At 70.1% G+C, this 49,877-nt stretch carries 48 protein-coding genes, 1 tRNA gene, 1 pseudogene and 1 riboswitch; of the genes and pseudogenes, 17 read left to right on the top strand and 33 right to left on the bottom strand.

Annotation, left to right across the window (positions count from 1 at the left end; translation table 11 throughout):
- The 7 genes from A5767_RS12620 to A5767_RS12590 form a co-directional block, all read left to right on the top strand.
- Positions 1 to 1,402: FecCD family ABC transporter permease (locus tag A5767_RS12620; protein ID WP_082937687.1), on the top strand; the 1,402-nt coding region annotated here is incomplete at its 5' end.
- Positions 1,399 to 2,535 carry a FecCD family ABC transporter permease gene (locus A5767_RS12615; protein WP_064852431.1) on the top strand — a complete coding sequence of 379 codons (1,137 nt, stop codon included), beginning with the start codon at positions 1,399 to 1,401 and terminating at the stop codon, positions 2,533 to 2,535. The genes A5767_RS12620 and A5767_RS12615, both read left to right, overlap by 4 nt.
- The gene (locus A5767_RS12610; RefSeq protein WP_006552763.1) at positions 2,532 to 3,404 is read left to right on the top strand and encodes an ABC transporter ATP-binding protein; all 873 of its coding nucleotides are present in this window, start codon (positions 2,532 to 2,534) and stop codon (positions 3,402 to 3,404) included. The genes A5767_RS12615 and A5767_RS12610 overlap by 4 nt, the downstream gene beginning before the upstream one ends.
- A 78-nt stretch (positions 3,405 to 3,482) precedes the next feature.
- Positions 3,483 to 3,893, top strand: a complete 411-nt coding sequence (locus A5767_RS12605) for a BlaI/MecI/CopY family transcriptional regulator (protein WP_006552762.1) — start codon at positions 3,483 to 3,485, stop codon at positions 3,891 to 3,893.
- A 13-nt stretch (positions 3,894 to 3,906) separates the two neighbouring features.
- Positions 3,907 to 4,857, top strand: coding sequence for a M56 family metallopeptidase (locus A5767_RS12600; protein ID WP_006552761.1), 951 nt, complete (start codon positions 3,907 to 3,909; stop codon positions 4,855 to 4,857).
- Between the two features lie 71 nt (positions 4,858 to 4,928).
- The gene (gene gndA, locus A5767_RS12595) at positions 4,929 to 6,380 is read left to right on the top strand and encodes an NADP-dependent phosphogluconate dehydrogenase (protein ID WP_006552760.1); all 1,452 of its coding nucleotides are present in this window, start codon (positions 4,929 to 4,931) and stop codon (positions 6,378 to 6,380) included.
- Positions 6,381 to 6,384: 4 nt separating this feature from the next.
- Positions 6,385 to 7,284, top strand: a complete 900-nt coding sequence (locus A5767_RS12590) for a DMT family transporter (RefSeq protein ID WP_024101095.1) — start codon at positions 6,385 to 6,387, stop codon at positions 7,282 to 7,284.
- Here the strand turns inward: A5767_RS12590 and A5767_RS12585 are convergent.
- Positions 7,238 to 7,879 (bottom strand): class I SAM-dependent methyltransferase, encoded by a 642-nt coding sequence (locus tag A5767_RS12585; RefSeq protein WP_064852433.1) that lies wholly within the window; start codon positions 7,877 to 7,879, stop codon positions 7,238 to 7,240. The genes A5767_RS12590 and A5767_RS12585 overlap by 47 nt on opposite strands.
- A gap of 304 nt (positions 7,880 to 8,183) precedes the next feature.
- Here A5767_RS12585 and A5767_RS12580 point away from each other — a divergent pair, with 304 nt between their 5' ends.
- From A5767_RS12580 to A5767_RS12555, 6 genes are all read left to right on the top strand, one after another.
- Positions 8,184 to 9,587, top strand: a complete 1,404-nt coding sequence (locus A5767_RS12580; RefSeq protein WP_064852430.1) for a hemolysin family protein — start codon at positions 8,184 to 8,186, stop codon at positions 9,585 to 9,587.
- Positions 9,584 to 10,702 (top strand): hemolysin family protein, encoded by a 1,119-nt coding sequence (locus A5767_RS12575; protein ID WP_006552756.1) that lies wholly within the window; start codon positions 9,584 to 9,586, stop codon positions 10,700 to 10,702. The genes A5767_RS12580 and A5767_RS12575 overlap by 4 nt, the downstream gene beginning before the upstream one ends.
- Positions 10,699 to 11,637, top strand: a complete 939-nt coding sequence (locus A5767_RS12570; RefSeq protein WP_064852429.1) for a hypothetical protein — start codon at positions 10,699 to 10,701, stop codon at positions 11,635 to 11,637. The genes A5767_RS12575 and A5767_RS12570 overlap by 4 nt, the downstream gene beginning before the upstream one ends.
- Positions 11,638 to 11,703: 66 nt before the next feature.
- Positions 11,704 to 13,887, top strand: a complete 2,184-nt coding sequence (locus tag A5767_RS12565) for a malate synthase G (protein WP_064852428.1) — start codon at positions 11,704 to 11,706, stop codon at positions 13,885 to 13,887.
- A 196-nt stretch (positions 13,888 to 14,083) separates the two neighbouring features.
- Positions 14,084 to 15,763: a substrate-binding domain-containing protein gene (locus A5767_RS12560; RefSeq protein WP_033098310.1), complete on the top strand. Its 1,680-nt coding sequence runs from the start codon at positions 14,084 to 14,086 to the stop codon at positions 15,761 to 15,763.
- Position 15,764: 1 nt separating this feature from the next.
- Positions 15,765 to 16,922 carry a metallophosphoesterase gene (locus tag A5767_RS12555; protein ID WP_024101098.1) on the top strand — a complete coding sequence of 386 codons (1,158 nt, stop codon included), beginning with the start codon at positions 15,765 to 15,767 and terminating at the stop codon, positions 16,920 to 16,922.
- Between the two features lie 136 nt (positions 16,923 to 17,058).
- Here A5767_RS12555 and gcvP read toward each other — a convergent pair whose 3' ends face one another.
- The 11 genes from gcvP to A5767_RS12500 all read right to left on the bottom strand — a co-directional run bounded on the left by gcvP (position 17,059) and on the right by A5767_RS12500 (position 26,895).
- On the bottom strand, positions 17,059 to 19,911 hold the full coding sequence (gene gcvP, locus A5767_RS12550) for an aminomethyl-transferring glycine dehydrogenase (RefSeq protein WP_024101099.1): 2,853 nt from the start codon (positions 19,909 to 19,911) through the stop codon (positions 17,059 to 17,061).
- Positions 19,912 to 20,073: 162 nt separating this feature from the next.
- Positions 20,074 to 20,169, bottom strand: a riboswitch (glycine riboswitch).
- Between the two features lie 117 nt (positions 20,170 to 20,286).
- A complete protein-coding gene (locus tag A5767_RS12545; protein WP_006552749.1) occupies positions 20,287 to 20,913 on the bottom strand; it encodes a MerR family transcriptional regulator in 627 nt (208 codons plus the stop codon).
- Between the two features lie 239 nt (positions 20,914 to 21,152).
- Complete coding sequence (locus tag A5767_RS12540; protein ID WP_006552748.1) at positions 21,153 to 21,626, bottom strand: bifunctional nuclease family protein; 474 nt, start codon at positions 21,624 to 21,626, stop codon at positions 21,153 to 21,155.
- A 148-nt stretch (positions 21,627 to 21,774) separates the two neighbouring features.
- Positions 21,775 to 22,512 carry a transcriptional regulator FtsR gene (gene ftsR / locus A5767_RS12535; RefSeq protein ID WP_064852427.1) on the bottom strand — a complete coding sequence of 246 codons (738 nt, stop codon included), beginning with the start codon at positions 22,510 to 22,512 and terminating at the stop codon, positions 21,775 to 21,777.
- A complete protein-coding gene (garA, locus tag A5767_RS12530; RefSeq protein ID WP_006552746.1) occupies positions 22,512 to 22,973 on the bottom strand; it encodes a glycogen accumulation regulator GarA in 462 nt (153 codons plus the stop codon). The genes ftsR and garA overlap by 1 nt, the downstream gene beginning before the upstream one ends.
- A gap of 155 nt (positions 22,974 to 23,128) precedes the next feature.
- On the bottom strand, positions 23,129 to 23,533 hold the full coding sequence (gcvH, locus tag A5767_RS12525; RefSeq protein WP_006552745.1) for a glycine cleavage system protein GcvH: 405 nt from the start codon (positions 23,531 to 23,533) through the stop codon (positions 23,129 to 23,131).
- A 42-nt stretch (positions 23,534 to 23,575) separates the two neighbouring features.
- A complete protein-coding gene (locus A5767_RS12520) occupies positions 23,576 to 24,337 on the bottom strand; it encodes a DUF881 domain-containing protein (RefSeq protein WP_006552744.1) in 762 nt (253 codons plus the stop codon).
- Positions 24,338 to 24,339: 2 nt separating this feature from the next.
- Positions 24,340 to 24,699 carry a small basic family protein gene (locus tag A5767_RS12515; RefSeq protein WP_006552743.1) on the bottom strand — a complete coding sequence of 120 codons (360 nt, stop codon included), beginning with the start codon at positions 24,697 to 24,699 and terminating at the stop codon, positions 24,340 to 24,342.
- Complete coding sequence (locus A5767_RS12510) at positions 24,696 to 25,559, bottom strand: DUF881 domain-containing protein (protein WP_064852426.1); 864 nt, start codon at positions 25,557 to 25,559, stop codon at positions 24,696 to 24,698. The genes A5767_RS12515 and A5767_RS12510 overlap by 4 nt, the downstream gene beginning before the upstream one ends.
- A gap of 4 nt (positions 25,560 to 25,563) precedes the next feature.
- The gene (locus A5767_RS12505) at positions 25,564 to 26,166 is read right to left on the bottom strand and encodes a CDP-alcohol phosphatidyltransferase family protein (RefSeq protein WP_064852425.1); all 603 of its coding nucleotides are present in this window, start codon (positions 26,164 to 26,166) and stop codon (positions 25,564 to 25,566) included.
- Between the two features lie 111 nt (positions 26,167 to 26,277).
- Positions 26,278 to 26,895 (bottom strand): NUDIX hydrolase, encoded by a 618-nt coding sequence (locus A5767_RS12500; RefSeq protein ID WP_019289607.1) that lies wholly within the window; start codon positions 26,893 to 26,895, stop codon positions 26,278 to 26,280.
- Between the two features lie 197 nt (positions 26,896 to 27,092).
- Here A5767_RS12500 and A5767_RS12495 point away from each other — a divergent pair, with 197 nt between their 5' ends.
- Both A5767_RS12495 and A5767_RS12490 read left to right on the top strand, forming a co-directional pair.
- Positions 27,093 to 28,121, top strand: coding sequence for a phosphotransferase family protein (locus A5767_RS12495; protein ID WP_064852424.1), 1,029 nt, complete (start codon positions 27,093 to 27,095; stop codon positions 28,119 to 28,121).
- Positions 28,122 to 28,161: 40 nt separating this feature from the next.
- Positions 28,162 to 28,557 carry an MmcQ/YjbR family DNA-binding protein gene (locus tag A5767_RS12490; protein WP_024101105.1) on the top strand — a complete coding sequence of 132 codons (396 nt, stop codon included), beginning with the start codon at positions 28,162 to 28,164 and terminating at the stop codon, positions 28,555 to 28,557.
- 21 nt (positions 28,558 to 28,578) lie between these two features.
- Here the strand turns inward: A5767_RS12490 and A5767_RS12485 are convergent, their stop codons facing one another.
- Positions 28,579 to 28,995 carry a VOC family protein gene (locus tag A5767_RS12485; RefSeq protein ID WP_006552737.1) on the bottom strand — a complete coding sequence of 139 codons (417 nt, stop codon included), beginning with the start codon at positions 28,993 to 28,995 and terminating at the stop codon, positions 28,579 to 28,581.
- 123 nt (positions 28,996 to 29,118) lie between these two features.
- A complete protein-coding gene (locus A5767_RS23380) occupies positions 29,119 to 29,340 on the bottom strand; it encodes a hypothetical protein (protein ID WP_019289610.1) in 222 nt (73 codons plus the stop codon).
- Here A5767_RS23380 and A5767_RS24160 point away from each other — a divergent pair.
- Entirely contained in the window at positions 29,285 to 29,491 is a 207-nt protein-coding gene (locus A5767_RS24160) for a hypothetical protein (RefSeq protein WP_071935090.1), read from the top strand. The two genes, A5767_RS23380 and A5767_RS24160, sit on opposite strands and share 56 nt — an antisense overlap.
- Here the strand turns inward: A5767_RS24160 and A5767_RS12475 are convergent.
- Positions 29,418 to 30,434: a helix-turn-helix transcriptional regulator gene (locus tag A5767_RS12475; protein WP_064852423.1), complete on the bottom strand. Its 1,017-nt coding sequence runs from the start codon at positions 30,432 to 30,434 to the stop codon at positions 29,418 to 29,420. The genes A5767_RS24160 and A5767_RS12475 overlap by 74 nt on opposite strands.
- Positions 30,435 to 30,560: 126 nt before the next feature.
- Between A5767_RS12475 and A5767_RS12470 the strand changes: the two genes are divergently transcribed.
- On the top strand, positions 30,561 to 30,956 hold the full coding sequence (locus tag A5767_RS12470) for a RidA family protein (protein WP_064852422.1): 396 nt from the start codon (positions 30,561 to 30,563) through the stop codon (positions 30,954 to 30,956).
- Between the two features lie 517 nt (positions 30,957 to 31,473).
- Here A5767_RS12470 and A5767_RS12465 read toward each other — a convergent pair.
- From A5767_RS12465 to A5767_RS23740, 18 genes and pseudogenes are all read right to left on the bottom strand, one after another.
- Positions 31,474 to 31,547: transfer RNA gene (locus A5767_RS12465), tRNA-Pro, on the bottom strand.
- 97 nt (positions 31,548 to 31,644) lie between these two features.
- On the bottom strand, positions 31,645 to 33,075 hold the full coding sequence (gene der / locus A5767_RS12460; RefSeq protein WP_019289613.1) for a ribosome biogenesis GTPase Der: 1,431 nt from the start codon (positions 33,073 to 33,075) through the stop codon (positions 31,645 to 31,647).
- Entirely contained in the window at positions 33,072 to 33,734 is a 663-nt protein-coding gene (cmk, locus tag A5767_RS12455) for a (d)CMP kinase (protein WP_039958193.1), read from the bottom strand. Before cmk ends, der begins: the two co-directional genes overlap by 4 nt.
- A gap of 32 nt (positions 33,735 to 33,766) precedes the next feature.
- Positions 33,767 to 34,960 carry a pseudouridine synthase gene (locus A5767_RS12450; RefSeq protein WP_231913181.1) on the bottom strand — a complete coding sequence of 398 codons (1,194 nt, stop codon included), beginning with the start codon at positions 34,958 to 34,960 and terminating at the stop codon, positions 33,767 to 33,769.
- A 10-nt stretch (positions 34,961 to 34,970) separates the two neighbouring features.
- Complete coding sequence (gene scpB / locus A5767_RS12445) at positions 34,971 to 35,603, bottom strand: SMC-Scp complex subunit ScpB (protein WP_064852432.1); 633 nt, start codon at positions 35,601 to 35,603, stop codon at positions 34,971 to 34,973.
- A gap of 170 nt (positions 35,604 to 35,773) precedes the next feature.
- On the bottom strand, positions 35,774 to 36,670 hold the full coding sequence (locus tag A5767_RS12440) for a segregation and condensation protein A (RefSeq protein WP_082937684.1): 897 nt from the start codon (positions 36,668 to 36,670) through the stop codon (positions 35,774 to 35,776).
- A gap of 5 nt (positions 36,671 to 36,675) precedes the next feature.
- Entirely contained in the window at positions 36,676 to 37,659 is a 984-nt protein-coding gene (locus A5767_RS12435) for a ParA family protein (RefSeq protein WP_064852421.1), read from the bottom strand.
- Positions 37,660 to 37,793: 134 nt separating this feature from the next.
- Positions 37,794 to 38,765, bottom strand: coding sequence for a site-specific tyrosine recombinase XerD (gene xerD / locus A5767_RS12430; protein ID WP_019289618.1), 972 nt, complete (start codon positions 38,763 to 38,765; stop codon positions 37,794 to 37,796).
- A gap of 3 nt (positions 38,766 to 38,768) precedes the next feature.
- The gene (locus A5767_RS12425) at positions 38,769 to 39,395 is read right to left on the bottom strand and encodes an NUDIX domain-containing protein (RefSeq protein WP_019289619.1); all 627 of its coding nucleotides are present in this window, start codon (positions 39,393 to 39,395) and stop codon (positions 38,769 to 38,771) included.
- 5 nt (positions 39,396 to 39,400) lie between these two features.
- Entirely contained in the window at positions 39,401 to 41,155 is a 1,755-nt protein-coding gene (locus tag A5767_RS12420) for a CTP synthase (protein WP_082921086.1), read from the bottom strand.
- A gap of 159 nt (positions 41,156 to 41,314) precedes the next feature.
- Positions 41,315 to 42,265, bottom strand: coding sequence for a copper transporter (locus tag A5767_RS12415; RefSeq protein ID WP_019289621.1), 951 nt, complete (start codon positions 42,263 to 42,265; stop codon positions 41,315 to 41,317).
- The gene (gene steA / locus A5767_RS12410; RefSeq protein ID WP_006552723.1) at positions 42,262 to 43,446 is read right to left on the bottom strand and encodes a putative cytokinetic ring protein SteA; all 1,185 of its coding nucleotides are present in this window, start codon (positions 43,444 to 43,446) and stop codon (positions 42,262 to 42,264) included. The genes A5767_RS12415 and steA overlap by 4 nt, the downstream gene beginning before the upstream one ends.
- Positions 43,447 to 43,531: 85 nt before the next feature.
- The gene (gene recN / locus A5767_RS12405) at positions 43,532 to 45,301 is read right to left on the bottom strand and encodes a DNA repair protein RecN (protein ID WP_064852420.1); all 1,770 of its coding nucleotides are present in this window, start codon (positions 45,299 to 45,301) and stop codon (positions 43,532 to 43,534) included.
- A gap of 1 nt (position 45,302) precedes the next feature.
- A complete protein-coding gene (locus A5767_RS12400) occupies positions 45,303 to 46,247 on the bottom strand; it encodes an NAD kinase (protein ID WP_064852419.1) in 945 nt (314 codons plus the stop codon).
- A complete protein-coding gene (locus A5767_RS12395; RefSeq protein ID WP_064852418.1) occupies positions 46,244 to 47,068 on the bottom strand; it encodes a TlyA family RNA methyltransferase in 825 nt (274 codons plus the stop codon). The genes A5767_RS12400 and A5767_RS12395 overlap by 4 nt, the downstream gene beginning before the upstream one ends.
- Position 47,069: 1 nt before the next feature.
- A complete protein-coding gene (locus A5767_RS12390) occupies positions 47,070 to 47,300 on the bottom strand; it encodes a hypothetical protein (protein ID WP_019289625.1) in 231 nt (76 codons plus the stop codon).
- A gap of 52 nt (positions 47,301 to 47,352) precedes the next feature.
- On the bottom strand, positions 47,353 to 48,384 hold the full coding sequence (locus tag A5767_RS12385; protein ID WP_019289626.1) for an HAD-IIA family hydrolase: 1,032 nt from the start codon (positions 48,382 to 48,384) through the stop codon (positions 47,353 to 47,355).
- Positions 48,381 to 49,220 (bottom strand): annotated as a pseudogene (locus tag A5767_RS23740) (tetratricopeptide repeat protein); the annotation flags it as partial. The pseudogene A5767_RS23740 and the gene A5767_RS12385, both read right to left, overlap by 4 nt.
- Between the last annotated feature and the right edge of the window lie 657 nt (positions 49,221 to 49,877).

Genomic DNA, 49,877 nt, shown 5'->3' with positions numbered 1-49,877 from the left:
CGCCCCACCGGACGCCGACCCGACCGCCCCGCCCCGCCCGGGACGCCGGATCGCCGCCGTCCTGTGCGACCTCGCGCTCCTCGCCATCCCCCTGCTCATCGGCGCCCTCGTCGTCGACACCCTCGCCGACGCCAACGGCGGCGGCCAGACCGACCGCATCGTCTTCGGCGGCGCCGCCCTGGCCGCCGCCGCCGGACTGCTGTGGTGGAACCACGGCTACCGCGCCGGCCGCACCGGCCAAAGTCTGGGCCTGCAGTGGACCGGGCTCGTGCTGCGCGACCGCGCCACCACCGGACCGGCCGGCACCCGCCGTGCCCTGCTGCGCCGCGGCACCGAGATCGTCACCGAACGCCACGCCCGCCACGACGAGTTCACCCCGCGCCCCACCGACGGCAACGTCGCCGCCCTGCGCCGCCGGCGCCTCCTCGGCCTGGCCGCGCTGCTCCTACTGCTGGTGCTCGGCGCGCTCGCCAGCATCGCCGTCGGCGCCCGCCCGATGACCTTCGCGGAGGTCTTCCACGCCCTCGTCGTCAACGACGGCTCCGAAACCGACGTGATCGTGCATTCGCTGCGCATCCCCCGCACCCTGCTCGCGCTGCTGGTCGGCACCGCGCTCGGCGTCGCCGGCGCACTGATCCAGGGGCACACCCGCAACCCGCTCGCCGACGCCGGTCTGCTCGGCATCAACGCCGGCGCCGCCTTCCTGGTGGTGCTGTCGATCTACCTGTTCGGGCTCTCCACCCCGGCGCAGTATCTGTGGTTCGCCTTCGCCGGGTCCGCGCTCGCCAGCATCGTGGTGTTCGGATTCGCGTCCATCGGCAACGGCGGCTCGAGTCCGCTCAGTCTCGCGTTGGCGGGCGCGGCGGTGGCGTTCTTCCTGCAGGCGATGATCCAAACCATCGTGCTGCTCGACCAGACCAGCCTCGACGGCTACCGCTTCTGGGTGGTCGGCTCCGTCGCCGGCCGCGGCATGGACGTCTTCTGGCAGGTGTTGCCGTTCATCGTCGTCGGACTGCTCATCGCGCTCGCCTCCACCCCGGCCCTGAACCTGCTCAGCCTCGGCGAGGACGTCGCCCGCTCGCTCGGCACCAACGTCGTCACCACCCGGGTGATCGGCATCGCCGCAATCACCGTGCTCACCGGCGCCGCCACCGCCGCCTGCGGACCCATCGCCTTCGTCGGATTGATCGTCCCGCACATCGCCCGCGCGGTCACCGGCCCCGACTACCGCTGGCTCGTGCCCTATGCCGGGCTGCTCGGCGGGGCACTGCTCGTCCTCGCCGACGTCGTCGGCCGCATCGTGGTGCGCCCCGGCGAACTGCAGGTCGGCATCGTGCTCGCCCTCATCGGCGCCCCCTTCTTCATCGCCCTCGTCCGTCGCCGGAAGCTGGTGGCCTTGTGAACGACACCCCCACCCCGTCCCTCGACACGAACGAGCCGACGACGGACAAGCGCCGCTCACCCGCGCAGGTCTCCACCCGCGTCCCGGGCCGGCCCGCCTTCCGGCTCGGCTCCGTCTCCGTCGTCTGGCGCGCCCGCATGGTCATCGTGTGCGCGCTGATCGTCGTCGCCACCGCGATGCTGCTGTCGATCTCCCTCGGCCGCGGCGACTACCCGCTCAGCCCCCTACAGGTCGTCGAGGTGCTCCTCGGCGGCGGGGAACGCCTCGACCGGTTCATCGTCTTCGACCTGCGCCTCCCGCGCGGGATCGCCGCCGTGGTCGTCGGCGCCGCCCTCGCGGTCTCCGGCGCCATCACCCAATCGGTGTCCCGCAACGCCCTGTCCAGCCCCGACATCCTCGGCATCACCGCCGGCGCCTCCGCTGCCGCCGTGGCCCTGATCGTCGTCACCAGCGGCGGTTCCATCGTCGGACTGCTCGCCACCCTCGGATTGCCGATGTCGGCGCTGCTCGGCGCGCTGCTCACCGCCACGGTCATCTATCTGCTGGCCTGGCGGCGCGGCGCCGACGGCTTCCGGCTCGTGCTCATCGGCATCGGCATCAACGCCATGCTCATCGCCCTGACCCAGTGGATGCTCGTCTCCGCCGACATCAACGACGTCAGCCGCGCCCAGGTGTGGCTGACCGGCTCGCTCAACGGTGTCTCCTGGAGTCAGGTGGTGCCCGCCGCGATCGCGCTGCTGCTCGTCGGCGGCTGGGCCGCGACCGCCTCCTTCACCGTCGGGGCGCTGCGCCTCGGCGACGACACCGCCCGCTCCCTCGGCGTGAAGCTGCAGACCCAGCAGGCGCTGCTGCTCGTCGCGGCGTGCGCGCTCGCCGCCGTCGCCACCGCCGCCGCCGGCCCCATCGGCTTCGTCGCCCTCGCCGCCCCGCAGATCGCCCTGCGCCTCGTCGGCTCGGCGGGCAGCCCGATCATCGCCTCCGCCCTGACCGGGGCGCTGTTCGTCGTCGCCGCCGACCTCATCGCCCGCACCATCCTGCCGGTGCCGCTGCCCGTCGGCCTGGTCACCTCCGCACTCGGCGGCCCCTTCCTGCTGTACCTGCTGGTGCGTTCCAACCGAAAGGTCTCCCGATGACCGACACCCATCTGCCTGCCGTCCCGGCCCCCGGCCCGATCGAGCACGCGGCGCCGCGACTGGTCGCCGAGCACATCAGCCTCGGCTACGGCGAACGGCTCATCGTCGACGACCTGGACCTGTCCATCCCCACCGGGGTCGTCACCACCGTCATCGGCCCCAACGGCTGCGGCAAATCCACCCTGCTGCGCGCGCTGAGCCGGCTGCTCAAGCCCCGCACCGGCACCGTGCTGCTCGACGGGCACGACATCACCACCATGCGCACCCGCGAGGTCGCCCGGGTGCTCGGCATGCTGCCGCAGGCCCCCGTCGCGCCCGAAGGGCTCACCGTCGCCGATCTGGTCTCCCGCGGCCGGCACCCGCACCAGTCGTGGTTCCGGCAGTGGTCCTCCGACGACGAGGACGAGGTCGCCATCGCCCTCGAACGTACCGGCATCGCCGACCTCGCCGACCGGCCCATCGACGAACTGTCCGGCGGGCAACGGCAACGCGCCTGGATCTCCATGGCGCTCGCACAGGGCACCGACATCCTGCTGCTCGACGAACCGACCACCTATCTCGACCTGGCGCACTCGGTGGAGGTCCTCGACCTCGTCGACCGGCTGCACAGCGAACTCGGTCGCACCGTGGTGATGGTGCTGCACGACCTGAACCTCGCCGTGCGCTACAGCGACCACCTCGTGGTGATGAAAGACGGCCGCGTCGTCGCCTCCGGGGTGCCCTCGGAGGTGATCTCCGTGGAACTGCTGCGCGAGGTGTTCGACCTCGACGCCTCGGTCATCGACGATCCGGTGTCCGACCGGCCGCTGATCGTGCCCATCGGCACCCGCCACGTCTACGGCGCCGCCGGAGGTCCCCACCGGAGGTGACGATGGTCCCACCGCAGGTCAGAACCTACGACTAGGGGTAGTACGCACATTCGTCGGAGAAATCCGTAGAATCGACCCATGGCAGCACTCGGCGAACTCGAACGCGCAGTGATGGACCACCTGTGGTCCACCCCCGAACCACAGACCGTCCGGCAGGTCCACGAAGCCCTCTCGGCTCGACGCAACCTCGCGTACACCACCGTCATGACGGTCCTGCAGCGCCTCGCCAAGAAGAACCTCGTCATCCAGCAACGCGACGACCGCGCCCACCGCTACCTGCCGGTGCACGGCCGCGACGAACTCGTCGCCAGCCTCATGGTCGACGCCCTCGACCAAGCCGACGAGACCGCCGGCCGCGCCGCCGCCCTCGTCCACTTCGTCGGCCGCGTCGGCGCCGACGAAGCCGCCGCCCTGCGCGCGGCGCTGGCGAAACTCGAAGCGCAACACGGCGACGACAGCACCGGCCACGACACCGAGCGGGCCGGCTGACACACTCGATGTCATGAACGCGACCACGGCGCTGTTCTTCGGAACCACAGCGCTTCTCCTCGCCGGTCCGGTGCCGGGGCTGCTCGCCCGCGCCACCTGGCCGCACCGCAACCCCCGGGCCGCCCTCGTGCTGTGGCAGTCCGTGGCCCTGGCGGCGGTGCTCTCCGCGTTCTCCTGCGGCCTGGCCATCGCCGCCCGCCTCCTCGCACCCGGCGCCGACGGCCGACCCACCACCGGGCCCCTCGAAGAGATCGACGCCCTCGGTCTGCCCCTGTGGCTGACCTACGTCATCGTCTTCGCCCTGACCGTGTTCATCGGTGCCCGCCTGACCTTCTCCATGCTGCGCGTCGCGGTACGAACCCGCCGCCGCCGCTCCCGCCACCGCATGCTCGTCGACCTGCTCGACCGCCGCGAGAGCGGCGCCGCCGTCCGCCACCACCCGCACGTGCGGATCCTCGACACCGCCGACCCCATCGCCTACTGCCTGCCCGGGCTGCGGCACCGGGTGGTGCTCAGCGAAGGCACCCTCGACAACCTCGGCGACGACGAACTACGCGCGATCCTGCGCCACGAACACTCCCACCTGCGCGCCCGCCACGACCTCATCCTCGAGGCGTTCACCGCCGTCTACGAAGCGTTCCCCCGCGTCGTGCGCTCCGGCTCGGCGCTCGGCTCGGTCAAACTGCTCGTCGAGCTGCTCGCCGACGACTCCGCCGTCCGCAAGACCGGCCCCGCACCGCTGGCCCGCGCCCTCGTCGCCTGCGCCGGCGCCCACACCCCCACCGGCGCCCTCGCCGTCGGCGGACCGAGCACCGTGCTGCGCGTGCAGCGCCTCACCGGACCGGGGCCCAACCTCGGCATTTCCGCCGCCGCCTACACCGCCGCCGCCGCCATCCTCGTCGTACCCACCATCGCCGTGGCGGTGCCCTGGCTCACCGAACTGTCCCTGCTGCTCGGCCTCTGAGCCGCGACACGCCGCACCGTTCGGCCCGCCCCGATTTCGATCGGCCCCCGTTTCGGGGGAAGCTGTAGACCATGACCGTCGAACGAACCGAAACACCGCAGGCCCAGATCGGCGTGACCGGACTGGCCGTGATGGGCTCGAACATCGCCCGCAACTTCGCCCGCCACGGCTACACCGTCGCCCTCCACAACCGCAGCATCGCCAAGACCGACGCGCTGCTCGCCGAGCACGGCAGCGACGGCACCTTCGTCCGCACCGAAACCATCGACGAATTCGTCGCCGCCCTCGAAAAGCCGCGCCGCGTCCTGATCATGGTCAAGGCAGGCGACGCCACCGACGCGGTCATCAACGAGCTCGCCGACGCGATGGAACCCGGCGACATCATCATCGACGGCGGCAACGCCCTCTACACCGACACCATCCGCCGCGAAGCCGCCCTGCGCGCCCGCGGCCTGCACTTCGTCGGCGCCGGTATCTCCGGCGGCGAGGAAGGCGCCCTCAACGGCCCGTCCATCATGCCCGGCGGCCCCGCCGAATCGTACGAGGCGCTCGGCCCGCTGCTCGAAACCATCGCGGCCCAGGTCGACGGCACCCCCTGCTGCACCCACATCGGCCCCGACGGCGCCGGCCACTTCGTGAAGATGGTGCACAACGGCATCGAATACGCCGACATGCAGCTCATCGGCGAGGCCTACCACCTGCTGCGCGACGCCCTCGGCTACGACGCCGGGCAGATCGCCGACGTCTTCGCCGACTGGAACACCGGCACCCTCGAGTCCTACCTCATCGAGATCACCGCCGAGGTGCTGCGCCAGACCGACGCCGCCACCGGCAAACCCCTCGTCGACGTCATCGTCGACGCCGCCGAACAGAAGGGCACCGGCCGCTGGACCGTCAAAGCCGCCCTCGACCTCGGCGTCCCCGTCACCGGCATCGCCGAAGCCGTCTTCGCCCGCGCCCTGTCCGGCTCCCGCGACCAGCGCGCCGCCGCCCGCGGCCTTGCCGCCGGCAACCTCGGCGCCGCCCCCACCGACGCCGCGCAGTTCACCGAGGACATCCGCGCCGCCCTGTACGCGTCGAAGATCGTCGCCTACGCGCAGGGCTTCGACCAGATCGCCGCCGGCAGCGCCGAATACGGCTGGAACGTCGACCGCGCCGCGCTCGCAACGATCTGGCGCGGCGGCTGCATCATCCGCGCCCAGTTCCTCAACCGCATCAAAGAGGCCTACGACGCCGACCCGGCCCTGCCCAGCCTGATCCTCGCACCGTACTTCCGCGACGCCATCGAGATCGGCATCGACAGCTGGCGGCGCGTCGTGGTCACCGCCACCCAACTCGGCATCCCCGTCCCGGCCTTCGCGTCGTCGCTGTCCTACTACGACGGGCTGCGCGCCGACCGGCTGCCCGCCGCCCTCACCCAGGGCCAGCGCGACTTCTTCGGTGCCCACACCTACGAGCGCACCGACAAGCCCGGCAAGTTCCACACCCTGTGGAGCGGGGACCGCTCCGAAGTGCAGGCCTGACCCGATGACGGGCACGGCAGTCGCCGTCCTGTGCGCACTCGCCGCCGCCGCGCTCATCGCGGTCGGCAGTGTCGCGCAACAGACCTCGGCCGCTGCCGTGCCCGACACCGACTCCTTCGTCGGCTCGCTGCTGCGCAGCCCCCGCTGGTGGGCGGGCATCCTCGGCGACGGCGGCAGCTACGTACTGCAGGTCATCGCGCTCGTCTTCGGATCGGTGCTGCTCGTCCAGCCCCTGCTCGTCGCGTCACTGCTGTTCGCGTTGCCGCTCGCCGCCGCCACCACCGGCCGCCGCGTCACCCGCACCACCTGGCTACTCGCCGGCGCACTGTGCGCGGCGCTGGCGATCTTCCTGCTCGCCGGCAACCCCAGCGAAGGCACCGGAGATGCCGCCGCCGCCCGCTGGGCGCTGCCGCTCGGAACGGTGCTCGCCGTCACCGCCGCCGCAGTCGTCGTCGCCCTGCTCTCCCCGCGACGGCGGGCACTGTCGTTCGGGATCGCCGCCGGCGTCCTCTACGGCGTGACCAGCGCGTTCACCAAACACGTCACCGACCTCGCCGAACACGGCATCCCGCAACTGCTCGGCTCGTGGCAGACCTGGACACTCGTCGCCGCCGGCGCCACCGCGATCTACCTGCAGCAACGCGCCTTCCAGGCCGGATCGCTCACCGCATCGCTGCCCGCCCTGACCGTCGGCGAACCGCTCGCCGCGATCGTGCTCGGCATGACCGTGCTCGGCGAACACCTGCGCACCGACGGCCCCGGACGGATCCTCGTCAGCGCCGCCGTCGTCGTGATGCTCGTGACCACCGTGGCGCTCTCCCGCGCCCAGGCCGCCGACACCCCCGCCGACGCCGCGGCTACGCCCGCCCCAGCACCGCCACCAGAAACTCCGCGTCATCGCTGAACGGCCGCAGATCCCAGGTCGACAACCGCACCTGCACCGCCAGACCCGCCTGCTGCGCATCGGCGACGAACTCCTCGAACGGATACTCACGGCCCGCCCCGAAACCGATCACCCCCCGGCCCTGCGGCGCCAGATGCGCCGCGAAATTGCGCAGCACCGCCACCCGGGTCGACGGCGCCACGAAGGTCATCACATTCCCCGCGCACACGATCACATCGAAATCGGCGTCGACACCGCGGGCCGGCAGATCCAGCTCGGCCAGATCCCCCACCAGCCACCTCGGCCCCGGATGATCCTCCTCCGCCGCCGCGATCAGCACCGGATCGACATCCACCCCGACCACACTGTGCCCGGCCCGATGCAGATAACCGCCGAGCCGGCCCGGCCCGCACCCTGCGTCGAGGATCCGCGCCCCACGCGGCACCATCGCATCGATCAACCGGGCCTCCCCGACAGTGTCCTGCCCCCGGGCGACCATCGCACGGAACCGTTCGACGTACCACGACGAATGCGCCGGATTCTCCGCCACGATCTCCTCCCACCGGCTCGGCACCCGCTCGCCGCCACCGTGTTCCGGACCCTCGCCGCCGCTCATCCACGCTCCTTCGTTCCACCGGGACACCTGCTCGATCCCCACCGTAGGCGCCGCGCCGTCACCGGCACCGCAACACACGGCAACCACCCTCAGTAGAATCGGTACCCGTCGAAACCACTTCCGGCAAGCAGACACCGTCCGCGACCGGACCCGACGAGAGGACACCGGTGCCCGCGGCACCCACAGCCACCCCACCGCCCGACACCTCCTCCCCCTGCACGGAGTGCGACTCCGGGCCGGAAGGATCCTCTATCGGGCCGGGGCACCACCCCGGCCACCACCCCGCCCGGCAGGACCGCCTCTGATGTCCGTCCTGCTCGATATCGTCGCGCTCCTCGGCTTCGTGGCGCTCACCGCAGGCACCGCCCTGTTCGTCGCCGCCGAGTTCTCCCTGACCGCCCTCGAACGCAGCGCCGTCGACGCGCACGCCCACGACGGCGACCGGCGCGCCCGGCAGGTCCAGCACGCGCACCGCACCCTGTCGTTCCAGCTGTCCGGCGCCCAGCTCGGCATCACCATCACCACACTGATCACCGGCTATCTCGCCGAACCGATCCTCGCGCAGTTCTTCACCCCGCTGTTCGACGCGATCGGATTGAGCACCTCCGTCGCCTCGACCGCCTCGCTGGTCCTCGCGCTGCTCATCGCCACGTCCTTCTCCATGGTCTTCGGCGAACTGGTCCCCAAGAACATCGCCATCGCCCGGCCCATGGGCACCGCCCGCGCCACCGCCGGTCTCCAACTGGCGTTCTCCCTGCTGTTCCGCTGGGCGATCCTCGGACTCAACGGCGCCGCCAACCACATCGTGCGGCGCTTCGGCATCGAACCGGCCGAGGAACTGCGCTCGGCGCGTTCCCCGCAGGAGCTCGGTTCGCTGGTGCGCGCCTCGGCCCGCAGCGGCACCCTCGACGAGCACACCGCCCGCCTGGTCTACCGATCCCTGCAGTTCGGGGACCGCACCGCCGAGGACCTCATGACCCCGCGCAGCACCGTCGAGAGCCTCGACCGCAACGCCACCGTCCTCGACCTCATCGAACTGTCCGCCCGCACCGGCTACTCCCGCTTCCCGATCGTCGACGGCGACCTCGACGCCCCGCTCGGCGTCGTGCATGTCAAGCACGCGTTCACCGTGCCCGGCCCGGCGCGCGGCACCACCGCCGTCGGCGCCCTCGCCCGCCTCGTGCCCACCGTGCCGACCAGCCTCGACGGCGACACCGTCATGGAACGGGTGCGCTCGGACGGCATGCAGGTCGCGCTCGTCGTCGACGAATACGGGGGCACCGCCGGACTGATCACCATGGAGGACCTCGTCGAGGAGATCGTCGGCGACGTCCGCGACGAACACGACGAGACCGAACTCGACGCCCACCGCGACGGGGAGGGCTGGTCGTGCACGGGTCTGCTGCGCACCGACGAGGTGGCCCAGCTCACCGGTTATCACGCCCCCGACGGCGACTACGAAACCCTCGCCGGGCTGATCCTCACCGAACTCGGCCGCATCCCCGAGGTCGGCGACGAGATCCAGCTGCCGCTGCGCGGCGGCGAACGCGACCTCACCTGGTACGCGCGCATCCTCGAGATGGACGGGCACCGCATCGACCGGGTGCTGCTCGTGCCCGGCGCCGCCCCCGACCCCGAGAACCCCGACGGCGACAACGGTGACAGGGACGACGCCCCGGCCGCCGACGAGGGGGGTGCGCAGCGATGAGCGACTGGTTCGGAATCGTCCTCGCCGTTCTGCTGCTCGCCGGCAACGCCTTCTTCGTCGGCGCCGAGTTCTCCCTCATCACCGTCCGCCGCGACCGGCTCGAGACGCTGCTCGCCCAGGGCAAGACCCGGGCCCGCACCGTCATCCACGCCGGCGAACACCTCTCGCTCATGCTCGCCGGCTCCCAGCTCGGCATCACGATCTGCTCGATCCTGCTCGGCCGCGTCGCCGAACCGGCCATCGCGCACCTGATCGAGGTGCCGCTGCATGCGGCCGGGGTGCCCGACGCGCTGCTGCACCCCATCGCGTTCACCATCGGGCTCACGATCGTGGTGGTGCTGCACATCCTGCTCGGCGAGATGGTGCCGAAGAACATCGCCATCGCCGGCCCGGAACGCGCCGCGATGCTGCTCGTGCCGATCCACCTGCTGTTCATGCGACCCGCCCGGCCGGTCATCGCCTTCTACAACCTGTGCGCCAACGCCACCCTCCGCGCGGCGCGCATCGACCCGAAGGACGAACTCGACACCTCCGTCTCCGCCGTGGAGCTCACGGAGATGATCGGCGAATCCCGCTCCGAGGGGCTGCTCGACGAGGAGGAACACAAGCGCCTCACCCGCGCCCTGGCCACCGGCAACCGCACCGTCGCCGACGTGATGATCCCGCTCGCTCGGGTACGCACCGTCCCGCACACCGGCGCGGGCCCGACCCTCGGCGACGTCGAGCACGCGGTCACCACCACCGGCTTCTCCCGGTATCCCACCCGCCGTCCGGACGGCACGATCACCGGCTATGTGCACATCAAGGACGTGCTCGATCTGGTGCGGGAACAGTCCACCGGTCCCGAGACCGTCATCCCCGCCGCGGTGATCCGGGAGCTGCCGACCATCGGGATCGGCGACGGTCTCGACGAGGCGCTCGCCGCGCTGCGCCGCAGCAACGCGCATCTGGCCGGGGTGACAGACACCACCGGAGCACTGCGGGGCATCGTCGCGCTCGAGGACCTCGTGGAAGAGTTCGTCGGAACGGTCCGCGACGCCACCCACCGGGTCGCGGATCCGCTGGGCAACCGCCCCCGCACCACCGCACCCCGATCGACCGAACGAGAACCATGACCCGCTCCCTGTCCGTGACCGACCGCCCGGCGATCCTCACCGAGAACGAGTGGACCGCGCGGCGCGACGCCCATCACGCCGCCGTGGACGAGCTGCTCGCCGGGCATCTCGAACGACGCGCCGCCGGCCGCACCCATCCCGTGCACGACTTCCTGTTCACCTACTACAGCCTGCGGCCGAGTCAGCTGCGGCGCTGGCATCCCGGCTACGGCACCGTGCTGCTCGGCGCGGCCGCGGTGCGCGGCTACCGCGACCATCCCGGCTACGAACGGGCCACCGTCGACGGGCAGCCGGGGGTGCGGGTGAGCCGGGAGGTGCTCGACCGACGCGCCGACACCGTCGACTTCGTCGCGGGGCTGCTCACCGCGACCTCCTCCCGGCCGCCGCAGCTCGGCTGCTTCGGATTGCACGAATGGGCGATGGTGTACCGGGCGGGAGCCGACGGGGTGCGGCACTCGTCGGTGCCGTTGCGGCTCGGCCATACCGGAACCGACACAATGGTGGAATCAATGCAGCTCCGATGTACCCATTACGATGCGTTCCGGTTCTTCACCCCCGACGCCGTCCCACGCAACGCCACCGAACTGACCCGCGACCAGCAGGTACGCACCGAGCAACCCGGCTGTCTGCACGCCGGCATGGATCTGTACAAGTGGGCGTACAAGCTGCTGCCCCTGACGGATTCGGAGCTGACGGTGCGGTGCCTGCGACACGCGTCCGCAGCCCGTGAATTGGACATGCGGGCGAGCCCGTATGATCTCGAGGACTACGGCTACTCGCCCATCAGGATCGAGACTGCCGCAGGACGCGCACAGTACGTCCGCGAGCAGTCGGCGCTCACCCGTCGCGCCGCAGCTCTGAGAGAAGAGCTGGTGAATCGATGTACCGTCCTACAGACGCACAGAACCACTGCGTCCGTTACTACCGGCGGGTAACATAATCGACGATTCCGTGTGGCCGGAACGTTTCCGGCCGCACAGCAACCGGAAAGAGTGAGGGTGATGACAGAACGCGTGCAGGTCGGCGGACTCCAGATCGCGCAGGTTCTCTACGACTTCATCAACAACGAGGCCATCCCCGGCAGCGGGGTCGACGCGGACACCTTCTGGGCGGGTACCGACAAGATCGTCCACGACCTCGCCCCCAAGAACCGGGCACTGCTCGCCAAGCGTGACGACCTCCAGGCCAAGATCGACGGCTGGCACCGCGACCGCGCCGGACAGCCCCACGACCCCGTCGCCTACAAGGCCTTCCTCGAAGAGATCGGCTACCTCGTCCCCACCCCCGAACCGTTCACCATCGGCACCGAGAACGTCGACACCGAGATCGCCGAGACCGCCGGTCCGCAGCTCGTCGTGCCCGTCCTCAACGCCCGCTTCGCGCTCAACGCTTCCAACGCGCGGTGGGGATCGCTCTACGACGCGCTCTACGGCACCGACGTCATCCCCGAAGAGGGCGGCGCCGAGAAGGGCACCGGCTACAACAAGGTCCGCGGCGACAAGGTCATCGCCTGGGCCCGCGACTTCCTCGACAAGGCCGCACCCCTCGCGCAAGGCTCGCACGCCGACTCCACCGGCTACAGCATCGACGGCACCGAACTGAAAGTCACCCTCGAGGGCGGCACCGTCACCGGACTCGCCCAGCCCGACAAGCTCGTCGGCTACCTCGGCGACAAGGCCACCCCCTCCTCGGTGCTGCTGCGCAACCACGGTCTGCACATCGAGATCCAGATCGACCCCGAATCCCCCATCGGCAGCACCGACGCCGCCGGCGTCAAGGACGTCGTCCTCGAATCCGCCGTCACCACCATCATGGACTTCGAGGACTCCGTCGCCGCCGTCGACGCCGACGACAAGGTCGTCGGCTACCGCAACTGGCTCGGCCTCAACCGCGGCGACCTGTCCGAGTCCTTCGACAAGGGCGGCAAGACCCTCACCCGTAAGCTGAACCCGAACCGCGTCTACACCGCCCTCGACGGCAGCGACCTCGAACTGCACGGCCGCTCCCTGCTGTTCGTCCGCAACGTCGGGCACCTCATGACCAACCCCGCCATCCTCGACCGCGACGGCAACGAGGTCCCCGAAGGCATCCTCGACGCGCTCATCACCAGCCTGTGCGCCATCCACGGTCTGCACATCGACGAGGACCACGGCCCGCTCGCCAACAGCCGCACCGGCTCGATCTACATCGTCAAGCCCAAGCAGCACGGCCCCGAGGAATCCGCCTTCACCACCGAATTGTTCGGCCGCGTCGAAGAGGTCCTCTCCCTGCCCACCAACACCCTCAAGGTCGGCATCATGGACGAGGAGCGACGCACCACCGTCAATCTCGCCGCCTGCATCAAGGCCGCCTCCGACCGCGTGGTGTTCATCAACACCGGCTTCCTCGACCGCACCGGCGACGAGATCCACACCTCCATGGAGGCCGGACCCGTCGTCCGCAAGGCCGCCATGAAGCAGCAGCGCTGGATCGCCGCCTACGAGGACTGGAACGTCGACACCGGCCTCGCCTGCGGCCTGCAGGGCAAGGCCCAGATCGGCAAGGGCATGTGGGCCATGACCGACCTCATGCGCGACATGGTCGAGCAGAAGATCGGCCAGCCCAAGGCCGGCGCCAACACCGCCTGGGTACCCTCACCCACCGGAGCCACCCTGCACGCCACCCACTACCACGAGGTCGACGTCTTCGCGGTCCAGAACGAGCTCCAGGGCAAGAGCCGCGCCACCGTGGACGACATCCTCACCATTCCCCTCGCCGAGAACTCCAACTGGTCCGCCGAGGAGAAGCGCGAAGAACTCGACAACAACTGCCAGTCCATCCTCGGCTACGTCGTGCGCTGGATCGACCAGGGCGTCGGCTGCTCCAAGGTCCCCGACATCCACGACGTCGCGCTCATGGAGGACCGCGCCACCCTGCGCATCTCCAGCCAGCTCCTCGCCAACTGGATCCGCCACGACGTCGTCACCGCCGACGACGTCGTCGCCTCCCTCGAGCGCATGGCCCCCGTCGTCGACCGGCAAAACGAAGGCGACCCCGGCTACCGGCCGCTCGCCCCGAACTTCGACGACAGCATCGCCTTCCAGGCTGCCAAGGAACTCATCCTCGAAGGCACCACGCAGCCCAGCGGCTACACCGAGCCGATCCTGCACCGCCGTCGCCGCGAGTACAAGGCCAAGTACGCCTGACCCGCACACCGACACCACAGGGCCCCGATCCACACGGATCGGGGCCCTGCCCGTCCCCGCACCGCGCGGCGGAGCCGGATCACATCCCGCCCCTCACTAGACTCGACCATCGGATCGACGAACGAAACGAGGCGGACACGACGTGAGCGGGCGACATCGCGGTAGCGGACGACGAGGAATCAGCACCAGCGTCATCGTGGTCACCCTAGGCGTAGTACTCTCCCTGCTCGCCGTCCTCGGCTGGTTCCGCCTCCGCGACAACATCGACAACCAGGCCACCGCCGCCGCCGAAACCTGCGTCGAAGGCGACACCGTCCTGCACATCGCCGCCGACCCCCTCATCGCCCCCGCCCTCACCGAACTCGCCGAACAATGGACCGACGGCGGCGTCCGCGTCATCCGCGACCACTGCGTCACCGCCGAGATCACCGCCGTCGACAGCCTCGCCGCCGCCGACACCCTCGGCACCGACGCCTGGGATCCGACGCTCGGCCCCGAACCCGCCCTGTGGGTACCCCTCGACACCCGTATGAGCGCCCGCGCCGCCGACGCCATCGACGGCACCCCCCGATCCCTCGCCACCTCCCCGGTCGTGCTCGCCGTCCCCACCGACCTCGGCCGCGCCCTCACCACCGCCACCGTCCGCTGGCAGGACCTGCCCCGACTCCAGAACGACCCCGCCGCCATGCGCGAGAGCGGACTCGACATCTGGGGCACCCTCGGCCTCGCCCTGCCCACCGGCACCCAGACCCACGCCACCACCCTCGCCCTCGAAGCCGTCACCGCCGCCACCACCGGCATCGGCGCCGGACCGGTCACCCTCGAACAGGCCGCCACCCCCGCCGCCATCACCGCCGTGAGCACCCTCGCCCTCGGCGCCGACACCCTCGGCGCTGTCGGTACCACCGCCGACACCCTCGCGGCGCTCGGCACCCACCCCGACACCGCGGCCCCGATCCACGCCGTGCCGGTCATCGAACAGCAACTGCACCGCGCCCTCACAGATGGACAGGTCCGCGGCCTCACCGGCCACCTGCCGATCGGCGTCGCGCCCGTCGTCGACTTCCCCACGGCCGTCGTCGACGCCCCCTGGGTCGACGAGACGCTCGCCCGCGCCGCCGCGGAGTTCACCGACTACGCGCGGCGCCCCGAGCAGGCCGGAATCCTCACCGCCCACGGTTTCCGCACCGCCGACGCCGTCCCCGAACCCGCCGGGGAACTTCCGCTGCCCCGCGTCGACACCGTCCTCGCCCCCGCCGACCCCACCGTCGACGACGTCCTCGTCGCACTGCGTCTCGCCCCGGTGTCCCCGCGCAAGGTCACGATGGTCGTCGACACCTCCACCTCCATGGGCACCCCCGCCGGCGACGGCACCCGCCTCACCGCGACCGCAGGCGCCGTACGCGAGGCCATGCGTCGCGCGTCCATCAACTCGGTGATGGGCATGTACGTCTTCGCCGACACCCCCGAGGGACACCGCGTCGCCGTCATCCGCGACGGGCTCACCGCAGCCAAGCGCGCGGCGATGTCCTCGATCCTCGACGACATCGATCTCGTCGACCGCGAACCCGTCTACGCCACTCTCACCGCCGCCTACCGCGACGCCGTCGACAACTACGACCCGGGCCGACCGAACTCCGTACTCGTCGTCGTCGACAGCGACGACCCCGACGAAGCAGCCGCCCGCGACCTGCGCGCCGCGATCGATGAACTCTCGTCCCCCGAGACCCCCGTGCGGATCGACGTCGTCGTCCTCGGCGACCGCGCCGACCTCGTCCTCGAACAGGCCGCCGAAGCCACCGACGGCAGCCTCACCGTCGTCGACACCACCGACCCCGCCGATCTCACCGACCTCCTCCGAAAGCTGACGTCCTGACGTGCTCCGACTTCTCGTCGTGGGGGTCTTCCTTGCCCTCCTCACCTACCTGCTGCATCGACGACTCGTCCGGGCACCCGGCCTGCCGCGACCTGCCGCACTCGCCGCCGATCTCGTCCTCGTCGTCCTGTTCGTGCTCACGCTCGGCGCCTCCGGGGTGGGCACGGTGCTCGATCCTGCCTGGGCCCGCCCCATCGGGTTCCTCGGCTGGAGTTGGTTGGCGGTGGTGCTGTACCTGATGCTCGGGCTCCTGCTCATCGGAGTCGCGTTGTTCGTCGCCCGCCTCGCCCGACGCGGGCAACCCCGGCCGATCACCGAGGACGGCACCGTCGAGACCCCGCGACGGGGGCTGCGTATCGCGACCGCCGTGCTCGTCGTGGCCGCGGTCGCCGCCGTCGGATACGGCACGATCGAGGCCGACCGGCCGCAGATCGTCACTGTGCCCGTCGCCCTGCAGGACCTGCCTGCCGGCTTCGACGGTGCCCGCATCGCGCTCGTCACCGACCTGCACGTCGGACCCTCCCGCGGAGCCGACTTCGTGCAAGGTGTCGTCGACCTCGTCGCCGAGGAGCAACCCGACCTGATCGTGCTCGGCGGCGACCTCGCCGACGGCACCGTCGAACTCGTCGGCTCCGATCTCGAACCGCTCCGGCAACTGCAGGCCCCGCTCGGGGTGTACGGCGTCAGCGGCAACCACGAGTACTACTCCGACGACGCCGAATCGTGGCTGAACCACTGGGAGACGCTCGGTGTACGCACCCTGCGGAACGACCATGTCGTCCTCGAGCGGGACGGCGACGTCGTCGCGCTCGCCGGCGTCCACGACTACACCGCCCCCGAACCGCACCACCCCGACATGCCCGCCGCCCTCGCCGGCATCGCGGACGGTACCCCGGTGATCCTCGCCGCCCACCAGCCGCGGCACGTCGACGAGGCACGCGAGCTCGGAGTCGACCTGCAACTGTCCGGGCACACCCACGGCGGACAGATGTGGCCGCTGCGGCCGTTCGTCTCCCTGGCCAACCCGACCGTCACCGGACTCGACCGCTTCGGCGACACGCAGATCTACACGTCCCAGGGCACCGGCGCGTGGGGACCGCCCGTGCGGGTCGGCACTCCACCGGAGATCTCCGTCCTCGAGCTGACCGCCGCGAACTGACGGCCTTGTCTTAGTGGCTCGGTGAGTTTCGTTGTAGGCAGGGAGACAATTCTGGTTTTCTATGATTTCCGTATCGTTCGGAGTTATCTCATCGATGATGATGGCCGACGGACGTGTCCGTCGGCCATCCCCGGCATCAGCCGCTGTACGCCTCCAGGGGCGGGCACGCGCACACCAGGTTCCGGTCGCCGTGTGCGCCGTCGATACGCCGCACCGCCGGCCAAACCTTGGCTCGGCTCTTCCCCATCGGGAACACCGCGATCTCCCGCGAATACGGGTGGTTCCACTCGCCCACCAGGCATTCCGCGGTGTGCGGAGCGCCGCGCAGCGGATTGTCGTCCACCGGCCACTCCCCTGCCCCGACCCGGTCGATCTCACCGCGGATCGAGATCATCGCGTCGATGAACGCGTCGAGTTCGGCGATGTCCTCGCTCTCGGTGGGCTCGACCATGAGGGTGCCGGCCACCGGGAAGCTCATCGTCGGCGCGTGGAAGCCGTAGTCGGCCAGACGCTTCGCGACGTCGTCGACCGTCACCCCCGTCGCCTTCGTCAGCGGACGCAGATCGAGGATGCACTCGTGGGCGACCATGCCGGTCTCCCCCGTGTACAGCACCGGGAAGTACTCGTCGAGACGACGCGCGATGTAGTTGGCCGACGCGATCGCCGTCAGCGACGCGCGACGCAGCCCCTCGGCACCCATCATCTTGATGTACGCCCAGGTGATCGGCAGGATCGACGCCGATCCGTAGGGCGCCGCCGAGACCGGTCCCGCTCCCCCGAGTCCCGGCTCCGCCGGATGGCCCGGCAGGTACGGGGCCAGATGCGAACGGACGCCGATCGGGCCGACACCCGGACCGCCGCCACCGTGCGGGATGCAGAACGTCTTGTGCAGGTTCAGGTGGCTCACATCGCCCCCGAACTTGCCCGGCCGCGCCAGACCCACGAGAGCGTTGAGGTTGGCACCGTCGATGTACACCTGACCGCCGGCGTCGTGCACGGCACCGCAGATGTCGGCGATGTCGTGCTCGTACACACCGTGCGTGGACGGATAGGTGATCATGATCGCGGCCAGGCGCGCACCGTGGTCGGCGATCTTGGCGCGCAGGTCGTCGAGATCGACATCCCCGTTCGGGCGGCACGCGACGACCTCGACACGCATGCCCGCCATCACGGCGGATGCGGCATTGGTGCCGTGCGCGCTCGACGGGATCAGGCAGATGTCCCGATCGGTGTCGCCGCGATCGAGGTGGTAGTGACGGATCGCGAGCAGACCCGCGTACTCGCCCTGGCTGCCGGCGTTGGGTTGCAGGCTCACGGCGTCGTATCCCGTCACCGCGGCGAGCCAGCCTTCGAGGTCGGCGATGAGGCGGCGGATCCCCGCCGTCTGATCCGCCGGAGCGAAGGGGTGCAGACCCGCGAACTCGGGCCAGGTGATGGCTTCCATCTCGGCGGCGGCGTTGAGCTTCATCGTGCACGAGCCCAGCGGGATCATCGTCCGGTCGAGGGCGAGGTCCTTGTCGGACAGGCGCCGCAGGTAACGCATCATCGCGGTCTCGGTGCGGTAGCGGGTGAACGCCGCATGCTGCAGGAACTCGCTGGTGCGGGCAAGGGCCTGCGGCAGCGCCGTTCCCTCGGCGGCGTCCCCGGCGGTGACGCCGAAGGCGCGCAGGACCGCGTCGACGTGCGCCGCGGTGGTGGCCTCGTCGCACGAGATCGACACGTGATCGTCGTCGACCCGGTGCAGGTTGATGCCGGCCTCGAGGGCGGCGGCGAGCACGGCGTCGACACGCCCCGGGACGCGCACGAGGACGGTGTCGAAGAACTCATCGTGGACAACCTCGACGCCACCGGCGCGCAGACCGTCGGCGAGGCGGCGGGCGTGCCCGGCGACGCGGCGGGCGATGCCGGTGAGGCCTTCGGCGCCGTGGTACGAGGCGTACATGGCCGCGAGCACGGCGAGGAGCACCTGGGCGGTGCAGATGTTGCTGGTGGCCTTCTCACGGCGGATGTGCTGCTCACGGGTCTGCAACGCGAGGCGGTAGGCCGGGTTGCCGTCCGCGTCCACCGAGACACCGACGAGGCGTCCGGGCAGGGTGCGGGTGTGGGCGCTACCGACGGCGAGGTAGCCGGCGTGCGGCCCGCCGAAGCCCATCGGCACACCGAACCGCTGGGTGGTGCCGAAGCACGCGTCGGCGCCCTGCTCCCCGGGCGGGGTGATCAAGGTCATGGCCAGCAGGTCGGCGCCGATGGCGACGAGCGCGCCGCGGTCGTGGGCCGCCGCGATGATCGGAGCGGCGTCGATGATGCGGCCCGAAGCGCCGGGCACCTGGAGGATCACGCCGAAGAACTCGCCCTCGGGAAGTCCGTCGGCAGCGAGGTCGACAGTGACGATCTCGATACCGAGCGGTTCGGCGCGGGTCGCCAGCACCGCGGCGGTCTGCGCAAACAGGTCGACGTCGACGACCAGGCGCGGGCTCTTGGACTTGCGGTTCGCGCGGCGCAGCAGGGTCATGGCCTCGGCAGCGGCGGTGGCCTCGTCGAGCATCGACGAGTTCGCGATCTCCATGCCGGTCAGGTCGGCGACCATGGTCTGGAAGTTCAGCAGCGCCTCGAGGCGTCCCTGGCTGATCTCCGGCTGGTAGGGGGTGTAGGCCGTGTACCAGGCGGGGTTCTCGATGATGTTGCGCAGCAGCACGGGCGGCGTGAGCGTGTCGTAGTAGCCGTGGCCGATCATCGACGTCGCCACGGTGTTCTGCGACGCGAGTGCCTTCAGTTCGGCGAGTACGTCGTGCTCGGAGCGGGGCGCGTCGAGGACGTCGAGGCCGGTCGGCACGTTGTCTGCACGGTCGTCGAGGATGGCGGCCGGCACCGCGGCGGTGGCGAGGGCGTCGAGGGAATCGACTCCCACGACGTCGAGGATCCGGTTCAGGCCGGCGGTGTCGGGGCCGATGTGGCGATCGGCGAAGTTCGAGGTGACGGCATCTGTCATCGCAGCTCCCGGGCTGGTCGGCGAGGTCCACATGCGCGCGGTCGCGCGAGGTGGTTCCTCCCCCTCTGTCGTGAGCTCGCGGAGCGAGCGCCTGAGAGATTCGGCCGGCCAGAGCCTTTCCCCGTGGGCGGGCGGGTGCTCCCGCCACTTTCCAGAGACGTCGGAGCTCACGCGGTCCCGGTTGCCTGAGAGATTGACGGGGAGGTGCTGCTCCTTCGGCGCCCGGCTCGGTGTCCGGGTCTCTCCCGCGTGATGGCGACGCGTCTTCGAGTCTAGTTCACGTCGCGGGGGTCGAAATACCGCAGGTGCGGAAAGTGCCGCCGGCGGTGGAGTGGAGCGGTCATGTGGTCGGCCGATGCGACATCAGTGGTGTGGTCAGCCGATGCGGCGGTTGATGCGTTCGCGGCGACGCGACGCCAGTTCGTCCTCGGGGCGTTCCTCGACGCCGCCGCCGTCGGCGCGTTCGGCGGGGAAATCGGCGATGCTGCCGGTGAGCTCGCGCATCGCGCCGCTCACCGCGATCCCGAAGACGCCCTGCCCGCCCTGCAGCAGGTCGACGACCTCTTCGGGCGACGTACATTCGTAGACGGTGGTGCCGTCGGAGAAAAGAGTGATCTTCGCGAGGTCGCCCACCCCACGGCTGCGGAGATGGTCGACGGCGACGCGGATGTTCTGCAGCGAGACGCCGGTGTCGAGCAGGCGCTTGACGATCTTGAGGACGAGGATGTCCTTGAACGAGTACAGCCGTTGGCTACCGGAACCGGCAGCCCCGCGGATGGACGGTACGACCAGATTCGTGCGGGCCCAGTAGTCGAGCTGGCGGTAGCTGATTCCTGCGATCTGGCAGGCGATGGGCACGCGGTAGCCGACGAGCTCGTCGGGCGCCGAGTTGTCCGGAAACAGGCCCGGTTGGATCTCGTCGGTCTCGTTCGTCCGCGGCGCCGGATTCGAGCGATCGCCGGAATCGACGCCGAGTGGCTGTCCCTTCGTCCGATCTCGCACTACTGACTCCCTCTCGCGCGCCCAGTTCTGCCTCGCAACGATCGATTGGTGGATCCCCCGACCACATCCGATCATCGAGCCCTCCCAGGCTCACCGAGTCATCCCTGGCGGATCAACTCAGCGTACGCTCCGGTGTTGGGCGTCGGGCTGCGACACGCCGACCGGAAGGCAACGTTCGACATTACTACCGTCACGGCCGACGCGCGCGCCAACGCTCGTCGCCGTGCGACGGACGGCGCTCAGCCGTCCGTCGCCTTGAAATCGTCGGGCGAGACGGAGTCGAGGAACTCCTTGAACTTCTCGACCTCGTCCTCCCGTTCGTCGGGCATGACCAGTCCTGCCTCGGTGAGCACCGGTTCCTCGACGTGGACCGGCGCGCCGATGCGCAAGGCCACCGCGACCCCGTCGGAGGGCCGGCAGGAAACACGCATCCCTCCGTCGAAGACCAGATCCGCGTAGAACGTCCCTTCGCGCAGGTCGACGATGCGCACCTCGCGGAGGTTGCGACCGAACGCCTCGAGGAGGTTCTTGATCAGGTCGTGGGTCAGCGGCCGTGCCGGTTCGACCCCCTGCTGTTCGAGGGCGATGGCGGTCGCTTCGTTCTGCCCGATCCAGATCGGCAGATACCGATCGCCGTCGACCTCCCGCAGCAGGAGGACAGGCTGGTTCTGCGGCTGTTCGATACGAATCCCTACTATCCGCATCTCGCTCATCGCGATGCCTCCGTCCTGCTGCTCGTCGGTGGTGGGACCACCCGACAGGTACTGCCTGGAATTCTAGTGTCCTCCAGCGCATCCGTCAGGTGCCGTAGGTCACCACCTGACGGAGGGCCGTGGTCGCACTCGACGACGAATTCGTCGCCTAACGGTCGAGGGCTCCTTGCACCGCCGCTTTCACCAGGCAGGTGTGCAATGTCAACGACAGTGCGGCCAGTTCGCGCACCATCTCCTCGGCGCGCTGCCGTGCCCCGGCGTCGCGGCCCTTCGCGATCGGGCCGGCGATCTGAGCGACGAGCGCGGCCTCGCGGTCGGCGGCGAGCTTGAACGCCCGCAGGTGCCGAACCTCGAGGCCGAACTCCGCCATCGCCTTCGCCGTGCGGGCGAGCAGCACCGCGTCCTCGTCGAAGAAACCGGCCGGGCCCGGCTTGAGCAGGCCCGCCCCCACCAGCTCGGTGAGGAAGGCCGCGTCGATCCCGGCACGGGTGCACAGATCCTCGCGGCTCACCCGGATCTCGCGATCGGTGCGCAGATCCTCCGGCGAGACCTCGCCGCGGGCCACCGCCAGCGAACGCGGCCGGGTGATCCGGGTCTCGACCGATCCCACCGTGGCGGCGCCGCGGTCGATCGCCTCGAGCTGCTCCTTGATCACCTTGAGCGGAAGGTACTGATCGCGCTGCGCGGTGAGCACGTACCGCAGACGCTCGCAATCGGCGATCGAGAAGCGGCGGTAGCCCGAGGGTGTGCGTTCCGGGCTGATCAGTCCCTCGGCCTCGAGGAACCGGATCTTCGAGATCGTCACGTCCGGAAATTCCGGACGCAGGCGGTCGAGCACCGACCCGATCGACATTCCGGCCGGCGCCGGCTGGCGGGCCGCGGTCATCAGCTACCTGCGCCCTGGTTACCTCGCGGACCGGTCAGGAACACCAGCCGGAACTTGCCGATCTGCACCTCGTCGCCGTTCGCGAGAACGGCGGAGTCGACCGGCTCGCGGTTGACGTAGGTGCCGTTGAGGCTTCCCACGTCGACGACCTGGAATTCGCCCTCGTCCTGGCGGAACTCGGCGTGCCGACGGCTGACGGTCACGTCGTCGAGGAAGATGTCGCTGTCGGGATGCCGACCCGCCGAGGTGGTGGGCTGGTCGAGCAGGAAGCGCGATCCTGCATTGGGCCCCCGCTTGACGACCAGCAGCGCCGATCCGGCGGGCAGGCCCTCGACACCCGAGACGGGCGCTTCGGTGGTGGCCGAACCCGCGCCCTCCACTTCGTTCAGGAAGTCGGCGCGAAATACCGAAGTGGTCTCTGCAGGAGTCTCCTCGTAACCCGCGTTGCCGTTCTCGCTCACCGTTTCTCCTTATCCGTTCGACCACCCGGGTGATCCCGGACGGTCGCTGATTCGTTCGCCCCGTTCAGGTCCGACACGGCACACGCCATATCCGACCGTACCCCGCTCGGGGGTACTGACGCAGACAGTCGCGGTCACGTTACCTGTCGGGTCCGTCAGCCTTCCGTGATCCCGCGGTAACCTTCCGCGTCGAGCGTCTCCGCGAGCGCCTCGTCGAGGTCGTTCTCGCTGCCCATCTCCACGTCGACGAGCCAGCCGTCCTCGTACGGGCTGCTGTTCACCAGTTCGGGATTCGCGTCGAGTTCCATGTTGACGGCGGTCACCTTCGCGGTCAGCGGCGCGAACACGTCCGACACGCTCTTGGTGGACTCGACCTCTCCGAAGGACTCGCCGGCGGCGATCTCGGCGCCCGCCTCGGGCAGCTGCACGAAGACCACGTCGCCGAGTTGGGACTGTGCGTAGTCGGTGATCCCGATGCGCACGGTCGTCGCGCCCGTCCTGCGCACCCACTCGTGCTCGGGGGTGTACCGCAGATCCTCGGGTGTCGCGAAATCGGTCAAGACTGGTCCTTTCGGAGACGACGTTCGACCGGAACGTCGGATTCAGTTACCGGGCTGAGAGTATTGGCGTGGCTCGATCTCCCGCAAGGCGGACACCTCCACCTGCGGAGACTGTTCTACGGACAATGATCCGCCCGCACGGGCGACCGTGTCGACCACTCCGCCGGGAATGTTCAGCGCGGCGGCGAGAGTCGGTCCGTCACCGATGGCGGTGACGGTGTACGGAGCATCGAGTCGGCGGTCGTCGACGACGATGTCGCCGCCCGGTCCGGTGACCCACGAATCGACCCCGATGCGCACGGTCTCACCGTTCGCCCCGGCGATCTGCATCGTGTCGGCACCCGCCGCGCGCAGCTCCTGGATCATGTCGAGCAGCACCTCCGATCCGACACCCTCGCGCGGATCGTCGACGGTGAGAACCACTCCGGGCCCGGTGGCGGGTTCGGTGCCGAGTTGCGCCGACAGCGTGTACAGGCGCGTGCGGGCTTCCTCGAGTGCCGCTTCCGAGCCTTCCTGTTCGAGACTCGAGAGGGTGCGCTCGAGTTCGGTGATCTCCTGGCGGAGAGCGGCTTCGCGGCGATTGAGGTTGTCGAGCAGCACGAGCAGGTCCGCAGGGCGCGCCGAGTCGAGGTCGTCGCCGGTATCGGTCGTACGCACCTGGGTGGCGATGCCGGCGCCGAGCAGGACGACGAGAATCGCCGCGAGGACGAGAAAGACGCGTTGCGATCGGGTGGCGCGCGCAGTGCCGGTTTCGGGCGTTGCGCCGGTGTCGGGTGCGGGGCGGGGTTGTTGCGGTTCGGTCACGGTCAGGCCCCGAACAGGCGACGACGTAGGGCTGCAGCGTTTCCGAAGATACGGATGCCGAGGACGACGATGACCGCGGTCGACAACTGGGTGCCCACGCCGAGCTGGTCGCCGAGCCACACGATCAGGGCGGCGACGAGGACGTTGAAGACGAACGACACCACGAACACCTTCGCGTCGAAGATGTCGTCGAGATAGGCGCGTAGACCGCCGAAGACCGTGTCGAGCGCGGCGACCACCGCGATGGGCAGGTAGGGCTGCACGACATCGGGTACCTGTGGGCTGAACACGATTCCGGCGCCGATCCCGATCGCCAGTGCGAGCACCGCGTAGAGCGCGTGACCGTGTTCGAGTCGCTTCACCTGTACCCCGTTTCTCCACTGCTGCCGAGTTTCCGGACCGTGGCGGCCGGAAACTCGAGATCATCCTCCTCTGCGAGGGTGAATCCCACCCCGTAGAGCTGCTGTATCCCCGCGATGCGCAGGTAGGCGTCGCTGACGACGAAGGTCGTCTGCAGTCGGGAGGGAGATCCCACCGCCGAGACCGTGTACGGGGAGAATACGGGCCGGTTGTCGACGAGCATCGCTCCCCCGGCCTGCCGGATGGTCACCCCGGGACCCACCCGCACGCCCCCGACCTCTACGGCCTCCGCACCGGCCGCCCACAGCGCGTTGACGACCGACTGCAGGTCGCGGTCGAGGACGAGCGCGGTGGGTCGGTCCTCGATTCGCGCCGCATCCGACAGGTTCGGTCGCGCGGTGGGTTCGGTGAGGGTGACCGTGATCCCCGGACCGCGCACCGGTGTTGCCGCGGCTGCGGCCTCGGCGTCGCGGAGTCGGTCGAGGATGGTCGCGCCGTCGCCTCCGTCGGAGAACAGGGCGGTGCGTCGTTCGTCGACCGCGGCACCGAGTTCGTCCCGCTGTGCAGTGAGCGCGGTGATGCGTTCATCCCCTGCCCGGAGGGAGTCGAGGATCTCGGCGCGGGTGCTGTCGGTGCCGGCCTGCACGTCGGCGTTGTGCGCGTACGCGATGCCGATCACGAGGCCGGCGAGGAGAACTCCGGCGCCGAGCCACGCGCGCGACGCGCTCGGAGAGGTGCTCGAGCGCTCCGCAGCCCGGTCCGCGGCGGACGCAGCGTAGCCGGGGTCGAGATGATCCTCGAGGAGCGACTTCAGGAGCGAGGGCACCGGATTGCGCCGGATGCGTTCCCACGCGCGGCTCATCGGATCACCGCCCGGCCGGCACGGTCCGTGCCGTCACGACGGCCTGCCCGAGGTACAGCAGGCCGGTCCACACGTACAGTACGGTCCCCCAGATCAGGGCGGCCCAGCCGAGCGGTCCGGTGATCGGCTCCGAGGCGGGCACGGCGACGGCCCCGAGCATCAGCGGCAGCGCGCACATGAGCAGGAAGGTGGCGCCCTTGCCGAGGTAGAGCACGTCCGGCGGGGACAATTCCCGGCGCCGGTAGACGGCCAGGGTCGGCGCCAGGACGAGTTCGCGGCCGACGAGGATCACCGCGATCCACCAGGGCACGATGTCGCGCGCCACGAGGGCGACGAGGGTGGCCACGATGTAGAGGCGGTCGACGGCGGGATCGAGAAGGGCTCCGAGGCGGGAGGTCTGGTCGAGCAGCCTGGCGAGTTTGCCGTCGGCCCAGTCGGTGATGCTACTCGCGGCCAGCAGGATCAGCGCCCAGACGTCGGCGTGGGCGACGAGGATGAGATAGAGGAAGACGGGCACACCCAGCAGCCGGATGAAGCTGAGGACGTTCGGCACGGTGAGGATGCGGTCCGATCCGCGCGCGTCGGCGGTTCCGGTCGCATCGGTCATGGTGGGGCCGCTCCGTGTTCTCGTGAGGTCGTTCTCGTGATGCCCCGCCGGCGTTCCGTTCGGGCGCGGAGTCCAGCCTTCCACAGCCGCGCGAGCGGAGATTCCGGGGTGTCAGCGCCAGGCGAAGACCGGCTGCTCGAGACCGTCGATGCGGGTGGCCCGCCGGCGCAGCACGACTTCGCGGAATTGGTAGACCACCGCGGCGGTCGGTGCGTGCACGAGGTGACCGCGGAAGGGCCACTGGATCACCGGCTTGTCGGATTCGGGGATGGTGACGAAGCGCGGGTCGACGTCGAGTTCGTCGGTGGTGACGGCGAAGAGCACGTCGACCTCGTCGGGGCTGGGCTTCAGATCGCTCACGGCGGTGTCCGACCACACGACGAACGGTGACATGACGTAACCGGAGCGGGTGATGTAGTCGTCGAGCCGGCCGAGGACGGACTCGGGGCCGAGGTCGATTCCGAGTTCCTCGTGCAGCTCGCGCAGGGCGGCCTCTTCGGGCTGCTCCCCCTCGTCCAGACGTCCGCCCGGCAACGCGAACTGGCCGGGATGTGCCCGCAGACGGGTCGGTCGCCGTGTGAGGGGCATGACGGGGTTGCCGTTCCCGTCGTCGAGCACCGCCACGACGACGGCTGCGTGCCGGCGGCCGTCGAGCGGCAGTCGGCGCGAATCGAACGCGTCCAGCGCGTCGCGGACGTTGTCTCTGTCGAGAGGATGAGCAGCGGGCATGGGTCGACAGTAGTTCGTCACAACTGCCCCGGCGGCTAGGCGCATGCCCTGGCCGGTGTCGGTGACACCGGCCTCGAAGGGGGGAGTTCTGTATATTTATGGTTTCCGTGCAGTCCGGATTATCTGCATGGGGTGGGAGTTCTCCGAACACGGATCCCCACCCGCGGTCATAGTGGGAGCCGACGGAAAGGAGCTCGATGAACGACGTGCCCGCCGGCCTCGACCTCGATGCGCTCGATGCCTATCTGCAGACCTCCGCCCCCGACCTGTTCTCCGGTCCCCTCCGCGCGCGCCTGATCAGCGGCGGATGCTCGAATCTCACCTACGAGGTGACCGACGGCGATCGGCGGCTGGTGTTGCGCCGTCCCCCACTCGGACACGTCCTCGCGACCGCACACGACATGGCTCGCGAGTACCGCGTCATCTCCGCGCTCGCCGGCACCGCGGTACCGGTCCCCCGCTCGTATCTGCTGTGCGAGGACGATTCGGTGCTCGGCGCGCCCTTCTATCTCATGGATCTGGTCGTGGGGACGCCCTATCGCACCGCGGAGGAACTCGAACCGCTCGGCGCCGAGCGCACGCGCGTGATCTCCGAGCGGATGGTCGACACCCTGGCCGCCCTGCACGCGGTGGACCCGGCGACCGTGGGTCTCGAGGACTTCGGCCGTCCCCAGGGCTTCCTCGAGCGGCAGGTGCGGCGCTGGACCACCCAGCTCGAGAACTCGCACAGCCGGGACCTCGACGGCGCCGACGAGCTGCACCGGCTGCTCGTCGACAATCTGCCGGGCGACGGCGAGGTGGGCATCGTGCACGGCGACTACCGGCTCGACAACGTTCTCGTCGACGACGACGACAAGGTGGTCGCGGTGCTGGACTGGGAGATGGCCACGCTCGGCGATCCCCTCACCGATGTGGCGTTGCTGCTGGTGTACCAGCGGCTGGCGCGGGAGAACACGGAGTTCCCCGTGTCGACGGTGTCCCGCGCTCCGGGCTTCCTCGGCGACGACGAACTGCTTGCCCGGTACGAGGCCGCCGGTGGACGCGACCTGTCGGACATGGCGTTCCACCTCGCCCTGGCCTACTACAAGCTCGCGGTGATCCTCGAGGGCATCTACTTCCGGTTCCGTCAGGGCAAGACGGTCGGCGACGGGTTCGAGGAACTCGGCCGCGGCGTCGAGCCGCTGTTGCACGCCGGTATCCATGCGCTGACGAGTCGGAAGAGTTGATCTCGCGACCGTTGTCGTAGTCGCTCGGTACGCTCCGCTCATGCCGCATCCGGTGATGTTCGACGAGGCGGATCCCCTGCTAGCTCGTGTGCGCTCGCTCGCGCTGGCCCTGCCCGGCGCCTCCGAGAAGATCTCGCACGGCCGTCCGTTCTTCTCCACCCGGACGGCCTTCGCGGTCTACGGAGGCGGCGAGAAGGGCACCCGCGCACCGTTTCCCCGCTCCCTCATCGTCAAGCCCGACGAGGAGGAGCGCCGCGCGCTGCTCGAGGAACCCCACACCTATGTGCCGATGTATTTCGGGCCGTCCGGGTGGGTCGGGTACGACCTCGCCCGTCCGGAGGTGGACTGGGACGAGGTCGCCGAACTGCTCGACATGTCCTATCGGCAGACCGCGCCACCGAAACTGGTGCGCGAGCTCGACGCCCGCCTCGGCTGACGGGCGCCGAGCGGCGCGGGTTCAGCCCTGCTGGTCGCCGATGCTGACCATCCACGACACGCCGAAGCGATCGGTGCACATGCCGAACAGATCGCCCCAGGGGGCACGCTCGAGCGGCATGTCGACGCGACCGCTCTCGCTCAGCGCGTCCCACCAACCCCGGAGCACGCTCTCGTCGTCCCCGCTGAGCGACAGCGAGAAGTTCGTGCCGGGCGTGTAGTCCATGCCGTTCGGGGTGTCCGAGGCCATGAGCACGAAGCCGCGGTCGGTGGTGAGCATCGAGTGCATCACCTTGTCGTCCTCGCTCGGATCCTGCGAGGCGTTCATGTCCGCGAATCTGCTCACCGTCAGTTCGCCGCCGAACACCGACCTGTAGAACTCCATGGCCTCGCGCGCGGAATCGCGGAATGCGAGATAGGGATTGAATCGTGTGGTCATCGTGGTCCTTTCGCGGGTGCCGCAGGGCACGGATGGTGCCGCACGAAGAATGACCGTCTGCCGACGCATTTCTCATCGTGGACGGTGCGCACCCCGCTCCGGGAGCGTTCGGCGCGATCCGTGTCAGGAGACCGCCACTGTGGCGCGGGCGTACTCGGGTCGGTCGACCAGATCGGCCAGCACGCGCCCGACCGCACGTCGCGGGACCGCCCACGACGAGACGTCGCCGTCGGACACCGTTGCCTCGGCGTCGTCGCCCTTCGGGCAATCTCCGATCGCGTACCCGACGATGCTCCGGACGGAGCGAATGGCAGCATGTCTGCGCACCACGGCTGCGCCGATCACGACGATCGCTGAGCGGGTGGGGTGGGGCGATCCGAACTTCGCTGCCCGTCAGTTTCGCCGTAGCGTGGGCGTCACTCCTAGTGGCTGTCGGGCGTTGAGCCGCGCGAAGGCTCCGCAGGTGACCGGGCAAAGCTCTCGTATCTGGCATTGAGGGTTGCCGCCCGGTCGCGGAGGGCCGCACGCAGCGACTCGGGTGCGAGGACTTCGGCGGCGGTGTCGAGCTGCCAGATCGCCCAGACAGCGTGCCGCAGGTCCTCGAAGGTCACGTCGAGACGCACCCAGCCGTCTTCCTCCGGTTCCTCGGCGCGGACAGCTCGCGCGGTGTTCAGCAACTCCGCACGTCGCGTGGGTTCGACCCTGACCAGCACAGGGATGTGGTTCTTCGACAAGAACTGGGCGCTGCGCTCGGCCCAGATTCGGTCGAGGTCAACCTGCGCGGGACGCTCGGCCAGTTCCGGAAGCTCCTCGGCGGTCACCATGCGCGAGAGCCGGTACGTCCGATCCTCTCCCGACTTGGTGGCCAGCAGGTAGGTGCGGTCGCGAACGGTGACCAGACCGATCGGATCGACGGCGTGCCAGCGGGGTGCCGTGTCCGGTGCGGTGTACTGGAAGCGAAGCTTGTGCCCGGTGAGCACGGCATGGCGGACTACGCCCATCACGCCACTCGCCACGTCCTCGGTGACCAGCCGTCGTGAGAGCAGGTCGGTGTCGGGCTCGACCAGGAACCGCCGGGCCGCATCGTCCAGGCTGGTGCGGTGGCCTTCGGGCAGCGCATCGACCACCTTGCGCATCGCGGAAGCGAGCGCGGTGCCGAGGCCGAAGACCTTCTCGCCGCGGCCCGACCCGGCGGTCAGCAGCGCGAGGGCTTCGTCATGGTTCAGTCCGGTCAGCTCCGTGCGGAAGCCGGGAAGCAGGGAAAACCCGCCGTGTCGCCCGCGATCGGCGTAGACCGGGACGCCGGCAGTGGACAGCGCCTCGATGTCGCGCAGCACCGTGCGGGCGGAGACCTCCAGCTCGCCGGCGAGCTCGTCCGCGGTCATCCGACCCCGCTGGCGCAGCAGCAGCACCAGTGAGACCAACCGATCGGCTCGCATAGTTTCATTCCTATCAAAAATCATGACACAAGATGTCGTGTTTTGTTGGGAGGCTGAGTTTGCGGGCGTTGAGGACGGCGGCCACCCGGCCGCCGGGCGCTCGCAGTCGCAACGATTGGAGTGGCAATGGAACGAACAGCGGTCAACCCGGTGACATGGTCGCAGGAGATGGGATTCAACCAGGGCGAGGTCGTCGCAGGGCACACCCGGACCCTCTACATCTCGGGGCAGACCGCGATGAGCACGGACGGCCGGCCCGAGCACGACGGGGACATCGCGGCCCAGCTCGCGCTGGCCGTGGACAACCTCGAAGCCGTGCTCGCCGAGGCCGGCATGTCCCTAACAGACCTCGTCAGGCTCAACGTGTACACCACCGACGTGGACGCGCTGTTCCCGCACTACGGCGTGCTCGCCGGGCGGCTCGGCGCCGCGGGCGTCGCGCCCACAACCACGATGCTCGGGGTGACGCGGCTGGCGATCCCCGGTCAGATGATCGAACTCGAAGGAACCGCTGTCGCGTAACGCGGCCTTGCCACTCCTGCTGCTTGTGCCGGTCTCGCCGGCGCGAGCAGCAGGAAGATGGGGAGCATACGATGCTCACGATCATGACGATCGGGGTCTATGGCTGCGATATCGGCGCCTTCTTGGAGCGGCTGCGGGAAGCGAACGTCCGCCTGTTGCTGGAGTGCGCCGGCGCCGGGGTGCCCAGGGACCCGAGTACGCCTGGACCAACTCGCTCAGGCTCCAGGCCGCCCTCGCCCAGGTGAAAATCGACTACCGGCAGGCCAACGCCCTTCTCAGCAGATCGTCTCGCGGTGCCGCGAAGTCCAAGGCACCGCGAGCCCGGCAGGGGCGCAGGCTGTGACCGCCGGTCGACCGCTTCGCTGCGGCTCTGGTCCCCTTATCCACAGGAAGCCGCCGAGCCAACGTCGCGCACCGCACCGACGCGGCTGCTCGGCCGGCCGCGGGACCAGGCAAAAACGCCCCCGGGACATGACGAAGCCCAGGCGAGAAACTTACTCTCACCTGGGCGTTTACGTCGGGCTGACAGGATTTGAACCTGCGACCACTTGACCCCCAGTCAAGTGCGCTACCAAGCTGCGCCACAGCCCGTCCGCGCTCTCTCCGAGCGCTCTCAGAGATTACAACAGGAACGGACCGAAACACTAATCGGCTGGTCAGCGCGTTTTCACGACCGGACGTCGGGAGCTCACTTGCGGCGGTCGCGCTTCTCCCGCACGCGCACCGAGATCCGCACGGGACTGCCGTCGAAGTTGAACTCCTCCCGCAGGCGACGCTCGAGGAAGCGGCGGTAGCCGGCCTCGAGGAAGCCCGTGGTGAACAGCACGAAGGTCGGCGGCCGCGTGGCCGCCTGGGTGGCGAACAACACCCGGGGCAGGCGACCGCCGCGCATCGGCGGCGGAGTCGCGGCCACGACCTCCTTGAGCCACGAGTTCAGGCGTCCGGTCGAGATGCGCTTGTCCCACGACTCGAGGGCCGTCTCCATGGCCGGGACGAGCTTCTGCACGGCGCGACCGGTCTTGGCGGAGATGTTCACCCGCGATGCCCACGGCACCCGCAACAGGTCGCGGTCGATCTCGCGGCCGAGTTCGTAGCGGCGATCCTCGTCGACGAGATCCCACTTGTTGAACGCGATCACCAGGGCGCGCCCGGACTCGACGACCATCGTGATGACCCGCTGATCTTGCTCGGTGATGGGCTGCGAGGCGTCGATGAGCAGCACCGCCACCTCGGCCGCGTCGATCGCACCCCGCGTGCGCAGGGAGGCGTAGAACTCGGCGCCGGACGCACTGTTGACGCGCTTGCGCAGACCGGCGGTGTCGACGAAGCGCCACGGCTTGCCGCCGAGCTCGACGATCGAGTCCACCGGGTCGACGGTGGTGCCGGCGATGTCGTGCACCACCGACCGTTCGTCGCCGGCGAGCTTGTTGAGCAGGCTCGACTTGCCGACGTTCGGCTTGCCCACCAGCGCGACGCGGCGAGGCCCTTCCCCACCGGTACCCTCGCGGGGCGTGGCCGGCAGCTTGGCGAGCAGCTCGTCGAGCAGATCACCGGTGCCGCGACCGTGGGTGGCCGATACCGAATAGGGCTGGCCGAGTCCGAGAGACCACAGTGTCGCGGCTTCGGATTCGACACGGTCGTCGTCTACCTTGTTCGCCACGAGCAGCACCGGAGTCTTCGACCGACGCAGCACCTTCGCGACGGCCTCGTCCACGCTGGTGGCGCCCACGGTGGCATCGACGACGACGAGGATCGCGTCGGCGGTGCGCATCGCGACCTCCGCCTGGCGGGCCACGGACTGCTGCATGCCCTTCGCGTCGGGTTCCCATCCGCCGGTGTCCTGCACCATGAACCGGCGGCCGTTCCACGACGCCTCGTACGAGACGCGGTCGCGGGTGACGCCCGGGACGTCCTCGACGACGGCTTCCCGTCGGCCGATGATGCGGTTGACCAGGGTGGATTTGCCGACGTTCGGTCGGCCGACCACGGCGACGGTCGGGACCGGGACGAACTCCTCGAGGTCGCCGCCCTCGGCGAATTCGATGTCCCAGTCGCCTTCTTCCGACCACGTGCCGTCGCCGTCGAACCCGGTGTAGTCGGTACTCAGGTCGTCGCTCACAGCTTCGCTCCAGTCTGCTCGGTGACCACCGCGAGCAGCGCGGCGATCACCTCGTCGATGTTCATGTCGCTGGTGTCCACGACGACCGCGTCGTCCGCCGCACGCAGCGGGGACACCGCGCGGGTGGAGTCGAGGTGGTCGCGGCGCTGCACCGCGGCGAGGACCGCCTCGTAGTCGTCGCCGCGACCCTCGGCGATGTTCTGGTTGTTGCGCCGGTGCGCGCGGGCCTCCGCCGAAGCGGTGAGGAAGATCTTCACGTCCGCGTCGGGGAAGACGACGGTGCCGATGTCGCGTCCTTCGATCACGACGCGGTGCTCGGCGCGGCCGAGCCGCTGCTGGGCCTCGACGAGCAGGGTGCGCACCTCGGGCACGGCGGAGACCGCGGAGACCGCGGCCGTGACCTCGGCGCCGCGGATGACCTCGCGCACGTCGTCCCCGTCGAGGCGGATGTCCTCGACGGTGGGGTCGGTGCCGATCGACCACGGCAGGCCGGCGGTGACCGCGGCGATCGCGGCCGGATCGGTCAGATCGGTGCCGCGGCGCAGGGCGTGCAGCGTCGCGATGCGGTACATCGCGCCGGTGTCGAGATAGGCGGCACCGAGATGCTGCGCGAGACGCTTGGAGACGGTGGACTTGCCCGTGCCGGACGGCCCGTCCATCGCGACGACCAACGCGTCGGCCGGTGCGCCGGTCACAGCTTCACCGCCTGGTACAGGCCCCCGACCTCGTTGCGGCCGAGGACACGGAGGGTGCCGGGACGCTGGTCGCCGAGCGCCACGGGACCGATGTTGGTGCGCACGAGCCGGATCACGGGGAACCCGACCGCGTCGAGCAGACGTCGCACGATGTGCTTGCGTCCCTCGTGCAGCACGAGCCGCACGAGCGACTGGCCCTCGTGGACCTCGAGCAGCGAGAACTCGTCGACGGAGGCGGGTCCGTCCTCGAGTTCGATGCCTGCCTTGAGCTGCTTGCCGACACCACGGGCGAGCACACCCTTGACGGTCGCCAGGTAGGTCTTGGGCACCTCGAAGGACGGGTGCATCAGCCGATGGGCCAGTTCGCCGTCGTTGGTGAGCAGCAGCAGCCCTTCGGTGTCGGCGTCGAGACGACCGACGTGGAACAGGCGCTGCCCGGCGGCGACGCGTTCGGAGACGATGTCGCCGACGCACGGACGGCCGAGATCATCGGACATCGTGGACTGCCAGCCGCGGGGCTTGTTCAGCACGAGGTGCACGAGATCCTTGTTGATGACGACGCGGACGCCGTCGACCCGGATCACGGCGTTCTCCGGGTCCACGCGCAGGCCCTGCTCGACGACGATGTTGCCGTCGACCTCGACGCGACCCGCGGCGATGAGTTCCTCGGCGGCGCGGCGCGAGGCGACGCCGGCCTGGGCGAGCACCTTCTGCAGCCGCACGCCTTCACCGGCGGGCAGCTTGGCGGGGCCGGCCTCGCGATGCTGGTGCCGCGCGGGACGGGCGTTGCTCACGGTCGGAACGACGCGCTGCGCGACGCGCTTGGCGGCAGGCTTGGAGGGCTTACCGGTCGAGGTGCCCTTGCGGTGCGGTTTCCGACCGGCGGCCGGCTGTGACGGTTTGCGACCTCCGGCCGACTGTGCCGGATTGCGACCTCCGGCCGACTGTGCCGGATTGCGGCCCCCGGCCGACTGGCCGGGAGTGGCCCGGCGATCGGAGCGGGGTGAGTCGGTGCGCTCCCCCGAACGGGGAGCCCCTGCGCGCCCCGAGCGGGGAGCTTCGGTGCGTCCTCCGGAACGCGGTGCTTCCGCGCGTCCCGAGCGGGATCCCCCGGTGTTGCGCGTGTTCGCGCTACGAGGATTGTTTCTTCTACGGTCCGGTGTGCCATCACGGCGAGCGGGTGTATTCACTTGGTTCCTGTCAGTTCTCTGGATCGAACTCCGCGGGCGAGAGAGTCTCGGGACGCGCGTTCCTACCCATTCTCTCAAATCGTGGGTCCGACTCGAGACTGTCGGCGATGTCGTCGATCACATCGACATCGGGCAGAAGCGGCGCAACGGGCGGCAGATCCTGCAGAGATGCCAGGCCGAGACGTTCGAGGAACAGCTCCGTGGTGACGTAGAGCGTGCCGCCGGTCTCCGGATCAGTGCCCGCCTCTGCGATCAGATCCCGCGCGAGCAGGGTGCGCATCACCCCGTCGACGTTGACGCCACGCACGGCACGGACACGGCTGCGCGTGACCGGTTGCCGGTAGGCGATCACGGCGAGCGTCTCGAGTGCGGCGCGGGTGAGCTTGGTGCGCGCGCCACCCTGCAGCAGCTTCTCGACGTAGGGCGCGAAATCGCGGCGCGTGTAGAAGCGCCAGCCGTCGCCCGCGAACCGCAGGTCGATGCCGGATCCGCGCGCGGTGAGGTCCTGTGCGAGACGCCGCAGCGCGGCCTCGGCGCGGTCGGCGGTGACCCCGATGGCGGTCGCGAGCTGCTCGGTCGGCGCGGGGGTGTCGACGACGAGCAACAGTGCCTCGAGTGCCGCAGTGAGTTCGTCGGCGGCGATCTCGAGAAGTTCACCGTCCCACGCGCGTTCCGGCGCAGCAGCGTCTTCGTCACGTTCCCGCGCGGTGTGGTCCGCGCTCCCCGGCGCAGCGTCACTCTCGGGCGCAGAGTCGTCCGCGTGCTCCCGCGCGACGGTGTCGTCCGCGTGCTCCCGCGCAACGGTGTCGTCGTTCACCCGTAGTCCTCCTCGAAATCGATGGCCTCCCCGTCGGTCTCCCCTGTCCACGCGACCTGCAGATGTCCGAGTGGGTCGGGTTGTTCGAAGGTGACGGCACGTTCGCGGTAGAGCTCGAGCAGCGCGAGGAACCGGGCGACGACGAGCAGTCCGAGATCGCAGTCGGCGACGAGTTCGTCGAATCCGACCCAGACGCCGGCGCCGCGGGCGCGCAGCAGGCCGAGGATGTGGGCGGCCTGTTCGGGAACCGACACCTTCGGGGTGTGCAGGTGGTCGAGGCCGACGGTCGGTGGTGGTTTCGGCCGGAACGCCGCGGCCGCGATCTCGGCGAAGCGGTGCGCGTCGACACCGAGCACGACCTCCGGTACGAGATTCTCGTAGCACTCCTCGAGCGACACCGCGCGCGGATAGCGGCGCAGGGCGGCGGCCTCGAGGGCGGCGAACTGTTCGGCGATCTGCTTGTAGGCCCGGTACTGCAGCAGACGCGCGAACAGCAGGTCGCGGGCCTCGAGCAAGGCGAGATCCTCGGGGTCGTCGACCTCGCCGGCGGGCAGCAGCCGGGCGGCTTTGAGGTCGAGCAGGGTCGCGGCGACGACCAGGAACTCGGTGGTCTGATCGAGGCCGAGTTCGGGACCGAGTTTGCGGGTGTAGGCGATGAAGTCGTCGGTGACCTCGTGGAGAGCCACCTCGGTGACGTCGAGGCGACGCTGCGAGATGAGGGTGAGCAGCAGGTCGAACGGCCCCTCGAAGTTGCGCAGGCGCACATGGAAGCCCGAGGTGGTCTCCTCGACCTCCGGCCGGTCCGGTTCGGTGGGTTCCTCGAGGACCACCGCGTCGACCTCCACATCGGGTGCCGTGCCGGTGTCCGCGGTATCGTGAACGGGAGCGTGCACGGGGCTCAGCGACCGCTCCGGTGGATCACTTCCCGCGCGAGTGCGCGGTACGATTCGGCGCCGGCAGAGGTGGGCGCCCAGCGGGTGATGGGTTCGCCGGCGACGCTGGTCTCGGGGAACTTGACGGTGCGGTTGATGACGGCGTCGTAGACGAGATCGCCGAAGACCTCCACGACCCGCGACATCACCTCACGACCGTGCAGGGTGCGCTGATCGAACATGGTGACGAGGATGCCGGCAACGGTCAGCTTCGGGTTGAGCCGGTCGCGGACCTTGGCGACGGTGTCGTTGAGCAGCGCCAGGCCGCGCAGGCTGAAGAACTCGCATTCCATGGGGATGAGCACCGAGTCGGCGCAGGCGAGCGCGTTGACGGTGAGCAACCCCAGCGACGGCTGGCAGTCGACGAGGATGTAGTCGTAGCGGTCGAGCATCGGGTACAGGGCGCGGCCCAGGGCCTGTTCGCGGCCGACCTCGGAGACGAGCTGGATCTCGGCCGCCGACAGGTCGATGTTGCTCGGCAGCAGGTCGAGGCCCTCGACGTGGGTGCGCACGAGCACGTCGTCGGTGGACACCCGCGGTTCGACGAGCAGGTTGTGCACGGTGAGATCGAGATCGTGGTGGGCGACACCGAGTCCGGCGGACAGTGCGCCCTGCGGGTCGAGGTCGACGAGCAGGACGCGGCGCCCGTACTCGGCGAGGGACGCCCCGAGGTTGATGGTCGAGGTGGTCTTGCCGACCCCGCCCTTCTGGTTGCACATCGCGATGATGCGGGCCGGTCCGTGGGTGGACAACGGCACCGGTTCCGGGACGGGACGGCGTGGCCGGCCGGTCGGTCCGAGATCGGGCTCGGCAGCGGTTCCGGAGGTGGTGGAAGGCTCGGTGGTGGACATTCTGTCGGTGTCCTCGCGGCCGTGTGCGTCGACCGGGACGGTGTTCGACCGGAGGTGCTCCGGCTCCGTGTACGTGGCGGGTGGCCGAGGTGTGCCCACGTTCGGTACTCCCCCTGTCTTGCGACCCGGATGTCTTCTCGTCGACCCGTCGGGTGACCCGGCGGCTCGTCCCCAGAACGCTACCGCTTCGTCGGCAGGATCACCGCACGGACACGCGTCCCCTGCGGAGTCGGTCATCGTGCCCGCGGATGCGCCTGCGCCCATACCTCGCGGAGGGCACCGGCGGTGACCAGGGTGTATATCTGCGTGGTCGTCACAGAAGCATGCCCCAGTAACTCCTGTACCACGCGTACGTCGGCGCCACCGTCGAGCAGGTGCGTCGCGAAGGAGTGCCGCAGCGTGTGCGGCGACACCCCGACGTCGACTCCGGCGCGCTCGGCGGCGGTCTGCAGCACCTTCCACGCGCTCTGCCGCGACAGGCGGCCGCCGCGCGCGTTGAGGAAGACCGCGGCGGTGCGGCCGGTTGTCAGGGCGGGTCGTCCCCGCACGAGATAGGCGTCGAGCGCGCCGAGCGCCGGGCGTCCGACCGGGACGAGTCGCTGTTTGCCGCCCTTGCCGCGCAGCAGCACGGAGCGTGATTCGGTGTCGATGTCGTCGACGTCGAGCCCGACGGCCTCGGAGATGCGGGCGCCGGTGGAGTACAGCAGTTCGAGCAGGGCGCGGTCGCGCATGCTGCGGGGTCCGTCGGCGTCGCGGCCGGCGGCGTCGAGGATCGCGGTGACCTGGTCGACGGTCAGCGCCTTGGGCAGGCGACGCCCGGCCGCCGGGGGTTTGACGGTGCGGGCGACGTCGACCGGGGTCTGTCCTTCGGCCGCGGCGAAGCGGTGCAGGCCGCGCACGGCGATCAGGGCGCGGGCGGCCGAGCTCGCTGCCAGCGCCGGGCGGTTGCGTTCCGGGTCTCCGCGGCGCAGGCTCGCGGCGAAGTCGCTGATGTGGTGTTCGTGCACGTCGGCGAGGTCACCGATGTGGATGTCGGTGAGGTGTTCGACGTAGCGCAGCAGGTCGCGGCGGTAGGAGGCGAGGGTGTTCGTCGCGACCCCCCGTTCGACGGTCAGGTGCGCGAGATAGGCGTCGAGTTGCCCGGTGAGTGTCGGGGACGGCTGCGGAGCGACCTGCGTGGCGGGACGCTCCTCACCGGGCAGCACTGCTCACCCCTCCGCGCGCGTGCGGGCGAAGGTGGTGGGCCGGTCCGGCCACGGCGCGTCCGGTGCGCGGGTCGCGGTGCCCGTCGCGCGGGCGGTTGCGAACGCGAGGAGACCGGACACCGCGGTGGCGTTGACGATCTCCCCGCGCAGCACCATCGCCACGGCCTCGTCCACCGGGACGCGGCGGACCTCGAGATCGGCCTCCTCGTGCTCGGGTTCGGGCCGGTCGACCTCGCTCAAGCCGCGGGCGGCGAAGACGCGCACGGCTTCGTCGGTGAATCCGGGTGAGAGCGCGAGGTCGACGAGGAGTTCCCAGTCGGCGGCGGCCAGGCCGGTCTCCTCGGCGAGTTCGCGGCGGGCGGTGTCGAGGGGGTCCTCGCCGGGTGCGTCGAGCAGCCCGGCGGGCAGTTCCCACAGTCGCCGGCCGAGCGGGTGCCGGTACTGGTGCACGAGCACCACCCGGTCCTTCTCGTCGACGGCCACCACCGCGACCGCACCGTGGTGTTCGACCACTTCGCGTTCGGCGGTGTGCCCGTCGGGCATCGCCACGTTGTCGACGCGCAGCGACACGATGGCGCCCGTGTAGATCCGCCGGCTGTCCAGGGTGCGGAAGTCGTGTCGCTGCGCCATGTCGACTACTCGGCGTCGCCGGCGGTGGACGTCGACGCGGTCGAGCCGACCGATTCCTCGGAGGTGCTGCTCTCGCCGTGGATGTCGACCGGGAGTCGCTCAGCCGCCTTGTACTGCAGTGCCGCGGCGACGAGTCCGGAAAACAGCGGGTGCGGGCGGGTGGGCCGGCTCTTGAGTTCCGGGTGCGCCTGGGTGGCGACGAAGAACGGATGCTGCTCGGCCGGGTACTCGACGAACTCGACGAGTCGCCCGTCCGGGGAGGTTCCGGAGAACACCAGACCGGACTTGGCGATCTTGTCGCGGTAGGCGTTGTTGACCTCGTAGCGGTGCCGGTGCCGTTCGGAGACCTGCTCGCTGCCGTAGGCCCTGGCCACGACCGAGCCCTTCTTCAGCGCGGCCGGGTAGGCGCCGAGACGCATGGTGCCGCCGAGATCGGCCTCACCGGCGACCGCCTGTTCCTGGTCCGCCATCGTGGAGATCACCGGGGCGGTGGTGTCGGGATCGAACTCGGTGGACGACGCGTCCTCGATGCCGACCGACCGCGCGGCCTCGATGACGACACACTGCAGGCCCAGGCACAGGCCGAGCAGCGGGATCCGGCGGGTGCGGGCGAACCGGATGGCGCCGAGCTTGCCCTCGATACCGCGGATGCCGAAGCCGCCGGGGATCAGGACGGCGTCGACGTCGCCGAGGTGCTTCTCGGCACCGGCCTCGGTCTCGCACTCGTCGGAGGCGACCCAGCGGATCTTGACCTTCGCGCGGTGCGCGAAACCGCCGGCGCGCAGCGCCTCGGTGACCGACAGGTAGGCGTCGGGCAGGTCGATGTACTTGCCGACGAGCGCGACCTCGACGGTCTCGCGGGGGTTGTGGACCCGCTCGAGCAGGTTGCCCCACACGGTCCAGTCGACGTCCCGGAAGGGCAGGCCGAGCTGGCGCACGACGTAGGCGTCGAGTCCCTCGCTGTGCAGCACCTTCGGGATGTCGTAGATGCTCGGCGCGTCGGGGCAGGAGATGCAGCCGGCGACGTCGACGTCGCACATCAGCGAGATCTTCGCCTTGAGCGAGGCCGGCACGTCGCGGTCGCAGCGCAGTACGAGCGCGTCGGGCTGGATACCGATGTTGCGCAGCGCGGCCACCGAGTGCTGGGTCGGCTTGGTCTTCAGCTCACCGGACGGCCCGAGATAGGGCACGAGCGAGACGTGCAGGAAGAAGCAGTTGTCGCGGCCGACCTCGTGGCGCACCTGGCGGGCGGCCTCGAGGAAGGGCTGCGACTCGATGTCGCCGACGGTGCCGCCGATCTCGGTGATCACCACGTCGGGGGTCTGGCCCTCGGAGTCGGGTGCGGCCATCGCGAGGATGCGGCGCTTGATCTCGTCGGTGATGTGCGGGATGACCTGCACGGTGTCGCCGAGATATTCGCCGCGGCGTTCCTTGGCGATGACCGTGGAGTACACCTGGCCGGTGGTGACGTTCGCGTCGGCGGACAGGTCGCGGTCGAGGAAGCGCTCGTAGTGGCCCACGTCGAGGTCGGTCTCGGCGCCGTCCTCGGTGACGAAGACCTCACCGTGCTGGAACGGATTCATCGTGCCGGGGTCGACATTGAGGTACGGGTCGAGCTTCTGCATCGTCACGCGCATGCCGCGTGCGGTGAGCAGAGTGCCCAGGCTCGACGCTGTGAGCCCCTTGCCGAGAGAGGACGCGACGCCCCCGCTGACGAAGATGTGCTTGGTAGGGGTACGCGAGTGGCGTGACTGTGGCAAAGAAGCTCCCGTGACGTCAGGTGCAGGACTTTTGGACTGATGCGATACAGCTGGGGCCTGCCGACCCACGGAACTTCACGGTAACACCTCCGTGGGCGGGCGCGTACCCGACTCGCGATTGCCGACCCCCGGTGCAATCGACGTCACAGGCGGCGACGCTCAGCGGGCCGGGGAGCCGACGGTGACGGCGGTGGCGCTCGGCCCCGTCCCGTACCGGCCGGTGCCCCCGTCGTACTGCTCGCGCAGCGCCAGAACCGTCGTCAGGCGCCCCGATTCGCGGTCGAGATTGTCGACCGTGGACAGGCCCGCGGCGAGCGCGGCGTCGGCCCGCACGACGGCGATCGGTCCGTTGCCCTCCGCTGCCCCCGTGCGGCCGGCGAGCACCGCGCCGGCGCCGCGGCCGTCGACGACTCCGGCGAAGCGCGCGATGAGCGACCCGCGATTGCCGGCGCGTTCGGCGTTGCCGCTGTGGTCGCCGGTGACAACGAGGGCGCTCTGGGCCGGTTCGACCTGGCCGTCCTCGTAGGTGACGAAACCGCCGCTGCGCAGCGTGGTCAGGGCGAGGGCGCGTTCCTCGGGGGTGCTGCGCGGTTGCCCGGTGCCCGGGTCGACGAGCAGCACCGCGCCGAGCAGATCCCCGGCGAGACTGCCCGGGTCGACGGCGCCGGTCTGCAGTTCCACGCCGGCGGGCACGACGTTGGTGACGGTTGTGCGGAGCTGGTCGGTGCCGGAGGCGTCGACGAACGAATCGGTCAGCGCGATCCGGGCGGTGACCCGGCCGCCGGCATCACCGACGGACCGCACGACGGCGTCGACGTCCTCGGGTGCGGCGTCCGGGGTGGTCACGAGAAGGACGGTGCGGTCGAGGAGTTCGTCGCGCACGATCCGCGGGCCGACGGTCGAGTCGAACCCGTCGGCGGCGAGCAGTTGTGCCTCGAGCCGGCTGCCGTGGTCCTCGGCCTCCTGGATCTCGCGGCGCAGCTCGGCCTTGTCGTCGCGCAAGCCGGAGACGACGCTGTCGGCCAGCAATCCGGAGCCGAGCACGATCCCGACCGCCAGGCCGAGGAACACCGCCACCAGGGAGACGACGTGATGGCGCATCGAGATCACGCGCGCAGACCCCGAATCCACTCGACGGCGGAGTCCCACCACTGCCGGGCGAGTTCGACGACGTCGGCACCGAGATTGGACACGGCGAGTGCGGCGATCACGGCGATGAGGGCCGCGAAGACGAGCAGGGCGATCACGCCGCCCGAGACGCGGCTGCGGTAGAGGGTGGCCACCGCCTTCGCATCGACGAGTTTCGGCCCGACCTTCAGACGGGTCATCACCGCCGACGGATTGGTGTCGCGACGGCCGTGGTCGAAGAACTCGTCGAGCGAGACAGTGCTGCCGACGGTCACCACCAGCGCCGCACCGTGATGCTCGACGAGCAGCAGCGCCAGGTCGGTGGGGGTGCCGACGGCGGGGAAGGTCATCGCGCCGATGCCGAGATCCTGTATCCGCTCGAGACCCGGGGCGTGGCCGTCCGGGTCGGCGGGCAGCACCACTTCGGCGCCCGATTTGAGGGTGGAAGTGCCGATCTCGTCGGGGTCGCCGACGATGAGGTCAGGGCGATAGCCCGCCTTGGAGAGGGCGTCCGCGCCGGGGCCGACGCCCACCAGGATCGGTGAGTACTCCTTGATGAACGGCTTGAGATCCTTGAGGTCCTGCACATGCCCGGGGCCGTCGGAGACGACGACGACGTGCCGGTCGCGCAGGTCCAGGTCGATGTCGGGGATGCCGACGCCGTCGATGAGCAGCGGGCTCTCCGAGCGGATGAACTCGATGGTGTTGCCCGAGAACGCCTCGAGATGATCGACGAGCCCGGTTCGCGCCTCGATCATGCGGTCGGAGATCTCGATGTCGGTCTGCTCGTCGCCCTCGATGAGCAGCTTCTCCCCCGCGTACACGCCACCCTCGTGCACCCGGACCTTCGCGCCGTCCTTGATCTTCTTGAAGACCTCGGTGCCGACGTTGTCGACGAGCACGATGTCGTGCGCGACGATCACTTCGGGACCGAGATTCGGGTACCGGCCCGAGATCGACGGGGACGCGTTGATCACCGCGGTGACGCCCGCCTCGACGAGCGCGTCGGCGGTGACACGATCGAGGTCGATGGCGTCGAGGACGACCACGTCGCCGGGACCGATCCGGCGCAGCAGCTTCGCGGTGTTCCTGTCGACCCGGGCAATGCCACTCACTCCGGGCAACGTTTCGTTGTTACGGGACAGCAGCGCCGGCATCTTCATGCAAGAGATGATGCGCCGGTATACGAGTGAGGTTGTGGAGGCGCGCCGGTAGTCGTGTGAACATCACCCCGGCGCGCCGGGCGGGTCAGCCGGTGCGCTCGGCGTGGGCGACGGCCAGCAGTTCCTCGGCGTGCGCACGTCCGGTCTCGGTGTCGTCGAGACCGGCGAGCATGCGGGCCAGTTCGGTAACCCTCTCCTCCTCGCTGAGGGTGCGCACCCCGCTGCTGATCACCCCGGCCCGGTCGTCGACCTTGTCGACGACGAGATGGGTGTCGGCGAACGCCGCGACCTGCGGCAGGTGCGTGACCACGATGACCTGGTGGGTGCGCGACAGGCGCGCGAGACGCCGGCCGATCTCGACGGCGGCGCGGCCACCGACCCCGGCGTCGACCTCGTCGAAGACCATCGTCGCGCCGCGCTCGGAACCGGCGAGCACCACTTCGAGGGCGAGCATGACGCGGGAGAGCTCACCGCCGGACGCGCTGCGGGCGAGCGGGCGGGCCGGGGCGTCGCTGTGCGGAGCGAGCCGGAACTCCACCTCGTCGATCCCGGATTCGCCGGCGTGCAGGAGCCGGTCGCCGACCGACAGCGGGGCGGTGTCGCTCACGGTCGCCGCGCGGTCGGCGATGTGCACGTCGAGCACGGCGCGCCCCATCGCGAGGCCGGACAGTTCCTTGCTAACGGCCTTCGCGAGTTTGCCGGCGACCTTGTGCCGCGCCGCCGACAGCGCGGTGGCGGTCTCCGCGGTCGCGGCGGCCTCCGCGTCGACCTCGGCGGCGAGCTTGTCGATCGCCTCCGCGGAGACGTCCAGTCCGGACAGGCGTTCGCGGGCCTCGCGCGCCCACTCGAGCACGCCGTCTATGTCGGCGGCGTACTTGCGGGTGAGGTTCTTCAGTTCCGCCTGCCGGTTGAGCAGGGTCTCGAGCTCGCTCGGGTCGGACGGCAGGTCGGACAGATAACCGGAGATGTCGCCGGTGACGTCGGTGACCACCGCGATCGCCTCGCCGAGGCGGGGCCCGAGCTCGCGCAGGGCGGGATCGTCGCAGCCCTCGAGGCGGGCGCGGGCCTCGCCGAGCAGGTCGAGTGCCGCCGAGTACGCGTCGGCGTCGCCGCTGTCGTCGCCGGCGAGGGCGTTGTGCGCGACGGTGGCCGCCTCGCGCAGCGAGTCGAGGTCGGACAGGCGCCGCACCTCGTCGACGATGCGGGTGTCCTCCCCCGGTTCGGGTGCGACGCGGTCGATCTCGTCGAGACCGAAGTGCAAGCGATCGGCCTCCTGCGCGAGCTCACGCGACCGTTCGGTGCGTTCCTGCAGTTCGGCGCGGGCCTCGAGCCAGCGGCGTCGCCGGGTTCGGTAGCGGTCGAGCAGACCGGCGACGGTCTTGCCGCCGAACCGGTCGAGCGCGGCGCGCTGCTCGTCGGGACGCAGCAGCCGCAGCTGGTCGTTCTGGCCGTGCACGGTCAGCAGCGGCCCGGTGAATTCGGACAGCACCCCCACCGGCACGCTGCGTCCGCCGAGGTGGGCGCGGGAGCGGCCGTCGCTGCCCACGGCGCGCACGGCGATGATGCTACCGTCCTCGTCGCGCTGGGCACCGGTGGACTCGAGCAGTTCGGCGATCTGCTGTTCGATGTGGCTGGGCGCCGGTTCGATCTCGAAGCGTCCTTCGACCACGGCGCGGCTGGCGCCGACCCGTACCCGGGAGGGGTCGGCGCGCACCCCGGAGAGCAGATGCAGGCTCGTGACGACCATCGTCTTGCCGGCACCCGTCTCGCCGGTGAGCACCGTCAGTCCCCCGTGGAAGCGCGCGTACGCCTCGGAGATCACACCCAGGTTGTCGATCCGGATCTCTGCGAGCATCTCAGAGTTTCCTTCCCCGCCAGCCCTTCACCGGAAGTTCGAACTTGCGCACCATCCGATCCGCGAACGGTGCCGAATCGAGCCGCACCCAGCGGACCGGATCGCATCCTCGCACCACTTCGAGCCGGGCCCCGGCCGGGACGTCGATGATGCGGCGACCGTCGCAGAAGACCACCCCGTCGTGGCCGCCGGCGAGGGTCTCGACGGCGATGATCGACTCGGGGCTGGTTACCAGCGGGCGCGCGAACAGAGCGTGTGCATTGCTCGGGATCACCAGCAGCGCTTCGAGTTCGGGCCAGACGATCGGTCCGCCGGCCGAGAAGGCGTAGGCCGTCGATCCCGTCGGGGTGGCGACGAGGACACCGTCGCAGCCGAACGACGAGACCGGACGACCGTCGACCTCGAGCACCACCTCGAGGACCCCGAGCCGCGACTTGTTCTCGAGACTCGCCTCGTTGAGCGCCCACCCGCGGTCGAGGACCTCGGCGTCCATGCGCACCGTCACGTCGAGCGTCATGCGCTGTTCGACGCGGTACTCGCGGCGCACCACCTGCATGAGCGCTTCCTCGAGGTGTTCGGCCTCGGACTCGGCGAGGAAACCGATGCGGCCGAGGTTGATACCGAGGACGGGCACCGCCGAGTACTGCGCGAGTTCGGCCGCCCGCAGGAAACTGCCGTCGCCGCCGAGGACGATCACCATCTCGCATCCGGCGGCCGCCTCCGGCCCCGGTTCGACGACGCTGATGAAACTGCCCGGCAGGGCGAGGACGCCGAGTCCGTTGCTCACCGACTCGTCGTCGAGGGTGCGCAGACCGATGCCGGCCTCACCGAGGATCTTCGCGACCCGCAGCGCGGTGCCGGCGATCTCGTCGCGCCCCGAATGGGAGACCAGCAGGATCTCCCGGCCCGATCGCACCGCGTCGGCCGCGGCGGTCTCTTCGCTCACTGTGGTCCTTCCTGAACCGCACGCTCGATCAGTTCGATCACCGCCGGGTCGAGTTCCTCCGGTCCCGGCTCTCCGGCCCGCAGCCACAGGAAGTACTCGACGTTCCCGGACGGCCCGGGCAACGGGCTCGCCACCGCTCCGAGGGTGCGCAGCCCCTGCCGCTGCGCTTCGCGCGCGACGTCGAGCACCGCCTCGGTGCGCAGCGCCGGGTCGCGTACCACGCCGCCGCTGCCGACCCGGTCCTTGCCCACCTCGAACTGCGGTTTGACCATCGGCAGCAGGTCGCCGCCCTGGGCGACGCAGGCCACGAACGCCGGCAACACCAACTTCAGCGAGATGAACGACAGATCCGCGACCACCAGGTCGACGCGCCCGCCGATCGTCTCCGCGTCGATGCTACGCACATTTGTTCGATCGATCACATGGACACGCTCGTCGGACTGCAGACGCCAGACCAGCTGGCCGTAGCCGACGTCCACCGCGACGACCTCCGCGGCACCCTCGTGCAGCAGCACATCGGTGAAACCGCCGGTCGACGCGCCGGCGTCGAGGCAGCGACGCCCCGACACCTGCAACCCCTGCGGCGTGAACGCCTCGAGGGCGCCGAGGAGCTTGTGGGCACCGCGGGACGCCCAGGAAACCTCGTCGCTCCCCTCGGTGACGATCAGCGGCGTGTTCGGTTCGACGGCGGTCGCCGGTTTGGAGGCCACGGTGCCGGCGATCAGCACCCGACCTGCGGCGATCAGTTCGCTGGCGTGCTCGCGGGAGCGCGCCAGACCCCGCCGCACCAGTTCCGCGTCGACGCGTGCCCGGCGTGCCACGTCAGATCTTGTCCACGGTCGACAAAGCCTGCACGAGGACCTCGTGGGCTCGTTCGAGCAGGTCGGCCTGCTCGAGCAGCACGGACTGATCGGCGCTCTCGGCACCGGGGACGGATGCGCCCTCGCGGACACGCGCCAGCAAAGCGTCGACCTCCTCGCGGACGTGTGCGGGATCGACGGTGGGGCGTGCGCCGGGAAGGTGTTCGCCCGGACGTGGAATCGGCGTGCTCATCGCCGTCCACGCTAGTCGATGGATGCGACCGGGCTACACCCTCCGGTGCGGATCAGACCGTCGCCGCCCACGCGTCCACGACGGACCGCGCCCGCTCGTCCACCGGACGGACCTGTCCGAATCCGGGGTTGGCCCAGGCGATGTCGAGCAGACCCCGCAGCGCCTCCATCGGATCGGCGGCCGACGGCGCGGCGGCGAGGTGAAGATCACCCCCGTCGACCGTGACGTCCCACGAGTCGTGCGATGCGACACGGAGCCGGTCGGCCGGCTGATCGAGACTCGTGAGCGAGGCCGCGACGTAGGTCGGGCGCTGCTCGGCCGGAGCCCGCAGCAGATCGTCGACGGTGCTGACCCCGGTCAGCACGAGCAGGGAATCCGCACCGACGGCGTTGGCGCCTTCGATGTCGGTGTCCAACCGGTCACCGATGACGAGGGGACGACGGGCACCGCCGCGACGGATCGCGTCCTCGAGCAGCGGAGCTGCGGGTTTGCCCGCCACGATCGGGGTCGCGCCGGTGGCGTTGTGCACCGCCGCGACCATCGACCCGTTGCCGAGGACGAGTCCGCGCTCGGTCGGCAGGGTCGAGTCGACGTTGGTGGCCACCCACAGAGCGCCTGCGCGGACGGCGAGCGTCGCCTCCGCCAGGATCGCCCATCCGGTGTCCGGGGAATGCCCCTGCACGACCGCCACCGGATGCGCGTCCGCGGACCGAACCGGGGTGAGGCCGACACCGGCCACCTCCTCGGCCAGGGCCTCGGTGCCGACGACGAGCACCGGCACACCGGCCGGGAACCGCTCGGCCAGCAGGCGCGCAGCGGACTGCGAGCTCGTCACCACCGACGAGTCGTCGGCCGGGAAGCCGAGTTCTCGCAGGTGCAGGGCGACCTCCGACGGCCGGCGGCTGGCGTTGTTCGTCACGTACAGAACGGTGTCGTCACCGGCGGCCAGCGCCTCGCGGGCACCCGGGACGGGTTCGGCGCCCCGGTAGACGGTGCCGTCGAGGTCGAGCAGCAGGACGTCGTAGATCCGACGCAGACTGTCGCTGGAAGCCGTACTGCCGGAAACGTCGGTGCCGTCGGTCACGGCGACTCTCCGGTGAGCTCCTCCACCCGCTCCTCGGCGTCGGTGACGCCTTCGATGTCCGCGCCTGCGGAGTGCAGGAACCATTGCAGGCCTTCTTCGGTCCGCCCGGCCGCGACGAGAGCGTCGGCGTAGGCGTAGAAGAGACGGGCAGCCGGTGTACCGGTCCGCTCGGGGTCGAGATCGGGCGTCTGCAGGGTGACGACGGCCTGGTCGTACTGACCGAGATCCATGCGGGCACCCGCGAGGACAATCCGCAGCTCTGTCGCCTCGTCGCCGGTCAGCTTGCGAGCTTCCTCGCTCCGGCCCAGTTCGAGCGCCTTCTCGGGGCGACCGAGACCGCGTTCGCAGTCGGCCATCACGGCGAGCAGTCCGGTACCACCGGACATGCGACGTGCTGCGCGGAGTTCGGACAGCGCCTCCGCCCACTCCCCGGCGTGGTAGGCGGTGATGCCGGCGGCCTCGCGGACGACCGCGATGCGGCCGGCGCGCTGACGGGCGGCGCGAGCATGGGTGAGCGCGGCGCGAGGATCGTCGTCGAGCAGACGACCGGCCATCACCAGATGCCGGGCGACGGAGTTCGCGTTCGACTTGTCCAGGCTCAGCAGATCGCGGCGGATCGTCGGGTCGAGCTCGGATGCCTCGACGTCGTCGGGGATGTCCGGCTCGTCCGGACGTGCATCGCGGCGCTGCGGTGCGATGCCATCGCGCCCGCGACCCGGACCGAATCCACCTTCACCGCCACGACGACGGGGTGCTCCCTCGCCACGACGGTCACCGGACTGGGGGCCACGGCGGTCGCCGGAATAGCCTCGCCGGTCGCCGCCACCTCGCTGGTCACTGCCTCGCTGGTCGCCACCACGACGATCGTCGCGGTTGCCGTAGCTGCGCTCACCGCCGGGACGGTCCGAACCCTGACGGGGACGGTCGCCGTACTGCCGACCACGCTCGTCGCCGCGGCTCGACCGGTCATCGCTGCGGCGGGGGCGGTCGTCGCCTCCGGAACGTTCGCGGTAGGGACGGTCGCTGCGACCGGAACGAGCGTCGTCGCGGCCGCGATCCCGGCGGTCTCCGCCCTGGAAGGAACGGCGGTCGTCGCCACGCTGGGAGCGCTGATCGTCACTGCGCTGGGGGCGCCGATCGTCACCGCGCTGCGGACGGTCGTCTCGTCCGGACGAACGTCCGGCGGATCCGTAGCCACCCTGCCGGCGGTCGTCGCCGCGTCCACGCTCGTCGCGGTCGCGGGGTGCGCGCTCGTCGCGGCTGTCGCCGGCGCGTTCCTCGCGCTCGTTCTTGCGGCCCGACCACGGAGTGGATCCTCCACTCCTGAAGGACCGACGTTCACCGTTGCCGTCGGACACAGAAAAATCCTCTCATGAAAACACGAAAGGGGACCCAAACGAGTGGGTCCCCTTTCGGAACGGGTGTTCGGCGGTGTCCTACTCTCCCACACCCTGTCGAGTGCAGTACCATCGGCGCAGACAGGCTTAGCTTCC

Source organism: Rhodococcus sp. 852002-51564_SCH6189132-a (assembly GCF_001665495.1).
In the GTDB taxonomy this organism is placed as follows: Bacteria; Actinomycetota; Actinomycetes; order Mycobacteriales; family Mycobacteriaceae; genus Rhodococcus; species Rhodococcus pyridinivorans.
The sequence above is the reverse complement of the archived record's forward strand: the minus strand, read 5'-3'. Positions and strand labels throughout refer to the sequence as shown.

Bases quoted from the DNA above. Each gene is read 5' to 3' on its own strand.
- A5767_RS12510 (WP_064852426.1), bottom strand. From the start codon at position 25,559: ATGAGCCGCGCGTGGGAACGCATCCGGCGCAATCCGGTGCCCTCGCTC.
- steA (WP_006552723.1), bottom strand. From the start codon at position 43,446: ATGAAGATGCCGGCGCTGCTGTCCCGTAACAACGAAACGTTGCCCGGA.
- recN (WP_064852420.1), bottom strand. From the start codon at position 45,301: ATGCTCGCAGAGATCCGGATCGACAACCTGGGTGTGATCTCCGAGGCG.
- A5767_RS12475 (WP_064852423.1), bottom strand. From the start codon at position 30,434: ATGCGAGCCGATCGGTTGGTCTCACTGGTGCTGCTGCTGCGCCAGCGG.
- A5767_RS12505 (WP_064852425.1), bottom strand. From the start codon at position 26,166: ATGACCGATGCGACCGGAACCGCCGACGCGCGCGGATCGGACCGCATC.
- A5767_RS12490 (WP_024101105.1), top strand. From the start codon at position 28,162: ATGCCGCATCCGGTGATGTTCGACGAGGCGGATCCCCTGCTAGCTCGT.
- A5767_RS12575 (WP_006552756.1), top strand. From the start codon at position 9,584: ATGAGCGACTGGTTCGGAATCGTCCTCGCCGTTCTGCTGCTCGCCGGC.
- A5767_RS12580 (WP_064852430.1), top strand. From the start codon at position 8,184: ATGTCCGTCCTGCTCGATATCGTCGCGCTCCTCGGCTTCGTGGCGCTC.
- A5767_RS12425 (WP_019289619.1), bottom strand. From the start codon at position 39,395: ATGGCGCAGCGACACGACTTCCGCACCCTGGACAGCCGGCGGATCTAC.
- A5767_RS12540 (WP_006552748.1), bottom strand. From the start codon at position 21,626: ATGAGCGAGATGCGGATAGTAGGGATTCGTATCGAACAGCCGCAGAAC.
- A5767_RS12390 (WP_019289625.1), bottom strand. From the start codon at position 47,300: ATGAGCACGCCGATTCCACGTCCGGGCGAACACCTTCCCGGCGCACGC.
- A5767_RS12605 (WP_006552762.1), top strand. From the start codon at position 3,483: ATGGCAGCACTCGGCGAACTCGAACGCGCAGTGATGGACCACCTGTGG.
- A5767_RS12495 (WP_064852424.1), top strand. From the start codon at position 27,093: ATGAACGACGTGCCCGCCGGCCTCGACCTCGATGCGCTCGATGCCTAT.
- cmk (WP_039958193.1), bottom strand. From the start codon at position 33,734: ATGGACGGGCCGTCCGGCACGGGCAAGTCCACCGTCTCCAAGCGTCTC.
- A5767_RS12585 (WP_064852433.1), bottom strand. From the start codon at position 7,879: ATGAGCGGCGGCGAGGGTCCGGAACACGGTGGCGGCGAGCGGGTGCCG.
- A5767_RS12610 (WP_006552763.1), top strand. From the start codon at position 2,532: ATGACCGACACCCATCTGCCTGCCGTCCCGGCCCCCGGCCCGATCGAG.
- A5767_RS12600 (WP_006552761.1), top strand. From the start codon at position 3,907: ATGAACGCGACCACGGCGCTGTTCTTCGGAACCACAGCGCTTCTCCTC.
- gcvP (WP_024101099.1), bottom strand. From the start codon at position 19,911: ATGACAGATGCCGTCACCTCGAACTTCGCCGATCGCCACATCGGCCCC.
- A5767_RS12470 (WP_064852422.1), top strand. From the start codon at position 30,561: ATGGAACGAACAGCGGTCAACCCGGTGACATGGTCGCAGGAGATGGGA.
- ftsR (WP_064852427.1), bottom strand. From the start codon at position 22,512: ATGACCGCGGCCCGCCAGCCGGCGCCGGCCGGAATGTCGATCGGGTCG.
- A5767_RS12500 (WP_019289607.1), bottom strand. From the start codon at position 26,895: ATGCCCGCTGCTCATCCTCTCGACAGAGACAACGTCCGCGACGCGCTG.
- A5767_RS24160 (WP_071935090.1), top strand. From the start codon at position 29,285: ATGCTCCGGACGGAGCGAATGGCAGCATGTCTGCGCACCACGGCTGCG.
- A5767_RS12570 (WP_064852429.1), top strand. From the start codon at position 10,699: ATGACCCGCTCCCTGTCCGTGACCGACCGCCCGGCGATCCTCACCGAG.
- A5767_RS12485 (WP_006552737.1), bottom strand. From the start codon at position 28,995: ATGACCACACGATTCAATCCCTATCTCGCATTCCGCGATTCCGCGCGC.
- gndA (WP_006552760.1), top strand. From the start codon at position 4,929: ATGACCGTCGAACGAACCGAAACACCGCAGGCCCAGATCGGCGTGACC.
- A5767_RS12565 (WP_064852428.1), top strand. From the start codon at position 11,704: ATGACAGAACGCGTGCAGGTCGGCGGACTCCAGATCGCGCAGGTTCTC.
- A5767_RS12590 (WP_024101095.1), top strand. From the start codon at position 6,385: ATGACGGGCACGGCAGTCGCCGTCCTGTGCGCACTCGCCGCCGCCGCG.